Source organism: Pseudomonas lini, from assembly GCF_964063345.1.
In the GTDB taxonomy this organism is placed as follows: Bacteria; Pseudomonadota; Gammaproteobacteria; order Pseudomonadales; family Pseudomonadaceae; genus Aquipseudomonas; species Aquipseudomonas lini_B.
This window is the reverse complement of the sequence record NZ_OZ061318.1, coordinates 630,663-686,508: the sequence shown is the minus strand read 5'-3', so window position 1 is coordinate 686,508 and position 55,846 is coordinate 630,663. Positions and strand designations below refer to the sequence as shown.

Annotated in this window: 58 protein-coding genes (2 of these 58 only partly in view); 24 read left to right on the top strand and 34 right to left on the bottom strand. The window is 59.5% G+C overall.

Annotated features, from left to right (window positions below; translation table 11 throughout):
• Nucleotides 1-240: the end of a diguanylate cyclase gene (locus AB3226_RS03150; RefSeq protein WP_367371977.1), read on the top strand. 834 nt of this gene lie to the left of the window's left edge; only the last 240 of its 1,074 coding nucleotides appear in the window; its start codon lies beyond the left edge, outside the window; the stop codon is at nt 238-240.
• 216 nt (nt 241-456) lie between these two features.
• Nucleotides 457-1,701: a M20/M25/M40 family metallo-hydrolase gene (locus AB3226_RS03145; protein ID WP_367371976.1), complete on the top strand. Its 1,245-nt coding sequence runs from the start codon at nt 457-459 to the stop codon at nt 1,699-1,701.
• 68 nt (nt 1,702-1,769) lie between these two features.
• On the opposite strand, the gene AB3226_RS03140 is transcribed toward AB3226_RS03145, so the two are convergent.
• Nucleotides 1,770-2,408, bottom strand: a complete 639-nt coding sequence (locus AB3226_RS03140) for a transposase (RefSeq protein ID WP_367371975.1) — start codon at nt 2,406-2,408, stop codon at nt 1,770-1,772.
• Nucleotides 2,405-3,184 (bottom strand): hypothetical protein, encoded by a 780-nt coding sequence (locus AB3226_RS03135; protein ID WP_367371974.1) that lies wholly within the window; start codon nt 3,182-3,184, stop codon nt 2,405-2,407. The genes AB3226_RS03140 and AB3226_RS03135 overlap by 4 nt, the downstream gene beginning before the upstream one ends.
• Before the next feature lie 125 nt (nt 3,185-3,309).
• Between AB3226_RS03135 and AB3226_RS03130 the strand changes: the two genes are divergently transcribed.
• A complete protein-coding gene (locus tag AB3226_RS03130; protein WP_367371973.1) occupies nt 3,310-3,663 on the top strand; it encodes a hypothetical protein in 354 nt (117 codons plus the stop codon).
• A 346-nt stretch (nt 3,664-4,009) separates the two neighbouring features.
• Here the strand turns inward: AB3226_RS03130 and AB3226_RS03125 are convergent, their stop codons facing one another.
• From AB3226_RS03125 to AB3226_RS03090, 8 genes are all read right to left on the bottom strand, one after another.
• Entirely contained in the window at nt 4,010-4,879 is an 870-nt protein-coding gene (locus tag AB3226_RS03125; RefSeq protein ID WP_367371972.1) for an oxaloacetate decarboxylase, read from the bottom strand.
• 212 nt (nt 4,880-5,091) lie between these two features.
• Nucleotides 5,092-6,126 (bottom strand): arginine N-succinyltransferase, encoded by a 1,035-nt coding sequence (gene astA / locus AB3226_RS03120; RefSeq protein ID WP_367371971.1) that lies wholly within the window; start codon nt 6,124-6,126, stop codon nt 5,092-5,094.
• A gap of 61 nt (nt 6,127-6,187) precedes the next feature.
• Nucleotides 6,188-7,204: an arginine N-succinyltransferase gene (locus AB3226_RS03115; RefSeq protein WP_367371970.1), complete on the bottom strand. Its 1,017-nt coding sequence runs from the start codon at nt 7,202-7,204 to the stop codon at nt 6,188-6,190.
• Nucleotides 7,205-7,323: 119 nt separating this feature from the next.
• Entirely contained in the window at nt 7,324-8,673 is a 1,350-nt protein-coding gene (locus AB3226_RS03110; protein ID WP_305449222.1) for an APC family permease, read from the bottom strand.
• 57 nt (nt 8,674-8,730) lie between these two features.
• A complete protein-coding gene (locus AB3226_RS03105; protein ID WP_367371969.1) occupies nt 8,731-9,483 on the bottom strand; it encodes an N-formylglutamate amidohydrolase in 753 nt (250 codons plus the stop codon).
• Entirely contained in the window at nt 9,467-10,798 is a 1,332-nt protein-coding gene (locus tag AB3226_RS03100) for a glutamine synthetase (protein WP_367371968.1), read from the bottom strand. Before AB3226_RS03100 ends, AB3226_RS03105 begins: the two co-directional genes overlap by 17 nt.
• Entirely contained in the window at nt 10,795-11,439 is a 645-nt protein-coding gene (locus AB3226_RS03095; RefSeq protein WP_367371967.1) for an isochorismatase family cysteine hydrolase, read from the bottom strand. Before AB3226_RS03095 ends, AB3226_RS03100 begins: the two co-directional genes overlap by 4 nt.
• Nucleotides 11,440-11,444: 5 nt before the next feature.
• The gene (locus AB3226_RS03090) at nt 11,445-12,296 is read right to left on the bottom strand and encodes a MurR/RpiR family transcriptional regulator (RefSeq protein WP_367371966.1); all 852 of its coding nucleotides are present in this window, start codon (nt 12,294-12,296) and stop codon (nt 11,445-11,447) included.
• Between the two features lie 341 nt (nt 12,297-12,637).
• Here AB3226_RS03090 and AB3226_RS03085 point away from each other — a divergent pair, with 341 nt between their 5' ends.
• Complete coding sequence (locus AB3226_RS03085) at nt 12,638-13,210, top strand: histidine phosphatase family protein (RefSeq protein ID WP_367371965.1); 573 nt, start codon at nt 12,638-12,640, stop codon at nt 13,208-13,210.
• Complete coding sequence (gene cobF, locus AB3226_RS03080) at nt 13,210-13,965, top strand: precorrin-6A synthase (deacetylating) (RefSeq protein WP_367371964.1); 756 nt, start codon at nt 13,210-13,212, stop codon at nt 13,963-13,965. Before AB3226_RS03085 ends, cobF begins: the two co-directional genes overlap by 1 nt.
• Before the next feature lie 133 nt (nt 13,966-14,098).
• Here the strand turns inward: cobF and ftrA are convergent, their stop codons facing one another.
• Nucleotides 14,099-15,073 (bottom strand): transcriptional regulator FtrA, encoded by a 975-nt coding sequence (gene ftrA / locus AB3226_RS03075; RefSeq protein WP_367371963.1) that lies wholly within the window; start codon nt 15,071-15,073, stop codon nt 14,099-14,101.
• Nucleotides 15,074-15,174: 101 nt separating this feature from the next.
• Here ftrA and AB3226_RS03070 point away from each other — a divergent pair, with 101 nt between their 5' ends.
• Entirely contained in the window at nt 15,175-15,609 is a 435-nt protein-coding gene (locus tag AB3226_RS03070; protein ID WP_367371962.1) for a rhodanese-like domain-containing protein, read from the top strand.
• Nucleotides 15,610-15,764: 155 nt separating this feature from the next.
• Here the strand turns inward: AB3226_RS03070 and AB3226_RS03065 are convergent, their stop codons facing one another.
• Nucleotides 15,765-16,409: a type 1 glutamine amidotransferase gene (locus tag AB3226_RS03065; protein ID WP_367375743.1), complete on the bottom strand. Its 645-nt coding sequence runs from the start codon at nt 16,407-16,409 to the stop codon at nt 15,765-15,767.
• A 284-nt stretch (nt 16,410-16,693) separates the two neighbouring features.
• Between AB3226_RS03065 and AB3226_RS03060 the strand changes: the two genes are divergently transcribed.
• Entirely contained in the window at nt 16,694-17,410 is a 717-nt protein-coding gene (locus AB3226_RS03060; RefSeq protein ID WP_367371961.1) for an alpha/beta hydrolase, read from the top strand.
• Nucleotides 17,411-17,421: 11 nt separating this feature from the next.
• Here AB3226_RS03060 and AB3226_RS03055 read toward each other — a convergent pair whose 3' ends face one another.
• Nucleotides 17,422-18,009 (bottom strand): hypothetical protein, encoded by a 588-nt coding sequence (locus AB3226_RS03055; protein ID WP_367371960.1) that lies wholly within the window; start codon nt 18,007-18,009, stop codon nt 17,422-17,424.
• A 191-nt stretch (nt 18,010-18,200) separates the two neighbouring features.
• On the opposite strand from AB3226_RS03055, the gene AB3226_RS03050 reads away from it, so the two are divergent.
• Entirely contained in the window at nt 18,201-19,520 is a 1,320-nt protein-coding gene (locus AB3226_RS03050) for an Nramp family divalent metal transporter (protein WP_367371959.1), read from the top strand.
• Between the two features lie 233 nt (nt 19,521-19,753).
• Here AB3226_RS03050 and AB3226_RS03045 read toward each other — a convergent pair whose 3' ends face one another.
• Genes AB3226_RS03045 through AB3226_RS03035 form a run of 3 tightly spaced genes read right to left on the bottom strand, consistent with a single transcriptional unit; the run spans nt 19,754 to nt 22,347 of the window.
• Nucleotides 19,754-20,935 carry an acetyl-CoA C-acetyltransferase gene (locus AB3226_RS03045; RefSeq protein ID WP_367371958.1) on the bottom strand — a complete coding sequence of 394 codons (1,182 nt, stop codon included), beginning with the start codon at nt 20,933-20,935 and terminating at the stop codon, nt 19,754-19,756.
• 11 nt (nt 20,936-20,946) lie between these two features.
• Entirely contained in the window at nt 20,947-21,612 is a 666-nt protein-coding gene (locus AB3226_RS03040) for a CoA transferase subunit B (RefSeq protein ID WP_367371957.1), read from the bottom strand.
• 36 nt (nt 21,613-21,648) lie between these two features.
• On the bottom strand, nt 21,649-22,347 hold the full coding sequence (locus AB3226_RS03035; RefSeq protein ID WP_367371956.1) for a CoA transferase subunit A: 699 nt from the start codon (nt 22,345-22,347) through the stop codon (nt 21,649-21,651).
• A 280-nt stretch (nt 22,348-22,627) separates the two neighbouring features.
• On the opposite strand from AB3226_RS03035, the gene AB3226_RS03030 reads away from it, so the two are divergent.
• Complete coding sequence (locus tag AB3226_RS03030; RefSeq protein WP_367371955.1) at nt 22,628-23,527, top strand: LysR substrate-binding domain-containing protein; 900 nt, start codon at nt 22,628-22,630, stop codon at nt 23,525-23,527.
• A gap of 115 nt (nt 23,528-23,642) precedes the next feature.
• Here AB3226_RS03030 and AB3226_RS03025 read toward each other — a convergent pair whose 3' ends face one another.
• The gene (locus tag AB3226_RS03025) at nt 23,643-24,689 is read right to left on the bottom strand and encodes a class I SAM-dependent methyltransferase (RefSeq protein WP_367375742.1); all 1,047 of its coding nucleotides are present in this window, start codon (nt 24,687-24,689) and stop codon (nt 23,643-23,645) included.
• A 298-nt stretch (nt 24,690-24,987) separates the two neighbouring features.
• Here AB3226_RS03025 and AB3226_RS03020 point away from each other — a divergent pair, with 298 nt between their 5' ends.
• Together AB3226_RS03020 and AB3226_RS03015 are read left to right on the top strand one after the other, a co-directional pair.
• Nucleotides 24,988-25,821: a DUF692 domain-containing protein gene (locus AB3226_RS03020; RefSeq protein ID WP_367371954.1), complete on the top strand. Its 834-nt coding sequence runs from the start codon at nt 24,988-24,990 to the stop codon at nt 25,819-25,821.
• Entirely contained in the window at nt 25,814-26,575 is a 762-nt protein-coding gene (locus tag AB3226_RS03015; protein WP_367371953.1) for a DUF2063 domain-containing protein, read from the top strand. The genes AB3226_RS03020 and AB3226_RS03015 overlap by 8 nt, the downstream gene beginning before the upstream one ends.
• A 1,363-nt stretch (nt 26,576-27,938) precedes the next feature.
• Here the strand turns inward: AB3226_RS03015 and AB3226_RS03010 are convergent.
• Together AB3226_RS03010 and AB3226_RS03005 are read right to left on the bottom strand one after the other, a co-directional pair.
• On the bottom strand, nt 27,939-29,249 hold the full coding sequence (locus AB3226_RS03010) for an ATP-binding protein (protein ID WP_367371952.1): 1,311 nt from the start codon (nt 29,247-29,249) through the stop codon (nt 27,939-27,941).
• Nucleotides 29,246-29,986: a response regulator gene (locus AB3226_RS03005; protein WP_007896007.1), complete on the bottom strand. Its 741-nt coding sequence runs from the start codon at nt 29,984-29,986 to the stop codon at nt 29,246-29,248. The genes AB3226_RS03010 and AB3226_RS03005 overlap by 4 nt, the downstream gene beginning before the upstream one ends.
• A 504-nt stretch (nt 29,987-30,490) precedes the next feature.
• Between AB3226_RS03005 and AB3226_RS03000 the strand changes: the two genes are divergently transcribed.
• From AB3226_RS03000 to AB3226_RS02990, 3 genes are all read left to right on the top strand, one after another.
• Entirely contained in the window at nt 30,491-30,754 is a 264-nt protein-coding gene (locus AB3226_RS03000; RefSeq protein WP_048394907.1) for a DUF2790 domain-containing protein, read from the top strand.
• A gap of 48 nt (nt 30,755-30,802) precedes the next feature.
• Nucleotides 30,803-31,033, top strand: a complete 231-nt coding sequence (locus AB3226_RS02995) for a hypothetical protein (protein ID WP_367371951.1) — start codon at nt 30,803-30,805, stop codon at nt 31,031-31,033.
• A 254-nt stretch (nt 31,034-31,287) separates the two neighbouring features.
• On the top strand, nt 31,288-32,499 hold the full coding sequence (locus AB3226_RS02990) for a cytochrome c biogenesis protein DipZ (RefSeq protein WP_367371950.1): 1,212 nt from the start codon (nt 31,288-31,290) through the stop codon (nt 32,497-32,499).
• A 15-nt stretch (nt 32,500-32,514) separates the two neighbouring features.
• On the opposite strand, the gene AB3226_RS02985 is transcribed toward AB3226_RS02990, so the two are convergent.
• Nucleotides 32,515-32,973 (bottom strand): GNAT family N-acetyltransferase, encoded by a 459-nt coding sequence (locus AB3226_RS02985; RefSeq protein ID WP_367371949.1) that lies wholly within the window; start codon nt 32,971-32,973, stop codon nt 32,515-32,517.
• Nucleotides 32,974-33,207: 234 nt separating this feature from the next.
• Between AB3226_RS02985 and AB3226_RS02980 the strand changes: the two genes are divergently transcribed.
• Nucleotides 33,208-33,480 (top strand): DUF4242 domain-containing protein, encoded by a 273-nt coding sequence (locus tag AB3226_RS02980; protein WP_305449244.1) that lies wholly within the window; start codon nt 33,208-33,210, stop codon nt 33,478-33,480.
• Nucleotides 33,481-33,517: 37 nt separating this feature from the next.
• Nucleotides 33,518-34,330, top strand: a complete 813-nt coding sequence (locus AB3226_RS02975) for a class I SAM-dependent methyltransferase (protein WP_367371948.1) — start codon at nt 33,518-33,520, stop codon at nt 34,328-34,330.
• A 204-nt stretch (nt 34,331-34,534) separates the two neighbouring features.
• Here AB3226_RS02975 and AB3226_RS02970 read toward each other — a convergent pair whose 3' ends face one another.
• The 4 genes from AB3226_RS02970 to AB3226_RS02955 form a co-directional block, all read right to left on the bottom strand.
• Complete coding sequence (locus AB3226_RS02970; RefSeq protein ID WP_367371947.1) at nt 34,535-35,461, bottom strand: universal stress protein; 927 nt, start codon at nt 35,459-35,461, stop codon at nt 34,535-34,537.
• 287 nt (nt 35,462-35,748) lie between these two features.
• Nucleotides 35,749-36,135, bottom strand: a complete 387-nt coding sequence (locus AB3226_RS02965; RefSeq protein ID WP_367371946.1) for a DUF488 domain-containing protein — start codon at nt 36,133-36,135, stop codon at nt 35,749-35,751.
• Between the two features lie 11 nt (nt 36,136-36,146).
• Nucleotides 36,147-36,869 (bottom strand): phosphatidylcholine synthase, encoded by a 723-nt coding sequence (gene pcsA, locus AB3226_RS02960; RefSeq protein WP_367371945.1) that lies wholly within the window; start codon nt 36,867-36,869, stop codon nt 36,147-36,149.
• Nucleotides 36,870-37,069: 200 nt separating this feature from the next.
• The gene (locus tag AB3226_RS02955; RefSeq protein WP_123359919.1) at nt 37,070-37,441 is read right to left on the bottom strand and encodes a VOC family protein; all 372 of its coding nucleotides are present in this window, start codon (nt 37,439-37,441) and stop codon (nt 37,070-37,072) included.
• Nucleotides 37,442-37,555: 114 nt separating this feature from the next.
• Here AB3226_RS02955 and AB3226_RS02950 point away from each other — a divergent pair, with 114 nt between their 5' ends.
• Nucleotides 37,556-38,338, top strand: coding sequence for a tellurite resistance TerB family protein (locus AB3226_RS02950; RefSeq protein ID WP_367371944.1), 783 nt, complete (start codon nt 37,556-37,558; stop codon nt 38,336-38,338).
• A 77-nt stretch (nt 38,339-38,415) separates the two neighbouring features.
• Here the strand turns inward: AB3226_RS02950 and AB3226_RS02945 are convergent, their stop codons facing one another.
• Nucleotides 38,416-38,868 (bottom strand): cupin domain-containing protein, encoded by a 453-nt coding sequence (locus AB3226_RS02945; RefSeq protein ID WP_367371943.1) that lies wholly within the window; start codon nt 38,866-38,868, stop codon nt 38,416-38,418.
• A gap of 179 nt (nt 38,869-39,047) precedes the next feature.
• Between AB3226_RS02945 and ligD the strand changes: the two genes are divergently transcribed.
• The gene (gene ligD / locus AB3226_RS02940) at nt 39,048-41,687 is read left to right on the top strand and encodes a DNA ligase D (protein WP_367371942.1); all 2,640 of its coding nucleotides are present in this window, start codon (nt 39,048-39,050) and stop codon (nt 41,685-41,687) included.
• Nucleotides 41,688-41,884: 197 nt separating this feature from the next.
• On the opposite strand, the gene AB3226_RS02935 is transcribed toward ligD, so the two are convergent.
• The 3 genes from AB3226_RS02935 to AB3226_RS02925 form a co-directional block, all read right to left on the bottom strand.
• The gene (locus AB3226_RS02935) at nt 41,885-42,166 is read right to left on the bottom strand and encodes a DUF3303 domain-containing protein (protein ID WP_367371941.1); all 282 of its coding nucleotides are present in this window, start codon (nt 42,164-42,166) and stop codon (nt 41,885-41,887) included.
• Nucleotides 42,167-42,377: 211 nt separating this feature from the next.
• Nucleotides 42,378-42,779, bottom strand: coding sequence for a hypothetical protein (locus tag AB3226_RS02930; protein ID WP_367371940.1), 402 nt, complete (start codon nt 42,777-42,779; stop codon nt 42,378-42,380).
• Between the two features lie 99 nt (nt 42,780-42,878).
• A complete protein-coding gene (locus AB3226_RS02925; protein ID WP_367371939.1) occupies nt 42,879-43,268 on the bottom strand; it encodes a GFA family protein in 390 nt (129 codons plus the stop codon).
• 659 nt (nt 43,269-43,927) lie between these two features.
• Between AB3226_RS02925 and AB3226_RS02920 the strand changes: the two genes are divergently transcribed.
• Both AB3226_RS02920 and AB3226_RS02915 read left to right on the top strand, forming a co-directional pair.
• The gene (locus AB3226_RS02920; protein WP_367371938.1) at nt 43,928-44,800 is read left to right on the top strand and encodes a DNA/RNA non-specific endonuclease; all 873 of its coding nucleotides are present in this window, start codon (nt 43,928-43,930) and stop codon (nt 44,798-44,800) included.
• A gap of 128 nt (nt 44,801-44,928) precedes the next feature.
• Entirely contained in the window at nt 44,929-45,072 is a 144-nt protein-coding gene (locus AB3226_RS02915; RefSeq protein ID WP_367375741.1) for a DUF2986 domain-containing protein, read from the top strand.
• 172 nt (nt 45,073-45,244) lie between these two features.
• Here the strand turns inward: AB3226_RS02915 and AB3226_RS02910 are convergent, their stop codons facing one another.
• Nucleotides 45,245-45,985, bottom strand: a complete 741-nt coding sequence (locus AB3226_RS02910) for a Mut7-C RNAse domain-containing protein (RefSeq protein WP_367371937.1) — start codon at nt 45,983-45,985, stop codon at nt 45,245-45,247.
• 323 nt (nt 45,986-46,308) lie between these two features.
• Between AB3226_RS02910 and cls the strand changes: the two genes are divergently transcribed.
• From cls to AB3226_RS02890, 4 genes are all read left to right on the top strand, one after another.
• Nucleotides 46,309-47,604, top strand: coding sequence for a cardiolipin synthase (gene cls, locus AB3226_RS02905; RefSeq protein WP_367371936.1), 1,296 nt, complete (start codon nt 46,309-46,311; stop codon nt 47,602-47,604).
• Nucleotides 47,605-47,850: 246 nt separating this feature from the next.
• Nucleotides 47,851-48,285 (top strand): hypothetical protein, encoded by a 435-nt coding sequence (locus tag AB3226_RS02900; RefSeq protein ID WP_367371935.1) that lies wholly within the window; start codon nt 47,851-47,853, stop codon nt 48,283-48,285.
• Complete coding sequence (locus AB3226_RS02895; protein ID WP_367371934.1) at nt 48,282-49,742, top strand: RAD55 family ATPase; 1,461 nt, start codon at nt 48,282-48,284, stop codon at nt 49,740-49,742. The genes AB3226_RS02900 and AB3226_RS02895 overlap by 4 nt, the downstream gene beginning before the upstream one ends.
• 9 nt (nt 49,743-49,751) lie before the next feature.
• Nucleotides 49,752-50,777, top strand: a complete 1,026-nt coding sequence (locus tag AB3226_RS02890; RefSeq protein ID WP_367371933.1) for a sensor histidine kinase — start codon at nt 49,752-49,754, stop codon at nt 50,775-50,777.
• Nucleotides 50,778-51,284: 507 nt separating this feature from the next.
• Here the strand turns inward: AB3226_RS02890 and phnE (AB3226_RS02885) are convergent.
• The 5 genes from phnE (AB3226_RS02885) to AB3226_RS02865 form a co-directional block, all read right to left on the bottom strand.
• Nucleotides 51,285-52,052 (bottom strand): phosphonate ABC transporter, permease protein PhnE, encoded by a 768-nt coding sequence (phnE, locus tag AB3226_RS02885; protein WP_367371932.1) that lies wholly within the window; start codon nt 52,050-52,052, stop codon nt 51,285-51,287.
• Entirely contained in the window at nt 52,049-52,876 is an 828-nt protein-coding gene (phnE, locus tag AB3226_RS02880; protein WP_367371931.1) for a phosphonate ABC transporter, permease protein PhnE, read from the bottom strand. The genes phnE (AB3226_RS02885) and phnE (AB3226_RS02880) overlap by 4 nt, the downstream gene beginning before the upstream one ends.
• Complete coding sequence (locus tag AB3226_RS02875; RefSeq protein ID WP_367371930.1) at nt 52,870-53,667, bottom strand: phosphonate ABC transporter ATP-binding protein; 798 nt, start codon at nt 53,665-53,667, stop codon at nt 52,870-52,872. Before AB3226_RS02875 ends, phnE (AB3226_RS02880) begins: the two co-directional genes overlap by 7 nt.
• On the bottom strand, nt 53,664-54,515 hold the full coding sequence (locus tag AB3226_RS02870) for a putative selenate ABC transporter substrate-binding protein (protein ID WP_367371929.1): 852 nt from the start codon (nt 54,513-54,515) through the stop codon (nt 53,664-53,666). The genes AB3226_RS02875 and AB3226_RS02870 overlap by 4 nt, the downstream gene beginning before the upstream one ends.
• Before the next feature lie 170 nt (nt 54,516-54,685).
• Nucleotides 54,686-55,846, bottom strand: partial view of a TonB-dependent siderophore receptor gene (locus AB3226_RS02865; protein WP_367371928.1) — the 3' end only. The gene runs 1,281 nt beyond the window's last position; only the last 1,161 of its 2,442 coding nucleotides appear in the window; its start codon lies beyond the right edge, outside the window — the gene reads right to left on this strand; its stop codon occupies nt 54,686-54,688.

The following is a 55,846-nucleotide window of genomic DNA, read 5'->3' as shown; positions in this document are numbered from 1 at the left end:
GCCGCCGTGGCGATGGATGCGCTGCGTGATCGTTTCGCCACGCTGGGTTACGAGCAGAACCCGGCGCTGAAAGTCAGTTTGAGCATCGGCCTGGCGGCCTTCAACCCGGCCCACGACGACGCGACCCTGTGGCTCAATGACGCTGACCAGGCGCTCTACGAAGCCAAGACCACCGGCCGCAACCGCGTCATTTGCCACGGCGACGGTAAACCGCGTAAAGAGTTGCTCGATTCGGTGTAACCTAATCACCACAAAACCCCTGTGGGAGCGGGCTTGCCCGCGAAGACTGCGGCACATTCAACATCTCTGTGATTGTCAGACCGCTATCGCGGGCAAGCCCGCTCCCACAGGGGATGTGTGGTCAATCGGGTTTGTGTGGGTCGCATCCGGTGTAGAGCCTTGCGTCGTAGTCAGGTAGGGTATTTTCGACCCCCGACACGAAACAAGGATCGATTCATGACGTTCAAACGCTCTCGCTCCCTCCTGGCCACCAGCCTCGGCCTGACCCTCGCCCTCGGCGCCTTCACCCCCGCAGCCTTCGCCGAACCCCATAAACAAGTCCTCGCCGATGCCGAACAGTACAAGGGTGAAGCCCTGAAACTGCTGGAACGGTTGGTGAACATCGACTCCGGCTCCGGTTATGAACCGGGCCTGACCCAGGTGAGTGACATCGCCATCGAAGAGTTGAAGAAACTCGGTGCCACCATCGAGCTCGTGCCCAACTCCCCGGACAAAAGCAACCATGTACTGGCCACGCTCAAAGGCACCGGCACGGCGAAAATCCTGCTGATGGCGCACATGGACACCGTGTTCAAGGAAGGTTCGGCCGCCGCGCGCCCGTTCCAGATCAAGGACGGCCGGGCTTACGGGCCGGGCGTGATGGACGATAAGGGCGGCATCGTCGCCGGGATCTACGCGCTGAAAGTCCTGAAAAACCTCGATTTCAAGGACTACGCGCAGATCACCTTTTTGCTCGACGCCAGCGAAGAAACCGGCTCGGACGTCGCCACCGACCTGATCAAGAAAACCGCCAAGGCCCACGACGTGACCCTCAACCTCGAACCGGGTCGCCCGGCGGATGGTTTGGTGGTGTGGCGCAAAGGCAGCGCCACCGCCATGGTCGAGGTCAAAGGCAAGGCATCTCACGCCGGCGTCGCGCCGGAGCTGGGGCGTAATGCGGCCATGGAAGCCGCGCACCAGATTCTTCAACTCGGCAAACTGGGCGATGCAGAAAAGAAAACCACCATCAACTTCACCGTGCTTAACGCTGGCGACCGCACCAACGTGATTCCGGATCAGGCCACCGCCAAGGCTGACGTGCGGGCAGCGGTGCCGGAAGAGTTCGACCGGATCGAAAAGGATCTGGCACGGGTTTCCAAGGACAAACTGATTCCCGAGACTGAAGTCACTACCACCCTTAAACGCGGCTTACCGCCGATGCCGCAAACGGCGGAGTCAGATCGCTTGATGGCCATGGCTCAAGGGATTTATGGCGAAATTGGCCGCAAGTTGACGGAGGAAGGCAGCGGCGGGGCGGCGGATGCCAGCCTCTCGGCCGGGGTGGGTACACCGACGCTGGACGGGTTTGGGATTGTCGGCGGGAATATCCATACGCCGGAGGAATATGCCGAAGTCGAGAGCGTAGCGCCGAGGATTTATCTGTTGTCGCGGATGATTATGGAGTTGGCTAAGGCCCGTTGATTCGGGAGCAGGCAGGGTGACGAATATTCTTCATATCGGGACGTCACCGTGCCTACCTCCTGTTCAGGCTACTGGGCCCCCAGCAATGACAACGTGTGTTCGTAAAACGCTGTCTCCTGCGTTGCGATGCCGGGATACGTGGGCAAGTAGTCCTCATCAAAACACCAGGCCTGAGCACTGGTCGTTGGCGGCGCATGAATGATCAGGCTTAGTGAAGAGGACATGTCCCGGGGTGGTAGCTGTCGATGCACTTCGTAATAAGGTTGCATGTGCATCACTTCGTCTTGGGCGAGTTTGAGTGTTGTTTCGTCGCCCAGGGGAGGACGAATGCCGGCGCTTAATGGCGTCTGATCGAGGATTTTGCGCTGGATGGTGGTGTAGCCATCGCCGCTGTAACCCACCGCGTAAATCTCGAAATCGTGGGTGTGGTTCAAGTTGTAGATAAACGTTTCGCTTTCGTCCCGGCTAGACACCGGAGCCCAGAAACCGAGACGGACGGTATAGGCATCCGAGTAATGCAGCACAAAGGCATAGGCGTTATACAAACTGTTTTTGATGCTGTACCCGTCACGTTGAAGGGTGTTGTGAAGGTGTTCGCTCAGCAATGTTCTGTTGGTGGCGAGTTCGCGCAGGTCAGCGATGATGTGTGATTTGTCTTGATGGAGGTCGTACGTGTCCATGCGTTCAACAAAGGTGGCCAATTTCATGCCATCTCACCCACGTGCTGATCCAGTAAGTTATTGAGTCGAGTGTTTTGCAGGTTTCTTAAAAGAGGCGCATAAACCAGCGCTGCGGCGGGATTTACCAGATGAATCATCTGGAACGCCTTCCATGCGACGGCGGGGTGATAGTGATAAATCAGTTCTTCGGCCACTTTGCCGGCTCCGGGATCTTGGGCTGCCTCCAGCAACTCCAGGCTGACCAGGTAGCGGGCGGCGCTGTCGTCATGAGGGAACCAGGCAGTTTTTTGCAATGACACGCGATCAAAGACGTAAATGTCGGCGCTCTTGTCAGGAAAGTTAAGACTGCCGATAAATGCGGAGTGTCCAGTGCCGTGCGCATTACTGTCGAACAGGGTCTGCGTGCCGTCGATGAACAACGGGTTACCGGCATCTACGATGACCAGCTCTGCGCGAGTCAGATGTTCATCTTCGAGCTCGTAAAGTTGAAGGGGAAACGGTTCTGCGTTGATCGAAAATAAAACACTGTTGCCGGGTACGGAATAGAGTTGTTCAGACGCCGGTGCGCTATCAGGTGCCTTGAGGCTGATATTGCCACTTTTGTTGCAATGTAATGTCAACGTTCCAGTATGAGTGTTTGTCAGTCTCAGGATTTCCGCACCGTGAGACGAATCAAAAGCCCGTGCTGTCTTTTTAGGTAATGGGTCTGCCAGTTTTTTTACTTCGGCAGTCATATTCAGTGTCTTGATGCGGGCAATAAGTTGTGAAGGCGTCAAGTCAGTGCTGAGCAAGGTTTTTATCACGAAAAATTCGCCTTTATTTTTATGGTTTTTAATGATGAGCGGATAGAGTCGTACAGTTGTTGTTATTGAGGTGGGTGACTTTTATGTATCAAGCCCGTTAGTTGTAAGCAGACGTCAGAGGCTGAGTGGCCGCTGACGTCTATCTAACAGATGAGGCGGTGCTGCCAGGCAGGTTCGAGCATCGCGCTCAACAGCCAGTAGCACTTGATTACGTGAAGGTTGCCAACATTAAGGCAAGGTATACTTTCCCATCAATTCATGCCGTGGCGTTTTCTGGTCGACGCGGCAATGATGTTTTTCGCGTGAAAGGATTGCAACCCGGTAATCGCTATACGGTCTTAATCTTTGGCGGGACCGTTCCAGAGTTTATTGATTTCGTGAATGTTACCTATGTTAAAGCGGAGCCCATCCCAGCCAGGACAGTTGGCCTCATGGTCCGATTTTGTCGGTGTGTTGATAACTTTGGTTTCGGCGCGTAATAGAGGGGTGTTTTGCCAGTTGCTAGTAGTAGTTTTCATAAATAGTTCCCTTGTTGTTGTGTTGGGCGAGGATGAATCGCTCGGCATGTAAGTAGTGATATTGCATTAAGTTGTTGCTTTCAGGGTTGAATGTTTTTTGTTGTTTAACGGTTTTGAGATTAGAGGAGGCGATATTTGATATCAACTCTGGAGTTGTTATTAAATATTGGTGTTTGTTTTCAGGTGTGTATTTCCTGGCAGAAACAGATGACAGTCATTCGGCCCCAGTTCCCTTGCAACCCTGCCGGTGACATTGCGTCTACCGGCTGAATCACAAGTTGCTTTAGGCGCCGAAGTCAGCGAGGACTCATTCCTTGACGCTCATGAACTCTTCCGCCCAAAGAATGTAATCCTCAGGCTGCGTATAGGTGTGAGTCAGTTCGGTGGCGCTCAGATCCGACGCCTGAGTGAAGATCTGCCGCTGTTCCCGCAGGCTGTCGTAAGTGGCCTTGATCGCCGCGAAATAGGCGCCATGGCCGTCGATGGTGACGCGCACGCCCAGTTCGGCCAGGCGATTGTCGTCGCGCAGCAGCGGGTTGCCGTAGGTAACCAGCATCAGCGGCACACTCAAGTGCTCGGCGATTTGCTCGAGGTGGTCGAAGTCCCGCACGCCCACCATGCAAATCCCGTCGGCGCCGGCCTGTTGGTAATGCTGGGTGCGGCTGATGATTTCCTGAACCGGCAGGATCCCCGCGTTGGTGCGGGCGATGATCGCCATTTCCGAGTCGACCCGCGCTTCCAGTGCCGCGCGAATCTTGCCAACGCCTTCGGCGACCGTGATCAGGTCGGTGGATTTGCGGCCGAATTGCGCCGGTAACAGGGTGTCTTCAATGGTCAGGGCGGCCACGCCGGCGCGTTCGAGCTCGACGATGGTGCGCATGACGTTGAGCGCATTGCCATAGCCGTGGTCGGCGTCGGCGATCACTGGCAATTGGGCCACGCGGCCGATGCGGGTCGCCTGCTCGGCGAACTCGCTCAGGGTGATCAAAGCAAAGTCGGGGGCGCCCAACACCTGCAACGACGCGACCGAACCACCGAGGATCCCCACTTCAAAACCCAGGTCAGCGGCAATGCGTGCCGACATGGGATCGAAGACCGACGCGGTGTGATAGCAGGCGTGGGAAGCGAACAGTTGGCGGAAATTACGGCGCAAATCTTGATGTGACAGCCTGGACATATGAGTTCCACCAATACAAAGGAATGGAAGGGCTTGAGCAAAAGTGTCAACGCCGAAGGAACAAAAGGCTATCACGTGGGCGGGTGAAGAATGATGACGAATTTACCGGCCAAGGGGGGATGCAAGATCAAAAGCCTGCGGCAGCTCACCGAATGTTCAATGCTCAATGCGGATGGGATGTAGGCGCTGCCGAAGGCTGCGATCTTTTCTGATCACGCCGCCACCGCCTGCTGCTGTTGGTTGCGCAGCGGCACGGCGCGGACCGAGTTACCGGGTTGCAACTGCAGGCGTTTGGCGGTGAGCCGGTCGACGATCAGGCTGTTGCCGACCAGCCGCGCCTGGGCGGTGGTGATGCGGCAGTTTTCCAGGCGGCGGTTATGGATCAGCCATACCGGCGCTTGGTCGTCGGGCGTGCCGATGGTCAGCTCCAGGCGTTGGCTGTCACGCACCGTGCGGATTCTCGATACCGGGGCTTCGATCACCGGGCCTGCGTCGAAGATGTCGATGTAACCCTTATGGGCAAACCCCTCGGTGGTGAGGATCTTCAGCGCAGGCTCCGTGTTCGGGTGCGGCTTGCCGATCACGGCTTGGGCCTGTTCGGTGAGCAGGCAGGTATAGAGCGGTTGGCGCGGCATCAGTTCGGCGATAAAGGCTTTGCTGCCCAGCCCCGACAAATGATCGGCATGGCTGAAATCCATCTTGAAAAAATGCCGGCCCAGGCTGTCCCAGAACGGTGAGCAGCCTTGTTCGTCGGCGCTGCCGCGCAGTTCGGCAATGAGCTTGTCGCCGAACAGATGGGGGAATTCGGCAACGAACAGCAGGCGCCCCAGCGACAGCAATCGTCCATTACTGCCATGACGTTGATCGTGTCGCAGAAACAGCGAACAGATTTCCGATTGGCCGGTCATTTCGTTGTTCAGGAACAACGTGGGGATCTGGCGCTGAATACCCAGGTCCGGTGACGAGGTGACGGTGAGTCCGACCCGGTAGTTGTACCAGGGCTCCCGCAGGCCTACAGCCCCCACCAGGGCGCTGACGCCGACCACTTGTTGATCGTCGTCTTCGAGCACGAACAGGTAATCGGCGTCCGCACGCTCGACCTGTTCGGCAAAGGTGCGCTGAGACCAGCGCACTCGGTGGGCCAGGCGTTCCTCACTGGCCGGCAGGGTGGTGACCCCGGGGGCGGCCCGTTGCACAAGATCCAGCAAGGCGGGCAGGTCGGTGACTTGAACCGGGCGGACAATCATGAGGCAGCTCCTTCTTCGCGCTCGTTCGGGCGCTGTCGTTGGGTACGGTGCCGGTGGCGGCTCACAGGGCGATCAACCGGATCGCATTGGCGTCGGTCACATTCAGGGCCGCACACATTTCGGCGCTCAACGTCACAGGTTGCCCGGCTCGATAGTCGAGCTCGGCGACGATGGCGCGATAACCCTTCAACGAATCGTTGCTCACCAGGTAGTTGCCACGGGCGTCGATGGCTGAGCCTGGATGCACCGTACCGGTCTGGCTTTGGGCGATGGAGCGAATGTTCGAGGTGCGTGCGTACAACGTCGGGCCACCGTCGAACGGGTCGATGTAGCTGTTGGTTTCGAAGCCTTCGCGTTCAAGAATGTCGAAGGCCTCCTGACCGTCAGGATGAATCCGGCCGATACATGCCTGTGCCGCCGGCGGCAGCATCGGCACGTAAATAGGGTATTGCGGCATCAGTTCGGCGAGAAATGTCCGGCTCTGCAGACCGCAAAGCCGCTCGGCCTCGACGTACGGCAGGTCGAAGAAATGCTTGCCCAGCGCATCCCAGAATGGTGACTGGCCCTGTTCGTCGCTGTAACCGACGATCTCGGTGATCACCGCTTCGGCAAAGCGCGCCTTGTGGGCGGCGATGAACAGCAGCCGCGCCCGGGACAGCAATTCGGAAAACCGCGTGCGTTTCAGCGCCGCGTCGATATGGAAACCGCGCAGCAAAGTATGACCACTGAGGTCATGGCACAACGACAACGCCGGCACCCCATGCTCGATGTTCAGCTCCCGTGAGGCGCTGGTGAAATGGCGGTTGCGCAAACTGTAGAACGGCTCGTTGAACCCCGCGGTGGCGAGGATTTCCGCGCAGCCGACCAGACGGCGGGTCGTGAGATTTTCCAGCACGAAGAAATAATTCTCCGGGCCAGGCCCCTGGACGTCTTTCTCGAACGAAGCGCAGGAGTCGAGAATCTTCTCGCGCAGGCGTTCGGTGTCGTCCGGCAAGGACGTGACCCCCACCAGACTGTCGCGCGCAAGGTGCTGCAACTGGACCAGGTCGGTTAACTCCACTGGGCGTAAGACCAGCATGGATGTACTCCTGTATCAAAGGGTTCGGCGATGTGCACCGAACCTGACTATCACTGTCGGTTTCCACGCGTTAAATCGGCAGTCGCCTGAATTCATGTCAGACGCTGCTCTTTTTCTTGTCAGCCATTGCTTGGGTCGGGTAGGACCGTGCTGGCACCCAGTTTGTTGAGGAAGAATAGATAGACCAGCCCCAGGGCAATCCAGATCAGGCCGAGTTTCTGTGCATCGACGCCCATGTTGTACATGATGGCCGCGACGATGATGAAGCCGATCACCGGGCAGAGCAGGTGACGAATCACCTGGCCGGACTTCTGCCGACGCCAGTAATAGTTGATCACGGTCAGGTGCAGCAACATAAAGCCGCTCAGGGCGCCGAAGTTCACCAGGGAGGTGAGGGTGTCCACCGAGTTGATGAACAGGTAGCAGATCACCAGCGACAGCGCCGCCACCAGATAGATGCTCACATACGGCGTGTTGTGTTTCGGGTGCACCTTGGCCAGCACTTTCGGCAGTTTGCCGTCCCGCGCCATGCCGAACAGCAGGCGCGAAACCGCCGCTTGCGAGGTGATCGCGACCGCGACGCCCCAGGCCAGGGCGGTGGCCACGGCGGTCAGGGTTGCCAGCCAGCTGCCGGCGGCGATTTCGGCGATTTCATAGAACGCAGTGTCGGCGGACTTGAAGCCCAGGCCGGCGGCCAGATCCGTGGCAATCCAGGTCTGCACGACGAAGATCACGCCCATCACCAGCAATGTGATCAGCGCAGCCTTGCCGACACTACGACCCGGGTCTCCCTTGATTTCTTCGGCGAGGGTGGAAATCGCATCGAAACCGAGGAACGACAGCACGGCAATCGACACCGCTTGCATCAACAGGGCGAAGTTGAACGTCTCGGGGTTATACAGCGGCGCCAGAGTCAGCTCGCCGTTACCGCCGCCGTTGTGCAGGGCATTCCAGGCATAGAACAGGAAGATCCCCAGCACCACCAGTTGCGCCAGTAGAAAGACGATGTTCATCCGCGCGGTGAAGGTGATACCCCGCAGGTTGACGAAGGTGGCGCTGACCAGAAAGGCCAGGATGAAGCCGACTTTCGGGATGTCCGGGTACAAATGGTTCAGCGCCATCGCCGCGTAGACGTAGAGCAGTGGCGGAATCAGCAAATAATCGAGCAGCATCAGCCAACCGGCGATAAACCCGACATGCGGGTTGAGGCCGCGTTGTGCGTAGGAATACACGGAGCCTGCAATCGGAAAGGCCCGGGCCATGCTGCCGTAACTGAGGGCGGTGAACAGCATCGCCACCATGCCGATGATGTAGGCCAGGGGCACCATCCCCGGGGCTTCGGCGTTGACGTAACCATAAACGCCGAACGGGGCGATGGGGATCATGAAGATCATCCCGTACACCACCAGGTCCGTCAGTGACAGGCTGCGTTTCAACTCTTGCTTGTAGCCGAATTCTTCTATTTCCATGAAGCCCTTCTCCTTGATTTGAAAGCAGCTGCACGCTGCGAGTTTGAAGCTGTTGCTCTACAGCAGTAGCGCCAGATAGTCGGTCCAGCGACCGATGTTTTCGGGCGTGCGCAGCAGATCGTTGCGTACCTCGATCAACACCGACTCAAGCCCTCGTGCATCGCCGTGAACCGGCACGGTCATATCACCCCGCGGATCGACTTTGTACGGCTGATTACCGGCGACTTTCAAGGGATGCCGGCTCAGCCCGTCGATCACTTTCTGGGCGTACTCCCCGGCTTGTCCGTACAACACGCCGACTTCCAGCGACCGTGGCTGGCCGTAATATATCGGCGTGAAACTGTGAATCCCCACCACGCGAACCGGTCGACCTTGCGCCACACGGGCGTCGATCAAGGTTTGCAGGCGTGTATGAAATGGCTCGAACAGGCAATGGCGGCGATAGTCGCGGGTGGCCTCGTCCAGATCCCGATTGCCCGGCACCTGATAAATCTCGCTCTGCAACGCAATGCTGTCAGGCGCATGCCACGGGCGATTGAGGTCGATCAACAGGCGTGAATAGTTGGCCGCCAACAGAGTGGCGCCCAGTGCTTCGGACAAGCCTTCGGCCAGCGCCAGGGCGCCGATATCCCAGGCGATGTGTTCGCGGGCGGCTTCATGGCTCAAGCCCAGGTCATTCAACCCGGCCGGGATAAAACGACTGGCGTGCTCACACACCAGAATCAGCGGGTGCTCGGAGGCTTCCCGGCTCAGGGTGTACGCAGGCTGGGTGTAGATCCCCAGCTCGGCGGACTCAGTACAGACGCGCATAGTGCTCACAAAGATCGGCGGGCGAGAGCTGTTCCGTCAGCCTCAGTTCCTCGGTTTTAACGGCGAAGTAAGTGTCCAGTAACGCACTCGGCAGGGCTTCGATCAGCGCCTCGCTGTTGCGCAGGCAATCCAGGGCCTGGGACAGGGACGCGGGCAGGGCGACGATGCCGCGGGCCTGGCGTTGCTCTTCGTTCAGGGCATCGGGGACTTCATCGGTGATCGCGTTCAGGGCCAGATGTTGCTCGATGCCCAGGCGCCCGGCGATCAGCAATGCGGCCATGGCCAGGTGCGGTGAGGCGGTGGCGTCCATGGCGCGAAATTCCAGGTTGTACTGCGCCGCCACGGCTTTGCCGCCCAGACTCACGGTCGGGCAAATCCGCAGCGCCGCTTCGCGGTTGCGTTGGCCGAGGCAGGCGTAGGAAGCGCTCCAGTGATGGGGCTGCAAGCGCTGATAGGAAACTGGCGTCGGCGCGGTAAAGGCGCAGAGCGCCGGCAAATAATGCAGAACGCCGGCGGCCCAATGCCGGCCGAGGGTCGACAGGCCGTTGGTGGTGCCGGCGTCGTACAGCACCGGGTGGCCGGCCAGATCCTGCAGGCTCACGTGAAAATGCACGCCATTGCACACCGCCTGCTCGGAGGTCTTGGGGGCGAAACTCAGGTTCAGGCCCATTTGCCGAGCGATCTCACGGGTGATCTCACGCACGTTCACCGCGCGGTCGGCGGCGGCGACGCCGAGGGCCGGGCGGCAGGTGATTTCGTATTGGTGCTTGCCGTATTCCGGCAGGAACATCTCTGGCTCCGCACCGCCGGCACGCAGTGCGCTGAGTAACCAGCCGCCGAATTCGGCGCCTTGGCGCTGTGCCTCAAGAGAAAACGCCAGATGCTCAGCCACGCCGCTGCCGAGGTTGAATTCATGTTCGAACGCGGCGTGGATCTGCAGTCCCAATTCGTCGCGATAACGCTCCACTTCGTTGCGCAACAGCGTACGCGGGCAGGCGCCCCACGGGTGGCCATCGGTTTCGCAAATGTCGCCGTGAATGAAGTCCAGCGCCGGGGCATTGGCGTCCGGGCCGTTGTTGACGGTCACGCGGCTACTCAAGTCGGGGATCAGCCGCAAGTCTCCATAAGCACCCCATGGATTGCTGGAGGCGATGATGTCTTGCGGGGTCAGGGCGCTGTTGGCCGGCACCCAGCCGCAGCCCGCCACTTGATAGGCATCGAGTTCGTCGGTGGGAAAGGAACGGCCGCGCGTCACGCCGATCAGGTCGGTGGTGACGATCGTGGTCATCGGCAGTGGCGACAGGCGAGCGCTCATGACTGCATCTCCTGCAACCGGCGGAGCACGGTTTGGGTGTCGGTGATCCAGCAGTAGCCTTTGATGGCGTTCAGGCAGGCGTGATGCCGTTGTTCGGTGTAGGTGGCGCAGGCATCTTCGACCAGCGTCACCAGGTAACCGCGGTCGGCGGCGTCACGCACGGCCATGTCGACGCACTGGTCGGTGACGATGCCGGCGATGATCAGGTGCCGGGTTTCGAGGTTGCGCAGCACGTAGTCGATGTTGGTGGAGTTGAAGACCCCGGAAGAGGTCTTGGGCAACACGATTTCGTTTTCGATCGGCGTCAGGTCATCGATGATTCGCGCGTGCGGGCTGCCCTTGGGCAGGTGCATGTCCGAGAGCTTGTGGTCCAGCGAGCGGTCGCGACCATCGGCGGTGAGACTTTCGATGAGTGTGTGCAGCACGTTTTGCCGCACGCCGCGAAAGGCGCTGAGCAACCGGCGTTGATTGGGCACCACCTGCATGTGGGCGCGGGTCAGAAAGTATTCGGCATCCGGCCCGTTGAGGTGTGGGTCGAACTGCGGCTCAAGCCAGGCACGCTGCATGTCCACCAGCAACAGTGCGGTGTGGTCGGCGGTAAACGGCAAGTCCCGGGGCGAATGGTGGGGGAGCGTGAACATCCTTATTAATCCTCCAGCAGGTGAGTGTCGAAGTCGGTCCGCAGGGCATCGATGCCTTCCAGGCGATCGGCCAGATCGGGGCTGCGCAGGGACAGGCAGGCAACCAGTGCTTCAACCTGAGCCAGCGCCGGAACCATCGAGTCGAAGGCCGACGCCGATTCCACCGGTGCGCTGATGATCAGGTCGGCCATTTCTCGCAGCGGTGACGCGTAGATATCGGTGAACAGCACGACCCGCGCATGTCGACTCTTCGCGGCATTGGCGACCCGCAGGGCCTGGGACTGATAGCGGCGATAGTCGAACACCAGCACCACGTCCTGACGCTGCACGTCGAACAACCGGTCCGGCAATTGCGCGTTGTCTTCCAGGGCAAAACAACCGGGCCGCAACAGGTGCAGGTGGTTGAGCAAATAGTTGGCGAGGAAACTGCTGAAACGGCCGCCGAAGCAATGGACCTGATGGCGGGTGTCGAGCAGCCATTCGATCAGAATTCGTACATCTTCGGGTTGGGTCAGCGCCTGGGTATCGACCAATGCTCGATGGCTGTTCGCCAGATAATGGCCCCAGGGGTCATCTTTCTTGAGATGGGCGCGGGGTTGCAACAGGGTACTGGGCGAGCGCAGGCGGTCATCCATGTCGCTGAGCAACGCTTCCTGAAACTCGGCATGACCGCTGAAGCCAAGCTTTTTTACCAGCCGCACGATGGTCGGATCGCTGACACCGGCATGTTCGGCCAGACGTGACATGGGGCCCAGTCCGTTACGCGGGTACTGGTCCAGCAAGGCTCGTATGACTTTGCGTTCCGATGGGGTGAAGTCCAGGCCGGGATCGGTGATCAGGTCTCTGAGAGAGGGCATCCGGGCTCCTGCTGGATGGGTGTGTCGGTTTCATTTCATAAATTGCCAAAACAGTATTTATGTAACGTGTGCTACATGTCTAGTGAATTATTGTGTGGATTTTAAACGCTCAAAAATGGGGCGAAAACCCCGTACGCCGCGGGCTACGCGGATGTCGACTGCCTTTGTAGGACATCGCCCGTAGAGGTGTCAGAGATCGCTACTTATCGGGGGTAAAATGGGGTCGCCAACCCGGTCGGCTGCTTGAAACGAAGCGCCCTGGATCGCGCTTCTTGCGGCACAATGGGCTGATTATTCGTGGCATCGTGCCGTTCTCCATCCCATCGACAGAGTGATCTTCCGTGCAGGCGACCCGCTTGACCCTGATGTGCCACGCTCGAACCGTCGCACAAAAATTGGCGTGTTTTCCTACGAATGAGCCGTTGGAAATGGATTGGCAATCGGCGAAGGGGTCGCGTTGCCGCCAGTTCAAGGGCACCCCCCGTTTGCTCTGTGGCCCAGAACTACGAACCCGGCAAACCGCTAAGCTGTTTGGCGACGATGTGGAGATTGTCGCGGCCTTGGGGGATTGCGATTTCGGACGCTGGAAAGGCACGTCGATCGACGACCTGCAGATGTCTGAACCCGAGACGCTCCAGGCCTGGCTCAATGACCCGACCTCGGCACCCCACGGTGGAGAATCGGTGACGCAACTCGGTGAGCGGGTGGCTGCGTGGTTGAATAGCCTTGAGGCAACGCCGGGGCATGTCGTTGCCATCACCCATCCTTTTGTCATCCGCGCCGCATTGATGCAGGTGCTGCAGGGTGCGGCGTTCAACCAGATCGACGTCGAACCGTTGTCAGCCATCGAGTTGCGGTTCAACGGTCGCTGGCGGCTACGCTTGATGGGCACGGACCCTGAGGGAGCACGTTGATGAAAAAACTTCTGGTCATCGGTGTCGGCGCCGGCAACCCCGACTACATCACGATGCAGGCAGTGAAGGCGCTGAACCGCGTCGATGTGTTTTTCCTCATGGACAAGGGCCAGAGCAAAGACAAACTGATCGACCTGCGCCGCGAGATCTGTGAGCGCTACATCACCGATCGCGACTACCGCTTCGTCGAAGCCCACAGCCCGGAGCGGGAGCGCGGGGATGTGGACTACAAGGCCAGCGTCGAAGACCTGAACCGCGCTAAGCAGCAGACCTTCGAGCGGTTGATCAGCGAGGAAATGACCGACGACCAGTGCGGCGGTTTTCTGGTGTGGGGCGATCCTGCGTTGTACGACAGCACCATTCGGATTCTGCAGGCGATTCTGGCGTCAGGCCGGTGTGCGTTCGAGTTCGAGGTGATCCCCGGGATCACCAGCGTGCAGGCATTGGCGGCGCAACATAAGGTGCCGCTGAATCGCATCGGTCGCTCGATTGAAATCACCACCGGCCGACGGTTGGCGGCGGGGCAGGCGAGTGACGCCGACAGCCTGGTGGTGATGCTGGATGCACAAGATGCCTACCGTCACGTGGCCGATCAGGAGACGGAGATTTACTGGGGGGCTTACCTGGGGACGCCGGATGAAATCCTGATTAGCGGCAAGCTCAAGGATGTCGCGGATGAGATTGAACGGGTGCGCAAGGCGGCGCGGCTGGCGCATGGGTGGATTATGGATACCTATTTGTTGCGCAAGTTTTGAGATAATGGGTGTTTGGGGTAACGCCTTCGCGGGCAAGCCCGCCCCCACAGGATTTGTGTGTTGAACACATTATCTGTGAACAACACAATCCCTGTGGGAGCGGGTTTGCCCGCGATGAGGCTCTCAAACACACTCAAATAATCGCCTTCACCTCACGTCCAAACCGCTCCCGATACACTGACGGTGGCACACCGACCACGCTGCGAAACGCCACGCGGAAACTTTCCACCGATCGATAACCGCAGCGCTGGGCAATCTGCTCGGTGTTCTGGCGGGTACTCTCCAGCAGTTCGCGGGCCCGGGCCAGACGCTCATGTTGCAACCATGCCTTCGGCGGCAGGCCGCTGGCTTTGGTGAACCGCCGCAGGAACGTGCGTTCACTCATGGCCGCTTCGCTGGCAAGGTCGCGAACTTCCAGCGGTTCGTGCAGACGTTCACGCGCCCACTGCATGACTCGCGACAGATCGCTGCGTGGCGTCGGGCTGACCGGTGACGGAATGAATTGCGCTTGGCCGCCGGTGCGTTGCGGCGACATCACCAACCGCCGCGCCACCGAGTTGGCCACCTGAGTGCCAAAATCCCGCGCGACCAGATGCAGGCAGGCATCGATGCCCGCGGCGCTGCCGGCTGATGTGATCAATTGGCCCGAATCGACATAAAGCACGTCCGGGTCCACCTGAATGTCCGGAAAACGTTCGGCCAGTTCAGCGGTATAGCGCCAATGCGTCGTGGCGCCGTGACCGTCGAGCAAACCGGTGGCCGCCAGTACGAATACCCCCGAACAGATCGACAGCAATCGCGCGCCCCGGGCATGGGCCCGGCGCAGGGCGGCGAGCAAGGGTTCAGGCACCGCCGCGCTGCGGTCGCGCCAGCCGGGGATGATGATGGTCCGGGCCTCTTCAAGCAGTTCCATCCCACCGTCGGCCAGCACCTGAATGCCGCCCATGGCGCGCATCGGCCCTTGGTCGACGGCGACGATTCGATGCTCATACCAAGGGAAATCGAACTCCGGCCGCGCCAGGCCGAAGATCTCCACGGCGATGCCGAATTCGAAAGTGCAGAGGCCGTCGTAGGCCAGAATCGCGACCAATCCAGGGGTAGGCTGCATTTGGCGGAAAATTCCCGGTGAGTGTCTTGTGCGCCACTGTAGCGGCAAGCGCGGGGCAGATAAAGTCTTCCCACACCCACCGAGACTTTGGAGTACAGCCCATGCCCAGCCTGGTTCGCGAAATTCCCGCCGCCCCATCTGCCATTGCCCTGATGCATTTCAGCAACCGTCTGACTTTCGAAACCGATTGTTCCGACGTCTATGGCAGCCAACAGGCCGGCGAGGTGGATTTTGTCCTGGTCGACGTGCGCGGACCATTGGCGTTCGAACGCGGACATGTGCCGGGTGCGATCAACATCCCGGGGCGGCTGATCACGGCTGACGGCTTGGCGGGTTATTCGAAATCCACGCTGTTCGTGGTCTATTGCGCAGGGCCCCACTGCAACGGCGCCAACAAGGCCGCGGTGAAATTGGCGGCGCTGGGTTACCCGGTCAAGGAGATGATTGGCGGGGTGACGGGGTGGCTGGATGAGGGGTTTGAATTGAGTGTTGCGGTTGCACGCACCGCTACGGCGGTCATTGGTTGCGAATGCTGACATTCAGGCACAGGTGATCAAATGTGGCGAGGGGGCTCGCCCCCGTTTGAGTGCGTAGCACTCACAAAGTCTTTGATATATCAGAGATTTTGGGGCCGCTTCGCAGCCCAACGGGAGCAAGCTCCCTCGCCACAGACGTCCATCAATTCTCGGATTCAGCGATTAACTGATGAAGCGGTCCACCACTCATCTAGCGTCACCTGTAACCAGCTAAACACCGCTGCATAGGCGGCGCTGTCCTGTGGCCCCCGAGGCAACGGCGATTCCTCGGCAAAGTGCTGATTGAGGGTCGCCACCGATTCGGCATTCCACTCCGGATGGAACTGCAACCCGACCCGCGTCGCCCCGACGCGATACATCTGCTGCTCACACACGTCACTGCTGGCCAGCAATTGCGCCTCCGCCGGTAGATCGATCGCGTCTTCGTGCCATTCCAGCACCTTCAGCCTCTGGCCATCCGCAAAGGTCACGGTCGTCCAGCCAGTTTCGGGGCAAGCCATCCGCCGCACATTGCCACCCAGACTCAGCGCCAGCAATTGCGCGCCCAGACAAATCGCAAACACCGGCGCATCCTGATCCAGACTACCCGCCAACCACTGACGCTCCGCTTCCAGCCACGTCGGCCCGGCATTGGATTCATAAGGCCCGCCCAACAGGATCACCGGTGTCGCACTCACCGGCGGCAACTGGCCGAGGTCGGCGCGAAACACGTTCAGCGTAATGCCACGGGCTCGGGCCCATTTGGCAATGGCGCCAGGTCCTTCGGCAGGATGATGCTGGATCAGGTTCAACGCGGGCATCATGCTTCTCTTCCGGGAATGGGTTGGCAGGGTCAATGTGCCGCAAAAAAAGCTTCATCGCCAGCGCGACTGTTCAATCGGATCACGCCCGAAATCTTGTAGGTCCACTGTTGACGCGGTGGCCACTTTTTTGTGATTTCTTATCAGGCCGCGATTTCATGTGGGAACAGGCTTGCTCGCGAAGACGGCCTCCCGAAGCGGCGAAGATGCCTGGGTCATCATCGACATACCGCCTCACAGTGTTAGGCTTTGCCCCGAATCCTGCGCGCTGTGAAGGAAGGTTTATGTTGAAGTTACTCGCTCTGCTCACGCTCCTGGCGTCCACCGCCGTCCACGCTCAAGCCCCGCTGCACACCGATCTGCCGCTCAAGTACCTGGAGCAGGCCCACGCTGAATCCCGCAACCTACCCTTGGTGATTTTCCTGCACGGCTACGGCAGTAATGAGCAGGACCTGTTCGACATCAAGGATGAATTGCCGCCGCAGTACAACTACCTGTCGGTGCGGGCGCCGATGACGCTGGAAGAGGGCAGTTACCAGTGGTTTCGCCAGAAGGGCGAGGGCGCCTATGACGGCGAGACGGACGACCTGAAGGCCAGCGGTCAGGTGCTGCGGGATTTTGTCGCACAAGCGGCGAAGAAATATCACACCGAAGCGGACAAGGTATTCCTGGTGGGTTTCAGCCAGGGCGCGATGATGTCCTACGAGGTCGCGTTGCGTCATCCCGACGTAGTGGGTGGAATGGCGGCACTGAGCGGGCGAATTCTGCCGGTGCTCGAATCCGAGCTCAAACCGGATGAAAAACGCCAGCAGCTGGCGATTTTCATCGGTCATGGCACCGCCGACACACTCCTGCCCTACAACGACGGTACTGATGCCGACAGCCTGTTGCAGCGCCTGTCACTCAAGCCCGAATTTCACGCCTATCCAGGTGTCGGTCACAGCATCAGCGCCACCGAGATACAGGATCTGCGCGCATGGTTGCAGCGCCTCAATCCCTGAATCGGTCGGGTTTATTTGCCGCTGACGATCTGTTTCACCAGCGTTTCGTGGCCGGTTTTGTCGTTGGGGCGGGAAATGATCTGAACGATGGCCATGCGCGTGCCGGAAGCGGCCATCAGCGTGCTGTCGAGAGTCATGCCGCCGCCCTGGGTGGCGGTGCTGTCGATCTGCCGAAGGCCCAGACCCGTGCCTTTCTGGGTCAGGCTTTTTTCGCTGGTTTTGTTGAAATCCGGCAAGGCGTTGCGTTGCTCGGTGGCGAACGCGGACACGGTGGCGTCAAGGAACTCACCGTCGTTGTCCTTGACGTTGGCGCCGCCGGGGAGGGTGTTTTCAGCAGCGATAACCACGGTTTTGGTGGTCTGGTTGGTATACATCGTGCCCGTCGCCCCGGCAGTGCCGGTGGCCGCATCACCGGCCGGCAGCGGGTTGGCGATGAACCCCTTGGGCAGGGTGAATTTGAACTTGCCGCCGAGCATCGAGACTTTCTGGGTCGGCGCTTTGTCGCTGGCAGTGGCCTTCGCCGCCTGCGCATTCATGGCGCCCAGGCTGGCAGCCGCCGCCAGCAGCAGGACAACGGCTTTTTTACTCAACAATGACATTCAAACTCTCCGTGGGATGATCCGCGCTTTGATGGCGATCATCCCACGGATCGCGTTCTGTAGCAGCTGCCGCAACCTGCGTTTGTTGTAGCAGCTGTCGAGCTCGCGATGCCTGCGTTCGGCTGCAGCGTCTACACCGGAAGGCGCGAAACGTCTAAGCTGCGCGCTTCCACCTGTTGACGGATGTTTGCGTGAAATTCAGTTTGCCCAAAGTCGGCACTGCGCCGTTTTGCCCACCGGAAGTGGCCGGCACTGTTGCCGTTGACCCGAGTGCGTCTTTCTTCAAACGCGTCCTGCGCTTTGCCGGCCCCGGTTTGCTGGTGTCCATCGGCTATATGGACCCGGGCAATTGGGCCACGGCCATCGAGGCCGGTTCGCGGTTTGGCTACAGCCTGTTGTTCGTGGTGTTGCTGGCGAGCCTGGCGGGAATGGTGGTGCAGTGTTTGTGTTCGCGTCTGGGCATTGCCACCGGGCGTGACCTGGCGCAACTGTCCCGCGAACGCTACAGCACGCGAACCGCACGGACCCAATGGTTGCTGGCGGAAATTTCGATCATCGCCACCGACCTCGCCGAAGTACTCGGCTGCGCGCTGGCGTTCCACTTGCTGTTGGGCTGTTCGCTGACATTTGGCATCGCGCTGACAGCGTTCGACACGCTGCTGGTATTGGCACTGCAGAACCGTGGCTTTCGCCGGCTGGAGGCGATCATGCTGGTGCTGGTGGGCACCATCGGTGCGTGTTTCTTCGTCGAGCTGTTGCTGATCAAACCTTACTGGCCGGACGTCGTCCGTGGTTTTACACCGTCACTTTCGGCTATTGGTGATGCCGCGCCGTTGTACCTGGCCATCGGTATTCTCGGGGCCACGGTGATGCCGCATAACCTCTATTTGCACACCTCGATCGTGCAGACCCGGATGATCGGCAAGGATCTGGCCAGCAAGCAAGACGCGGTGAAACTGGCGCGCATCGACACCATCGGCTCTCTGGCCTTGGCGCTGCTGGTGAACGCGGCGATCCTGATTCTCGCCGCGGCGGCCTTCTACAAAACCGGGCATACCGACGTGGTGGACATTCAGGATGCCTATCACTTGCTCGACCCGTTGGTAGGCGGAGCGTTGGCCAGTGTGCTGTTCGGCGTGGCGTTGCTGGCGTCAGGACAGAGCTCGACCTTCACCGGCACCATTGCGGGCCAGGTGATCATGGAAGGCTACCTGAACCTGAGGCTGCCTTGCTGGCAACGGCGGTTGATCACTCGCGGGCTGGCGTTGATCCCGGCGTTCATCGGTGTCTGGCTGATAGGCGACGGGGCGATCGGCAAACTGTTGGTGTTGAGCCAGGTGGTACTCAGCCTGCAACTGCCGTTCGCGTTGTATCCGTTGATTCGCATGACCAACGATCAAAAACTCATGGGGCCGTTTGTGAATCGACTGCCGACACGGGGGTTGGCGTGGGGGTTGTTTGTGGTGATCAGCGGGGCGAACAGCTGGTTGATTCTGCAGTTTGTGGCCTGACTCGGGAGAGCGTCTGGTCGGGCCTCTTCGCGAGCAGGCTCGCTCCCACATTGGAACTGCGCCGATCACAAAATTTGTGATCAACCCCGATCAACTGTGGCGAGGGGGCTTGTCGGAACGCCGCATCGCCCCGTTTGAGTGCGTAGCACTCACAAAATCTGCGAAAAATACCGAGATTTTGGGGCCGCTGCGCAACCCAACGGGGGCAAGCCCCCTCGCCACAGGGTGTTGGATTACGCCCGCTCGATGGCCAACGCCACACCTTGACCACCACCAATGCACAGGGTGGCCAGGCCTTTTTTGGCGTCACGCTTGATCATTTCATGCAGCAAGGTCACCAGCACCCGGCAACCCGAGGCACCGATCGGATGGCCCAGGGCAATGGCGCCGCCGTTGACGTTGACCTTGTTCAGATCCCATTCCAGATCCTTGGCCACGGCCAAAGATTGCGCGGCGAAGGCTTCGTTGGCTTCGATCAGGTCCAGTTGATCGATGGACCAACCGGCCTTGTCCAGGCAACGACGAGTGGCCGACACCGGGCCGATGCCCATGATCGCCGGGTCGACACCCGCGTTGGCATAAGCGGCGATTTTCGCCAGCACTGGCAGCCCCAGCGCCTTGGCTTTCTGCGCACTCATCAGGATCACCGCAGCGGCGCCGTCGTTCAGCGAAGAGGCGTTGCCAGCAGTCACCGAGCCGTCCTTCTTGAAGGCCGCTTTCAGTTTGCCCAGGGAGTCGGCGGTGGTGCCGGCGCGAGGCTGTTCATCGGTGGCGAAGGACAGCGGATCGCCCTTGCGCTGCGGGATCAGGATCGGCGTGATCTCATCGGCAAACCGCCCGGCTTCGATGGCGGCCACGGCTTTCTGCTGCGAGGCGGCAGCAAAGGCGTCCTGTTGCTCACGGGGCAGGCTGTATTTCTCAGCCAGATTCTCAGCGGTGATGCCCATGTGGTAATCGTTGAACGCATCCCACAAACCGTCGCTGATCATCGTGTCGACGATCTGCGCGTGACCCATGCGCAAACCGGTGCGGGCGCCCGGCATGACGTAATTGGACAGGCTCATGTTTTCCTGGCCGCCGGCGATGATCACTTCGGCATCGCCGCAGCGAATCGCCTGAGCCGCCAGATGCAGCGCTTTCAGGCCCGAGCCGCAGACCTTGTTCAGGGTCATGGCCGGCACGACGAAGGGCAGGCCGGCCTTGATCGCGGCCTGACGCGCCGGGTTTTGTCCGGCACCAGCGGTCAGCACCTGGCCCATGATCACTTCATCGACTTGCGCGGGGTCCAGGCCGGTCTGCGCCAGCAACTGGCGGATCACCGCAGCACCGAGGTCAACCGCGGACACATTCGCCAGCGAGCCCTGGAAGCTGCCGATGGCAGTACGAGTGGCGGCAACAATCACGACTTCTTGCATGGAAAAATTCCTCACTGGGCAGCGAACTGCATTTCCGGGACGTGGTCAGGCACGATCAGTTTACCAGCGGTCTTGGCGACGATTTCCTCGACGCTGACGCCCGGCGCGCGCTCTTTGAGAATGAACGCACCGTCCTGGATCTCCATGTAGGCCAGGTCGGTCAGCACGCGTTTGATGCAACCGGCGCCGGTCAGCGGCAGGCTGCAACGCGACAGCAGTTTCGACTCGCCGTCCTTGGAGGCGTGGGTCATGGTGACGATGATGTTGTCCGCACCGGCCACCAGGTCCATCGCGCCACCCATGCCCTTGACCAGTTTGCCGGGGATCATCCAGGAAGCGATGTTGCCTTCGACGTCCACTTCAAACGCGCCCAGCACGGTCAGGTCGATGTGGCCGCCGCGAATCATCGCGAACGATTCGGCGGACGAGAAAATCGACGCGCCGATACGTGCGGTCACGGTTTGTTTGCCGGCGTTGATCATGTCGGCGTCGACTTCGGCGTCGGTCGGAAAGGCGCCCATGCCGAGCAGGCCGTTTTCCGATTGCAGCATGACTTCCATGCCTTCAGGGATGTAGTTGGCGACCAGGGTCGGGATGCCGATGCCGAGGTTCACGTAGTAGCCGTCTTGCATTTCGCGGGCGACGCGCTGAGCCATTTGTTCGCGGGAAAGTGCCATTGTTGTTATTCCTTCATTCGGTCCGGGGGCAGGGGATCACTTACGCACGGTGCGCTGTTCGATGCGCTTTTCGAACGTGCCGCAAATGACCCGGTCGACGTAGATGCCAGGGGTATGGATCTGCGACGGGTCCAGCTCGCCGGGTTCGACGATTTCTTCGACTTCGACCACGGTGATCTTGCCGGCGGTGGCGGCCAGTGGGTTGAAGTTCTGGGCGGTGTGGCGATAAACCACGTTACCGAAGTGGTCGGCTTTCCAGCCTTTGACGATGGCGAAGTCACCGGTGATGGACTCTTCCATCAGGTACTGGCGGCCCTTGAATTCGCGGACTTCCTTGCCGTCGGCCACCGGAGTGCCGACGCCAGTGGCGGTGAAGAACGCCGGGATGCCGGCACCGCCTGCGCGCATTTTCTCGGCGAGGGTGCCTTGAGGGGTCAGGTCGACTTCGATTTCACCGCTTAGCAGTTGCTTCTCGAACAGCGCGTTTTCGCCGACGTAGGAGGCCACTACCTTGCGGATCTGCCGGTCTACCAGCAGCACACCGAGGCCGAAACCGTCGACGCCGCAATTGTTGGAGACCACGGTGAGATCACGCGTGCCGCGGTGCTGGATCTCGGCGATGAGGTTTTCCGGAATCCCGCACAGGCCGAAGCCGCCGGAGATTACGGTCATGCCGTCTTCAAGACCTGCCATCGCTTCCTCGTAGGAATACACGCGCTTGTCGAACCCTGCCATATGCACCTCTTTTATTCTTTGTGGGCGGCTGGCTAGCCGGATGAGGAGGGAGTGTCTCGCCGGAGGATTTATTTGTTAAGTTGATTTTTAAGGTTTATTGATAGATAAAACTCACTAATGCATAGGAGCTGCCGAAGGTTGCGATCTTTTTGATCTTCAGCACCTTTAAGGGCGCCGGAGATCAAGATCAAAAGATCGCAGCCTTCGGCAGCTCCTACATTGAGCGGCGGTGGTTCGCCGAACGCGCGCAGACATTGAAGTTACGTTGGAGACAGTGGTCATGACCGTCAAACAGATCCGCGCATTCCTGGCCGTGGCCCAGAGTTTGAGTTTTGCCGTGGCGTGCGAGCGGCTGCACCTGTCCCAGTCGGCGTTGAGCCTGACCATCAAGGCGCTGGAGGAGGGCTTGGGCGGGCGCTTGTTCACGCGCAATACCCGCAACGTCGCACTGACCGCCGAAGGCGAATCGTTGCTGCCGCTGGCTCGTCGGTTGATCGCGGACTGGGACAATGCCGAGGATGAATTGCGCCAACGCTTCACCCTCCAGCGCGGCCGCGTGACCCTGGCGGCGATGCCGTCGTTTGCTGGCAACTTGCTGCCGCCGATCCTCAAGACCTTTCGCGCGCGTTATCCCAAGGTCAACGTCACAGTGAACGACGTGATCAACGAGCAAGTGCTGGAAATGGTCCGCGACCGTCAGGTGGAGTTGGGCGTGGCGTTCGAACCGACCCAGAGTTCGTCGCTGGAATTTACCCCGTTGTACATCGACCGGTTTGTGGCGGTGGTGCCACTCGATTCACCGCTGGCGGAACTGGACGACATTGATTGGCAGACCTTGCTCAAGGAACCGTTCATTACCTTGCAGCGACCATCGACGGTGCGGGTGATGCTCGAAGAGCACTTGCAAGCACGCGGCATGAAGTTGCCGGTGGAGTTTGAAAGCCATCAATTGGCGACAGTCGGGCGGATGGTGGCCAGCGGATTGGGTGTGAGCGCGGTGCCGGCGTTGTGTGCCGGGCAGATGCGCGAATTGGGCGCGCGTTGCATTACCCTGCGCGATCCGGTGGTGGAGCGGGCGATCGGGGTGCTGACGACGGGACATGAACTGTCGGCGGCGGCGCAAGCGTTGTTCGATATTCTCAAGGCTGAAAATCTTGGCGAGCGCCTCTCCACGCAATAAGTGTGGGAGCGGGCTTGCCCGCGATGGCGGTGTGTCAGGCGACATCCATGTTGACTGTACCGGCCCCTTCGCGGGCAAGCCCGCTCCCACAGGAATGGGTTGGCGGGATCACTCCTTACTTACGCGCCTCCAGTATCAGGTTAAACGGCGTTTCCGTGGCCCGCCGGAACTGGGTGAATCCGGCCTCGGTAAAAACCTTGCGCAACCGTGCCTCACCCGCTTGGGCACCGAGCCCGAGGCCGACTTCCTGGGACAATGAGTTGGGTGTGCAGATAAAGGTCGAGGCGGCGTAGAACAGTCGTCCCACCGGGGTGGTGTTGGCATCGAGCGTGTCGTTGGCGAAGGGCTCTACCAGCAGCACCGAGCCGTCGGGCTTGAGCGATTCATAGGCATGTTTTGCGGCGCCGACCGGGTCACCCATATCGTGCAGGCAGTCGAAATAGCAGACCAAGTCATAGTCGTCGCCCGGATAGCTCTTGGCGGTGCCCTGGAAGAACCGCGCCCGGCCTTCCACACCACCTTCTTCGGCGCGCTGGGTGGCGACGGTGACCGAAGGCGCGTGGTAATCGAAACCGACGAACCGCGAATTCGGAAACGCCTGGGCCATGATCACGGTCGAGGCGCCATGGCCGCAGCCGATGTCCGCCACTTTCGCGCCGGCTTCCAGTTTGGCGACTACCCCCTCGAGGGCCGGCAGCCATTCGCTGACCAGATGCGCCTTGTAACCTGGGCGGAAGAATCGCTCGGTGCCGCTGAACATGCACGGATGGTGATCGCCCCAGGGCAGGGCGCCGTTGCCGCGCATGGCATTGACCAGTTTGTCTTTGTCATGGAAAAACGATGCGACCACGCCGATACCGCCGGCCACATAGACCGGTGAATCTTCGATCGCCAGCGCCAAAGCTTGCTCTTCGGGCAGGCGGAACTGGCCGTCGCGGTGTTCCATGTAACCGGAGGCGGCGTGGGCGCTGAGCCATTCACGCAGCAGACGGGTGTTGCAGCCGGTTTTCTCGGCGAGTGCTTCGGGGGTAACTGGCTGGCTGTCGGCCATGGCCCGGTACAAGCCAAGTTCTTCGCCGAGGATGACGTTGGCGAGCATCGCCGCGCCGCCCATGTCGTTTACCAGTTTGCCCATGAAATCATTGAGTTTGGCCTCGTCCATCATGTGTGCTCCTTCAGCAGGATCACGGTCCAGAGGCATTGTTTGTCGAGGCATGCACCTTTGGGCGGTGATCGTGGGAATGAACAGGACGATAACCGCGTCCTGGCTCCCTTATGGGGGTAATCAACAAGTCTAGTTCGTGTATCCCACTGTATCTGACTGCCTGTCCGATACAGTGGCCTGAGAGGAGCGGGGTTGGTGAACACAGACCCGACACACCACGGCGCTTGACTGGGCCTGCCGGCCGGCACTGAGTTTTCAGACGCTGGAGACCGGAATCCAGGATGAGATCGACACCATGCAGACTCCCCTCACATCAGCGAAGGCGACCGTCGGGCTAGGCTTGCGCCGCGGTTTAATGAAGGATCTTCAAGCGGCCCCGGTGGGCGCTTTCGACTTCCTGGAAGTCGCGCCGGAAAACTGGATTGGCATCGGCGGCGCTCACGGCGCGGCGTTTCGCGCCCTGGCCGAGCGCTATCCGTTGTCTTGTCACGGCTTGTCCTTGTCTTTGGGCGGGCCGGCGCCGCTGGACGTCGGGTTCCTGCAGGAAGTGCGGGTTTTTCTCGATCACTACAAAGTGCCGCTGTACAGCGAACACCTGAGCTACTGCAGCGATGACGGGCATCTTTACGATTTGCTGCCGTTGCCGTTTACCGAAGAAGCGGTGCATCACGTTGCCGCTCGAATTTGGCAGGCACAGGACATTCTCGGTCGACGCCTGGTGGTGGAAAACGTCTCCTACTACGCCGCGCCGCAGCAGGACATGGACGAACTGACGTTCACCAACGCGGTGCTTCAAGAAGCCGATTGCGACCTGTTGCTGGACGTCAACAATGTCTACGTCAACTCGATCAATCACGGCTTCGATCCGCAGACGTTTCTGGCCGGCATCGACGCGGGGAGGGTGGTTGCCATGCATGTGGCGGGACACTTCGATGAATCCGACACGCTGAAGATCGACACCCATGGCGCCTCGGTCAAACCGGTGGTGTGGTCGTTGTTGGCCGAGGCGTATGGGCGGTTTGGTGTGCAACCGACGCTGCTGGAACGGGATTTCAACTTTCCGGTGTTCTCTGAATTGGTGAGTGAATTGCAGACCATTCGCCGCCTGCAAGGTGAGAACCGTGGATAAGCCGAGTTTGTATCAACAGCAAGACACATTGACTCGCTACCTGCGTGACCCCGACCACAACGCGCCGCCCGCCGGGATGGACGTGGCACGGGCGCAGGTTTATCGAGATCTGGTGTTTTCGAATCTGTCGTCGTTGCTCAGCGGGACTTTTCCGGTGCTGGTGAAGATATTGGGTGACGGTGAGTGGCGTTCTCTGGTGCGGATCTTCCTGCGGGACTACCGCGCTCAAACGCCGAAATTCGGCGAGATCGCCCAGGAATTTGTCGAGTTCCTCGCCTCTGAGCCGTTGGCGTTGAGCGATGGAACGTGGCCGCCATTCATGGTCGAGCTGGCGCATTACGAATGGGTCGAGATGGCGTTGCAACAATCCGACGCGGAGCCGTTGCCGGCCAGCGATGCCGCATTGCTGCTGGATCAACCGTTGCAGGTTTCGCCGCTGGCCTGGCCGTTGGCGTATGGCTGGCCGGTGCAGTTGCTGGGGCCGGATTATCGGCCGGACTCGCCGCCCGTTCAGCCGACGTTGCTGTTGGTTCGTCGGGCCGAGGACTGGAGTGTGCGCTTCTGCGAACTAAGCCCGTTGGCGTGGCGGTTGTTGCAGCGGATCGAAGCGTTTCCTCAGCTCACTGGCCGAGCGCAGCTGGAAGGGTCGGCAGCGGAGGCTGGAATGGTGGGGGCGCTGGAGTTTATCGACAGCGGATTGGTGTTGTTGCGGCAGATGCACGGGGAAGGGGTGATCGGCACGCATCAATTGTAGGAGCGAGCGGTGCGGCGATCCGACTTGTCTGCGATGGCGGAGTGTCAGCCAACATGGATGCTGGATGTGCTGGCCTCATCGCGGGCAAGCCCGCTCCCACAATGGATTTATGGTGTTGCCGGTTTCTGGTGGATATGGCTACCTGATCGAGCGCAACCTCCCAAACACCCACGACCCCTGTGGGAGCGGGCTTGCCCGCGATGGCGGAGTGTCAGCCAACATGGATGCTGGAAGTGCTGGCCTCATCGCGGGCAAGCCCGCTCCCACAATGGATTTATGGTGTTGCCGGTTTCTGGTGGATATGGCTACCTGATCGAGCGCAACCTCCCAAACACCCACGACCCCTGTGGGAGCGGGCTTGCCCGCGATGGCGGAGTGTCAGCCAACATGGATGCTGGATGTGCTGGCCTCATCGCGGGCAAGCCCGCTCCCACAATGGATTTATGGTGTTGCCGGTTTCTGGTGGATATGGCTACCTGATCGAGCGCAACCTCCCAAACACCCACGCCCCCTGTGGGAGCGGGCTTGCCCGCGATGGCGGAGTGTCAGCCAACATGGATGCTGGATGTGCTGGCCTCATCGCGGGCAAGCCCGCTCCCACAATGGATTTATGGTATTGCTGGTTTGTGGTGGATATGGCTACCTGATCGAGCGCAACCTCCCAAACACCCACGACCCCTGTGGGAGCGGGCTTGCCCGCGATGGCGGAGTGTCAGCCAACATGGATGCTGGATGTGCTGGCCTCATCGCGGGCAAGCCCGCTCCCACAATGGATTTATGGTGTTGCCGGTTTCTGGTGGATATGGCTACCTGATCGAGCGCAACCTCCCAAACACCCACGACCCCTGTGGGAGCGGGCTTGCCCGCGATGGCGGAGTGTCAGCCAACATGGATGCTGGATGTGCTGGCCTCATCGCGGGCAAGCCCGCTCCCACAATGGATTTATGGTGTTGCCGGTTTCTGGTGGATATGGCTACCTGATCGAGCGCAACCTCCCAAACACCCACGACCCCTGTGGGAGCGGGCTTGCCCGCGATGGCAGAGTGTCAGTCAACATGGATGCTGGAAGCGCTGGCCTCATCGCGGGCAAGCCCGCTCCCACAATGGATTTATGGTGTTGCCGGTTTCTGGTGGATATGGCTACCTGATCGAGTGCAACCTCCCAAACACCCACGACCCCTGTGGGAGCGGGCTTGCCCGCGATGGCGGAGTGTCAGCCAACATGGATGCTGGAAGTGCTGGCCTCATCGCGGGCAAGCCCGCTCCCACAATGGATTTATGGTGTTGCCGGTTTGTGGTGGCATGGCTGCCTGACTGAGCGCAGGTCCCTCAAACACCCACGACTCCTGTGGGATATTGAGTGTTATTGAGTCGCCGGCAACTTGAGCTCCGCACATAACCCACCGCCCTCGCGATTGCTTAATCTCAACGACCCGCCAATCGCCAGCGCCAATTGTTGCGCAATTGCCAACCCCAAACCGGTCCCTCCCGTACTGCGATTACGCGAATTCTCCACGCGGTAGAACGGCTCCATCACTTGCGCCAATTCCTCTTCGGCAATCCCCGGCCCATGGTCCATCACCTTCACCGACAAGCTGCCATCAGCCTTCGTTTCCACCCACAGCTCTGCCGCGCCGGCGAATTTCAGCGCGTTGTCTATCAGGTTCACCAGCACCCGTCGCAAGGCATGCGGCCGGGTGTTAATCACGGTTGCGCTTTTGCCGTCGAGCTGCACGTCTTTACCCATATCCTGATAGTCGAACACCAGGCTATCGAGGAATGAATCCAGATCAGTACGACGACTTTCCTCGGTGGCACCATGGATGCTGCGGGCATAGGCCACGCCTTCGCGCACCAGGTGTTCCATCTCGCCGAGGTCGTTCCACAGTTTGTCTTTCTCGCTGGAGTCATCCATGAATTCGGCGCGCAGTTTCATGCGCGTGATTGGAGTTTGCAGGTCGTGGGAAATTGCCGCCAACAGTTGCATGCGCTCCTTGAGATACGCCGCAATGCGCGCCTGCATCGCATTGAAGGCCCGGGCGGCGTAGATGACTTCGCTCGGGCCTTTTTCGTCCAGGTGCACGGCGTGGGTGTTGGGGTCGAGAGTTTCCACCGCTTGGGCGAGGCGGGTGAGCGGGCGGATCGCGATTCTCACGGCCAGCCAGGTGCAGGCAATCATCAGCACCAGTTGTCCCAGCAATACCGCTGGCAACCACGGCGACAACGGCACCATCTTAGGCCGCACATCAAGGGTGACGGGGCTGCCGTCCTTCAATTTCAGGTGAGCCTGGAAGTGTTTCTTCGGGCCTGGGATGTCGGTAAAAGTCAGCGGGTAATCATGGCCGATGGCGTCTTGAATCGAGGTCACTGCAATCGGTACATCGCTGGCTGCCATCGGCGTGCCCGGCGAGCCTTCATTCAGCAGATAGCTGTAGTTGGTGCGCTCCAGACGCTGCAGCCAGTTCACACGCTCATCGGCGGGCAAACGGTCGAGGATGGCGAGGGAGGTCGAGACGTCGGTTTCCAGATTGCCCAACATCGTGTTTTTCGCACTTTCGTAGCGCTCGTAGTACTGAGCGCCAAAGGACAGCGCCTGGGCGAGGATCAGGCCGATCAGGAAAATCAGTGACAGCCGCGAGGCCAGCGTGCGGGGCCAGTGCAGCGCAAGATTCATGACGGCGCACCGAGCACTTCCACCGGCAGGGAAAACACATAGCCTTCACTGCGCACGGTCTTGATGTAGGCCGGTTCCCGGGCATCGTCCAGCAGGCGCTGACGCAAGCGGCTCACCAGCAAATCGATGGAGCGGTCGAACAGATCGGCATCGCGGCCTTGAGTCAGGTTGAGCAATTGGTCGCGATTGAGCACCCGCTGAGGATGATCGAGGAACACCCGCAGCAGGCGATATTCCGCGCCGCTGAGGGCGACCATGGTGCCGTCCTCATCCAGCAGATGCCGGGCCGAGGTGTCCAGGCGCCAGCGACCGAATGCCAGCAGGCGACCGCTTTCGGTAATCACCAGGTTCGGCGGCAGCATCCGCGTGCGTCGCAGCACAGCGTTGATACGGGCGAGCAATTCACGGGCGGCGAACGGTTTTACCAGGTAATCGTCGGCGCCCATTTCCAGGCCGATGATGCGGTCGGTTTCATCGTTGCGAGCGGTGAGCATCAGCACCGGCGTGGCTTTGTGTTTGCCTGCGCGCAACTCGCGGCAGAGCACCAGGCCATCGTCGCCCGGCATCATGATGTCGAGCACGATCAGGTCCACCGGCGTGGACTCCAGAAACGAGCGCATCTGCCGTCCATCCGCTACCACGGTGGTGCGCAGGCCGTTCTTTTTCAGGTAGTTGCCTACCAGTTCCCGGATCTCGCGGTCATCGTCCACGATGAGAATGTGATCGACGTGTTCCATGGTGACCAAGCCTCTTGAATGGGAGTTGTCACGCAGTCTATCGAGCCTTGGCCCGCTCGCCTGCCGTCGATTGTATTGCAGTGTATCTGGAGTATCGGCGGATACACGGGGACGCAAAAAGCAGCCGATTTCAGGGCGATGTTGTTCACTTAAGCGCGACTCTTCAGTCAAGCCTACCTTTGTGGCGAGCGAGCTTGCTCGCGTTGGGCTGCGTAGCGGCCCCAAAGATCTGATAACAATCGCCGATTTTTGTGAGTGCTACGCACTCAAGCGGGAGCAAGCTCCCTCGCCACAGGTTTCTCACGGACTCAAGACTAGCATTGCGATTTCGGGCGTTTTGTATCGCTGTGTATCGCAAGCAGGCACAGATACACAGCGATTTACCCGCGCCTGTTCTGGACACAGACGAGATACCTCGCGGGTTTCAAATAGGTTCCATCGAGGCAAACCCAAACCGCCTCGCTCAATCAACGATTGACCTATTGAAGCTCTGAGGAAACCACCATGAACACCAAAGCCGTCTACGCCGCCTGCCTGTTTGCTGCCTTGAACATCTGCACTTTGTCGGCCCGCGCCGAAGCCGATGTAACCCCTCAAACCTACACCTACGGCACGCACCTGGACATCCAGAAAGTGCTGTCGATGAAACAGGACGCCACACCTGCCTGCGGGATTGTGAATGCCCGGATGACCTACCTGGATTCCCAAGGAAAAACCCAGGTTCTGGATTACAGCAAATTCGCTGACGGCTGCAACGAAGGCAACTGAGTCCTTCGACTCCCCATTGCCCATCCCCTTTGAAACAGGAAGAACATCATGAACAACGTCACCCGCTTTTTGACCGCCATCGTTTTCTCCGTAGCTGGCGCCGCCGCCCATGCCAACGCCGCGGTTGAACAAAATACCTGTGGCAGCAGCACCTGCTTCCAACTGACTCCGCTGCTGACTGAGGATGGTTCGAGCCGCACGCCGCAAGGGCAACTGGTCGCAGAGAATGGCTACAGCCGCACGCCACAGGGCCAGCAGTTGGACAACCAGGCGGCTTGAAGCCAGCCACTGTTCCTATGAACTCAACATTTCCAGTGTGGGAGCGAGCCTTTGTGGCGAGGGGGCTTGTCGGAACGCCGCATCGCCCCGTTCGCCTGCGAAGCAGTCGTGAACCGGTCACTGCTTTCTAATTCAAGATCGCGGTGGCTGATTTCAGGGGTGCTTCGCGCCCCAACGGGGCGATGCGGCGTTCCGACAAGCCCCCTCGCCACAAAGGCTCGCTCCCACATGGATCGTATCTCAAGGTGATCCCCATGTTTCTCATCGCTTTCCTGGGCGGCATTTTGACTGTCCTCAGCCCCTGCATCCTCCCGGTCGTGCCGTTTCTGTTTGCCGGTGTTAAACGCACGCGTTCTTCGATCCTGCTCACCCTCGGCGGCATGGCCCTGACTTTCGCCCTGATCTCCAGCCTGGCCGTGGTCAGCAGCGATTGGGTGGTACAAGCCAACAACACTGGCCGCCATGTGGCACTGATTGTGATGGTGCTGTTCGCCCTGTCGCTGATCTCCGCACGGGTCGGCGGTTGGCTGGCGCGCCCGTTCGTGCTGTTGGGCAATCGCCTCGATCCCGACACTCGCAAAATGTCTGGCCCGTTAGGCTCGGTGATGATCGGCGTCGCCACCGGTCTGCTCTGGGCGCCGTGTGCCGGGCCGATCCTCGGGGTGATTCTCACCGGCGCGATGCTGCAAGGCGCCAACGCTCAGACCAGTCTGCTGCTGGTGGCGTACGGCCTGGGCAGCGCGTTGTCCCTGGGCACTTTGATCTTCGCCGGTCGCGGCCTGGTCAATCGCTTGAAACCGTCGATTCCGCTCACCGGTTGGCTGCGTCGCGGCACGGGGGCTGCGGTGTTGGTCGCCGCAGCCGTTATCTCCACCGGCGCTGACAACAAGCTGCTCGCCAGCACCTCATCCGAAGGCGTCACCACGGTTGAACAGCACGTGCTGGAAACCGTACCGAAAGTGGTCGATTACTTCATCAGCAAGGTCAAGGCCGACTCGACCATGGACGCGGCCAAAGGCGCGATGCCGTCACTTTCCGGCGCAGTCGAATGGCTCAACTCGCCAGCGCTAAGTAACGATTCCCTGCGCGGCAAAGTGGTGCTGGTGGACTTCTGGACATACGACTGCATCAACTGCCAGCACACCTTGCCCTACGTGAAGGACTGGGCGAAGAAATACGAGAAGGACGGCCTGGTCGTAATCGGCGTGCACACCCCGGAGTACGGTTACGAACGCATCATTGACAACGTCCGCGATCAGGTGAAAAAACTCGGTATCACCTACCCGGTGGCGATCGACAACAACTACGCGATCTGGCGCGCCTTTGACAACCAGTACTGGCCCGCTCATTACCTGATCGATGCCAAGGGCCAGGTGCGTTACACCCACTTTGGTGAGGGCCGCTACGAGACTCAGGAACAGATGATTCGGCAACTGCTGGAAGAGGCCAAAGCGCCTGCCGCATAACCGTTCATCAATGGCTCACAGGTCCCTCACCATGAGCCATTGGTCTTTTTCCCAAGCCTGAAAGCGCTCCAGTACCGTCCACCCGCGTCTGGTGTAGTAGGCGCTCTGGTCGTGGGTGTGCAGGTAGATCCTCGCTACACCATTTTCCTTGGCCTTTGCGCATATCCCTTCGATCAAACGCTCGGCCAATCCTTTTCCCCTCGCTTCGGGTGTGATGAACACACAGGCCAGCCAAGGGCCCAGGTCAGGCCGTTGAGCCAGATCGGCCATGGCCAGCGCAGCGCCACCCAGCAGTTGATCTCCGTCCTGGGCGATCAAGCATTGCCAGCGGCCATTGGTTTGGCCGTCAGCGAATTCCCGTTGCCAGTGAGGCAAGGGCTGGTCGGCGTATTCGTAGTCGAACTGCTGGTGAATCCATGAGGCAAAGGTGTCGCTGTGGTGCATATGGTGGGCGAGCCAGTCCAGTCGAGGCATGGGGAATCCTTTCCAAAAGTCGGTGGCTTATAAGAGCTGATTCATGGCGTATCGGCAATCCGGGCACTTGGGTGTTAATGCGTCGTTACAGATAGGTGACCATGCATCGGAGAATGCCATATTTCGTGAGCTCTCCGGACGATCGGCAGGACGTCGGCGTATCCGGGAGCGATAGTTTGTGGACGACGGGATCATTGTTGACCCTGTCATCACCATCAAGAAAAGGAAGTTGCCATGCCTAAATACATTATTGAACGCGAGCTTCCGGGTGCCGGCGGACTGCCACAACAAGAGCTCAAAGCGATTTCGCAAAAATCCTGCGATGTATTGCGCGAGATGGGGCCAGAGGTGCAGTGGTTGGAGAGTTACATCACTGGCGACAAGATTTACTGCGTGTACATCGCGCCGAACGAGGGACTGATCAGGGAGCACGCCAAAAAGGGTGAATTTCCCATCAACAGCGTTTCCCGGGTCATGAACATCATCGATCCCACCACGGCGGAGTGAACCGGGACGCGTTCCAACCCGCAACGGAGCAGACTTCATGAGCACACCCATTGACCTCACTGCCCTGAAAAACCGTCAAATGGCCACGTGGGCCAGCGGCGACTACACCGTGATCGGCACCACCTTACAGATCGTCGGTGAACAACTGGCCGAAGCCTGCGACTTGCTCTGTGATGAGCAGGTGCTGGACGTCGCCGCCGGCAACGGTAACGCAACGCTCGCCGCTGCGCGCCGGGGCTGCAAGGTCACGTCCACTGACTACGTGGCCAAGCTGCTTGAACGCGGCGAAGACCGCGCACGGGCGGAACATCTGGACGTGACTTTTCAGGTGGCCGATGCCGAGGACTTACCGTTCGAGGACGCCAGTTTCGATGCCGTGCTTTCGACCTTTGGTGTGATGTTTACGCCGGATCAGCCCAAGGCTGCAGCGGAACTGGCGCGGGTGTGCCGCCCTGGCGGGCGGATCGGCCTTGCCAACTGGACGCCTGAAGGCTACATCGGCCAGGTATTCAAGACCCTGGGCCGCCACATGCCGCCACCGCCGGGAGCGCAACCACCTTCGAACTGGGGCACCGAAGCCTGGTTAAACTCGCACTTCGACCAGCGCGACTTCCAGCTCCAGGTGACGCGGCGGTTGTTCAACTTCCGCTATCGCTCGGCCGCGCACTGGATCGACACCTTCCGTACCTGGTATGGGCCGGTTCACAAGGCCTTTGCGACCCTGCCACCCGAAGAGGGCGCGGCCCTGGAAAACGACCTGACCGAACTGCTGAATCGCCTGAACCGGGCGGGGGAACGGTCGCTGGTGGTGCCCAGTGAATACCTGGAGGTGGTGATTACACGGCGTTGAATTGAAAACGCAAAACACTTGTGGGAGCGAGCCTTTGTGGTGAGGGAGCCTTTGTGGCGAGGGGGCTTGCCCCCGTTCGGCTGCGAAGCAGTCGCAAAGCTTTTAGGGCCGCTTCGCGACCCAACGGGGGCAAGCCCCCTCGCCACAGATGTCCATCACCACAGCAGTCCGTTCCCACAGAGGTATGTGATTTAGCCGGCGCAATTACTCATCCAGCCGCTCGGTGTACACCACCCACACACTGCACGGCATTTTGTACAGCAGATGCTCCACTGTGCTGCCGATCAACCGGCCCATGCCGCGATGGCCGACCCGGCCCATGACAATCACGTCGACGTCATAAGTATCGGCATAGCGGGTCAGCACTTTGGTCGGGCTGCCCATGAGCATGTGCCGTTGCTCCGGGGCGATGCCATTGCGCGCGGCCAAATCGTTGAAGGCATCCTCCTGGAAGTCGAACAGGGTCTTGGCCTTGTCCGAGGCGAAAAACGCCGAACCGTTTTCGAAGCTGAACTCGTCCGAGCTGATAGACGAAAGGTCATAGGCGTAGACCACGTCGAGCTCGGCATTGCAGGCGCTCGCCAGTTTTGACGCTTCGTGAAGGATCCGGTCGTTGAAGCTTTTGTAGTGATCATCACGATGGAACGGATCGACCGCGGCGACAATCTTGCGCGGCAACGCATGAATGGCATGGCTGACGAAGTGCAGCGGCACCGGGCATTCGCGCAGCAAATGCACGTCGAGAGGGGTAAACACCAGCCGCGACAGCCGTGATTGATGTTCCAGCGCCTTGATCAGCACGTCCATCGGCTGCTCTTTGAGGTGAGTCAGGATTTCCTCCAGCGGATTTTCGACCCAAACCACCTCGGTGGTGACGTGCACACCGATCTTGCGCAAGGGACGGGCCTGGTCCTCAAGCCACTGACGGTGGCGCTCGACGTACCCCAGACGCATCTGCTCCAGAGCCTTTTCATTGACCATGCCGGCGGTCGCCAGGCCTTCCAGATAGTCGAAAGCCACGATGTGCAAGGCCGCATCCTCAGCCTTGGCCAGCGCGGCGGCCCGGTCGAAGGCAGGGCTGTGTTCCATCAGGGGCGAGGCGACCAGCATGAAACGTGCTTGACCAGACATGACAAACCTCCCGTGGGTAAACGAGCAGACGACGGTCGTTTAATACATCTCAATCCCTTGATTATTGACCATGATCAGTCTCTGGGGTGCTTGGTCGCTCGAACGGGCCGTGCGAAGCAGAGCACTGCTCGGAATCGGCGGTGTTCATGCGATGGGTATTGCGCCGACGTTCTAATGTGTGCGGGCTTGCCCGCGATGACGGAGTATCAGGCAACATTTCTATCGACTCAAAGACCGCCTTCGCGAGCAAGCCCGCTCCCACAGGGGATTTTGGGTGTTTACCCTATCTAGACAACCTTCGCGCCCCGTGCCTCCAGCAACTCCCGTAATACGGAACGGTGGCAGTGCGCCTCTTCCTCGCAATAACACCCCAAAGCCAGCGACGTTTGATGGGAGAGGGCGGCCAGCAGGTCGAGCATCTGGCTGGGCGCGGGATGGTTCATCTCGGCCTTGAATTTGCGCTTGAAGGCTCCCCAGGCTTTGGCATCGTCCGCCGCTTTGGCTTCGGCCACCAACTCGGGGCTGGGGGACAGCAGCGGTTGCCACACATCGTAGAAATCCCGGCTGGCAAACTCGGCCTTCGGCACACCCCGAGGCGGGCGGCGTACCGTGCCCAGGCGCAGGCCTTCATTCGCGGTGCGGGGGGAGCCGAGTTGGACGATGTGGATGGGCATGATTGCAATGCCTATTTGAGCCGCGAGCTGTCGAACCACTCCAGCGCCGTGCGCCAGAAGCAGATCCCCAGGAAGTACGCCGACATCAGCAGCCACAAACCCATCACCAGCGGATTGATGACCGGGTGGTTGACCACCAGCGACAAGCTGCACAGCAGCCAGATGGCTGTCACGGCAATGTTGATCGGCATGAACCGCCGCACGCGGAACGGGTGCAGGAATTTCATTCGGGTCACGGTCAGCAGCGCCAGGCCGATGACGGTGAGCAAGGTAATCCACGGCGATGGGTCGATGATGTACAGGCACAGCGCAACGACGTTCCACGCGGCGGGGAAGCCCTGAAAGTAATTGTCCTTGCTCTTCATATTGACGTTGCAGAAGCAAAACAGAGACGACACCAGAATCAGCGACACGCTCAGCAGCAGGGTGTAGTCCGGCAACGGGATGTAACGATAGATGAACAGTGCCGGGATAAACACATACGTCAGGTAGTCAATCACCAGGTCGAGGATCGAACCGTCGAAACTCGGCAGCACCGACTGCACGTTCACCTTGCGCGCCAGCGCGCCGTCCAGACCGTCGACGATCAGCGCCACGCCCAGCCATAGCAGGCAATTGGTGGGCTGATTCTCCAACAAGGCGAGGGTCGCGAGGAAGGCTGTGACCACGCCAGTGGCGGTAAAACCATGGGCGCCCCATGCTTTGAGCCTGGCAATGTGTACAGTGGATATCACGGGGGCGTTCTCCAGAAAGTGAAGCAGCCAATTATCACCCTCTGGTTGAGGGCGTCGGCAAACCGGGTCGGGTTGCAGGTATCGACCGGATTTTTGGGAATAAGGTTCACCACCCTTGAATCTTAGCCGCCGCGCAAAAAAATACCCCGGAAATAATCCGGGGCACTTATCGAGCGTTTGACCGATGTCGAGACGGGCGGTCAGCTCAGCGAGGGGTGGAACACGCGCAGTCGATGGTTATCCGGGTCAAGCGCGACGAAGGTGCGACCGAAGTCCAGCTCTGTCGGTGCTTGCGCCATGGTCAGCCCAAGCGCGCTCCAATCGGCAAACAGTGCATCGACCTGCTCGGCGGACTCCACCGGGAACGCCAGCTCGGTCCCGCCGCCCGTCGCTTGCGCTGCCGGTTCGGCGGTGTGCCGTGACCAGAGCCCCAGTTTGTAGCCGCCCTCCAGGACAAACAGCGCGAAGGTCGGTGACTCTTCCACGGGCTTGCGCTCCAGCAGAAACTCATAGAACCGCGCACTGACGGCGGGGTTTTCCACGAAAAGCAAAATATAACGGGGAGTGATCATAGGGGCTGCTCCATTCAAGGTGGGCGCAGCATAAAAGGAGGCGGTGTCAGTTTCTGTCAGGAGTGTGAAGGGCAAGGGCAACACCCATGACGTCAGTCAGACGGAGTTGGCGGAATGTCTGGCGAAGACTATCGTTGCCTGACTGAGTTTCTGCCCACTAATGAGGACGTCGTCATGAACACCAGCGATTTGCTTGAGCAATTACTGCGGGCCGGCCAGGGCTCGCAGTCGCAACAAAGTGGCGGTGCGGCGTCAGCTCAAGGAGGTTTGGGCGATCTTGGCGGGTTGCTGGGTGGTCTGTTAGGGCGCGGCGCGGGTGCCGGTGCGGGCGGTGGAGGCTTGGGTGGTTTGCTCGGTGGTCTGCTGGGCGGCAATTCACCCATCGGTCGTTCGACCCAGACACGTTCGGGCGGCACCAATTATGCGGCATTGGCTTCTTTGGGGATGATGGCGTTCCAGGCGTATCAGGCCTGGCAACGCAGCCAGGCCTCGGCACCGCAACAGGCACCGCGCACCGTTGACCTGTTGTCTGGCCCGGAAATCGAAGACCACAGCCACGCCATCCTGCGTGCCTTGATCGCCGCCGCCAAGGCCGATGGCCGCATCGATGATGCCGAGAAACACATGATCAGCACCGAAATCGGCCGCCACACCGACGATCCGCAACTGCAGCAATGGCTCGATGACGAAGTCGCCCGGCCGCTGGATGCCGCCGATGTGGCGCAGTCCGCCCAGGATCCGGGCATGGCCGCCGAGATGTACCTTGCCAGCGTGATGTTGGTGGACGATCAGCAGGACGCCGAGCGCAATTATCTGGATGAATTGGCCGCTGCGTTGAAGATCGATCCAGAGTTGCAGGTGCACCTGGAGCAGCAGGCCAAGGGCGGTGCTGCCTGAGCGTTCCCCTGCGATCTTTTGATTTTCAGCAGTTTCGAACATACCAAAGATCAAAAGATCGCAGCCTGCGGCAGCTCTTACGTGTGTTCTGATGATTTCGGCAGCAGAAATGTAACGCCGAAGCCTTCAGATATCTCCAGTATCCGAGGCAGGTCTTCAGGCACTTTGAGCTGATCCAACGCCGCAAAAAACTGACCGCCACGCGGATCGGAAACCACGCCAATGATTTTCGCGGTGGGGCTGATGTTCTTGTAAGCATGGATCGCCCCAGCGGGGATGTGTACGTAACCCCCGGTCGAGACGATGGTGGATTGACCCGCGACCGTCACTTTGATCTGCCCATCGATGACGTAGAACGCTTCGTCCCAAGGGTGAAAGTGCAGCGGTGGCCCGCCACCTTGCACACCTTCCTGGATGTGCATTTCAAAGGGTTTGGTCGGATCGTCACCGGCAAGAATAGTGATTGTCTCTCCAACAACTTTGACCGGCGCGGGCGTTTTCCCGGCTTCGATGACGTGAACCGTTCGCATGATTTGCTCTCCGAGGCATGAATCCCTCTGCGCTGAGTATATTCACTGCGCCGCGAACAAGTGCCCTAACACCGATCCGTCTGTCCGGGCAATTTCAACGGCGATGGAATTTTCTTCCAGGCCTGTCGCTCTGCTGATGTAGAACCTGCCCACTCAGCGTTCGGCAACGAGCATCAGCCATGAACAAGAACCTGGACGATTACAACCGCATGCGCGATTTCTCGGCGACCTCGGAACCGGCCGCCGCCAAACGCTCGGGCAAAAAAACGGCGAAGGATCATGCGTTGCAATTCTGCATTCAGAAGCATGACGCCTCCCACCTGCACTATGACTTCCGCCTGGAACTCGACGGTGCGCTGAAAAGTTGGGCGGTGCCGAAGGGGCCGTCGCTGGACCCCAAGGTCAAGCGCCTGGCCATCCATGTCGAGGACCATCCACTGGATTACGCCACGTTCGAGGGCACCATTCCCGAAGGGCATTACGGCGCCGGCGATGTGATCGTCTGGGATCGTGGGGTGTGGATTCCCCTGGACGATCCGGCCAAGGCGTACACCAAGGGCCGGCTGAAATTCGAGCTGAAAGGAGAGAAGCTTGGCGGTCTGTGGAACCTCGTGCGCACGCACATGCCGGGCAAGCAGGAACAATGGTTTTTGATCAAGCATCAGGACAGCGCCGCCAGACCCGACAGCGAATACGACGTGGTCGCCGCCGAGCCGGACAGCGTGCTCAGCGACCGCACCATCGTGGAAAAAAAGCACGGAGCTAAAGAAACCAAACCGATCAAAAAAGCCCCTGGCAAGGCGCGCAAGGAAAAGTCGACACAACTGACGGGCGCGCGCAAAGCCAGGCTACCGGAGCTGCTCAAACCCGAACTGGCGACGCTGGTCGAATCCGCGCCGACCGGCGAATGGAGCTATGAGATCAAGTTCGACGGCTACCGGGTCATGGCGCGCATCGATCACGACGAGGTCAAACTCTTCACCCGCAATGGTCACGACTGGACCCACAAATTGCCCGGGCAAGCCGAGGCACTGGCAGCGCTGGGCCTGGAGTCGGCCTGGCTCGACGGCGAAATGGTGGTGGCCAACGAGCAGGGCGTTCCGGATTTTCAGGCATTGCAAAACGCGTTCGATTCCGGCCGAAGTGGCAGCATCGTTTACTACCTGTTCGACTTGCCCTACCTCAATGGCGTGGACCTGCGCGAAGTGCCTGTCGAGGAGCGCCGGGCGGCGCTGGCGACCGTGCTCAAGCTCAATGAGAATCCGCTGTTGCGATTCTCCGACGCCTTCGGCGAATCCCCTGAGGCGTTGCTCAACAGTGCTTGCGAAATGAAGATGGAAGGGCTGATCGGCAAACGCCTGGGCTCGCCTTACGTGTCTCGGCGCACCAGTGACTGGATCAAACTCAAGTGCAAGCATCGGCAGGAATTCGTTGTGGTCGGCTTCACCGATCCCAAAGGCGCACGCAGTGCTTTTGGCGCACTGTTGCTGGGATTGCACGACCTCGACAGCGGTGAGTTGCGTTATGCCGGCAAGGTGGGCACCGGGTTCAACGAGGCGACTCTCAAGCGTATTTACGAACAGTTGAAACCGCTGCAGACGAAAAAACCGTCGGTGGTCAATCCGCCTAGCGGTTTTGAAGCCAAGGGTGTGCATTGGCTCAAACCCACACTGTTGGCAGAAGTGGCCTTCGCCGAAATGACCAAGGACGGCTCGGTGCGCCACGCCGTGTTCCATGGTTTGCGTGATGACAAGCCAGCCAAAGAAATTACCGAGGAGCTGCCGAAAACCGTGAATACTTCAGCCTCGAAAACATCAGCCTCGAAAACCGCCGCACCAAAGTCCGCGGCAAAGAAGAAATCCGTCGCCGAGAAACCTGACACCGCCGAGCCAAAAAACGCCCAGTCGACTGTCGCGCCGTCGCAGATCGGCCTGGCCAGCGGCAAGGTGCGCATCACGCACCCGGACCGGGTGATCGACGTCAGCAGCGGCACCACCAAGATGCAACTGGCGGAGTACTACGCCAGCATTGCCGAATGGATTCTGCCGCAACTCAAGGACCGGCCGGTGGCGCTGGTGCGCGCGCCGGACGGCATCGCCGGCGAACTGTTCTTTCAGAAAAACGCCGAGCGCCTGGCCATTCCGGGGATTGTTACCCTGGACAAGGAACTGACGGGCCAACCGGTGATGATCATCAACAACGCCAAAGCGCTGATCGGCGCGGTGCAGATGAGCACGGTGGAACTGCACACCTGGAACGCCACGTCAGTCGATCTGGATAAACCCGATCGCTTCGTCCTCGACCTCGACCCGGACCCGGCGCTGCCCTGGAAAAGCATGATCGAAGCGACCCAGCTAACCCTCACAGTGCTGGATGAACTGGGGCTCAAGGCGTTTCTCAAAACCAGCGGCGGCAAGGGGATTCACCTGGTGGTACCGCTGACCCGAAAACAGGGGTGGGACGAGGTCAAGGACTTCAGCCACGCGATTGTCAGCCACATGGCCAAATTACTGCCGGATCGCTTTTCTGCGGTGTCCGGACCGAAAAACCGCGTCGGGCGGATCTTCATCGACTACCTGCGCAACGGTCTGGGCGCCACCACTATTTGCGCCTACGCCGTGCGCACCCGCGAAGGGCTGCCGGTGTCGGTGCCGATCTTTCGGGAGGAGGTGGTCGAGCTCAAGGGTGGCAATCAATGGAACGTGCACAATGTACATGAACGCTTGGCCGAGATCGGTGATGAACCCTGGGCCGAGCTGAAGAAAACCCGGCAGACGATTACTGCCGAAATGCGCCGGCGGGTCGGGATGAAAAAGTAATGATACTGAACCTGTGGCGAGGGAGCTTGCTCCCGTTGGACTGCGAAGCAGTCCCCCTCTTTTTGGGGATAAGAGGGGCCGCTTCGCGGCCCAGCGGGAGCAAGCTCCCTCGCCACAGGTTGCTCATCGCTTGTTCTGTCTCTTAACTGACTGGCATTGGGGCAAGCCCCCTCACCACAGGCTCGCCGTCTCGACGACTATTGCTTGCCGAGCGCGGCAGCCAGCAGCGGAGCCGCCTGTTCATCGGTCAATGCGGCGTGGACTTCCATGCTCATGAGGTCGCTCCATTCCAGCACCCACTTCTGAATCGACACCGGATCATCGGCTTCTGCAATGCCAAAACCACTCGAGCCGCCGACGGCATGCCAGCGCCCCAGCATCTTGACGCCTGCGGGTGGCGCGCCACCGGTCTTGAGAAAACGTTCGATCGCGCTATTACGATGTTGCGGGCTGATGGACCAACGGACGATGAATAACATCTGCCACCTCCTGCTACGGATTGGCACCATTATTTTCGCGTACCTGGCTGGCGCCGGGGCCACGGTCACGCTTGTGTTTCCAGCTTCATCCTGGCTGGCCTGAAACCCTTTCTCCCATGAAAAGGCATAGCAGCGGCCCGCGTTTTGCGTACGACCGCTGATCCTCTTTCAGGCATCTGAAATGAACATATCGGGATAACAGTGCAAACCATCAGGCATCACGTAGCAAGTCGTTGGCATTGAGCAGCTCGTAGGCAATCTCCGGGCGCTTCTCCAACCCGCGGCGAATCGCCGCCGGAATCGACTGACGGGTTTTGCGACACAGGCCCGGCAATTCGCCGAGGGTGATGTTGATGCCGCGCATGGTGCGCACTTCATTGAAGCCCGGGACGATCTCCACGCGCAGACCCAACTGCTCAAACATCCGGTGTTGCAGACGCTCCAGATCGCTCAGGCTCTGGAGATTTTCCAGGCGTTCGATCAGGCGCTTCTCCTCCGACCGGGTCAGGCTCAGGATGCGCAAATCCGCGCCGGGGGTTTCCAGCAACGGCTCACGCTCGCAGATGCAGGCCCCGGGCGGGCAGGGTTGGCGGATCGGAAGAGAGGTCGTCATGGGGTTCAATCATAGAGCGCTATGATCGGGTTTGCCCATGGGGTTGTGGTGCCGTTGAGCGCGATGTCGACATCCCGGGCTTGCTGGCCTTGGCTGGGTTTATCGCGGATCTTGTATTTCGTACCAGGACGCTTTCGAGGATACACAGGCATGTTTCTGCTTTTTAGCCAGTAATGGCGTATCCAGCGTACCTGCTGCGACCGAAATCCAGTCCGGAAACGATCCTTTCGAATCAGACCAGAACAGCGAGGAGCCACAGTTGGAGCAGAACTGTCGCGTTACGCCTTCGGACGATTGATAACCCTTGAGCGTCTCTGCGCTGGTCATGATCGAAACCGCTGACCTGGGGGCGCTGGCATACGTCGCGAAGGCTGCTCCATGTCCCTTTCGGCATTGGCTGCAATGGCAATGGGTGACGGCTTTCAGCTCAGTTGACACCTGATACTTCACCGCCCCGCATAGGCAGCTACCTTGGTGAAACCCATCCATGTTCATCGTTCCCCGGATTTTGATCGCGCTACTTTAGATGGGAGGGTGGGGTTTGGGGAATGGGCTGAATTCACAACCCAAAGAGGACAGTTCGCAGAAAGTGCAAAGCAAATGGTTACGTGCTTTTTACTGGGGCTCCAGCTCCGACCACAAAGGGCTGCGTCGGATACCCATCATTAACGTTCCGTAGTCTTCAAATTTACTGACATTGACTTCATCTTGGCTTTTCCAGGTCGCTTCACACTCCTCGCAGACCCACAGCAAAATATGCGTAGAGCGGATACGCATCGCTCGAACGGAACCTTGACAGCATCTTTGGCACTCAATTGGCATTCTAATAATCTCTATAGTTTTCCGACGCCACGCAGGCTGGTGTGTCCGCTTCTGGCCGTACTCTGCCGATCGGCTTCTTCGACGAGCATCGGCGGGTCGAATGTAAACGCTGCTCAGCACTAAAGTGACTTGTGATGGTCAATAAATCCTGCAACGACCATCAGTAGTCGTACTGCTCGGAACCGATCGAATCCACATCGGTATTTTGATCAAGGACAGTGAAAGCATGCTTGCCGCAATTTAATCAGCAACCGCCTCCACCGAGTTCCGTGAACCGGGATTCGTCGTACGTTTACCCCTCAATCCAATTCGAAGATTTTTAAAGCATGCACCTACGCAAAATTGCAGTTGGGCTGTCGGCCCTTGTTTTGCTCTCGACCGGGGCAGAAGCCCGCGGTCTGCTGGATCTCCTCAAACCGCCCACCCAGCATCAGGAACAAGTATCCCGCTCGGGCTCGGTCAGCCAGAACGCGGCCCTGGACCTCTATTCAAACAAACAGAAACAGGCATCGTTTGACGGCTGCACAGAGCTGTTCCCGGCAGCTAAACCGATCAACACGGCCACTGTGCCTGCAACCATGAAACCCTTGGCGCTGTGTTCCGACAACTTTGCGGTGCTGTACTCGCAAACCAGCAAGACGCCATTGGTCGTGGTCGAACGCCTTAATGCCGCCCAACTGCAGGATGCCAAAGGCGAGGAGCGCACCAACCAGTTCTACCCGGACCCACGCATCCCCAAGAGTGGACGGGCAGAGTTGAGCGACTACCGCAGCCAACATCCGGCCGTGGACCGTGGCCATCAATCCCCGGCAGCCGATGCACCGAACCCCAATGCAATGGCCCAATCCTTTGCACTGTCGAACATGGTGCCGCAAGACCCAACCAACAACCGGAAGATCTGGAGTAAGGTCGAGTCCGATGTCAGGAAATTTGCCAAGCGAGCCGATGGCAATGTTTTTGTCTTTACCGGCCCGCTCTTTGACTCAGGCCACACCACCATCGGCGACAACAAGGTCTGGGTGCCGACTCGGCTGTTCAAGCTGGTTTACGACGCATCGTCCAAGCGTGCCTGGGCCTACGTACTGCCCAACGCTGAAACTCGCATCGAGAGACCGATGGACTATGACGCTTTCGTGAAGAGTACCGGGCTCAAGTTGCTGGGGAATCTACCGGTCACAGGTTCCGTAGGGCGCTCTTGATGGCTTGATGAACTGCACCCCAAAGGCTGGATGCAACCGATGGGGTGTTTCATTCTGGCCCAATATTTTAAGCTGATACCATTCAAGAGCTTACAAACCGAGTAGAAGAATATGAATCGTCGTAAAAAATAAAGCAGTTATTAAAGGCTCACGCCAAAAAGGCGAGTGCCAAATTGGCACCGCCAAGCAAGTCCAAATACATTTGTAAAGCTGACCGATTGAAGCTGGCTGCTGAATCCAGTCAGGACTCAATCATTTCTTCTGAGAGCTAATCTATGTAGCTGCGAGGACGCGGCCTGACAATTCATTCAAGCGGTAGCCGCTTCGCTGCTCTGAATTGAACCAGATTTCCTGGGTAACATTTGATTAGCCGCTTTTGGCCGTTATCCAGCTGATACAAAAGCCAGTTATTCCCTGGCAACGCAGCCGGCCCGATGCGCTCGGCTATCGGGCCAGCAGAGGTGCCAGCAGTTCGCACATGCTGCGCCAGTGCGAACCCTCCCAGTAAACCCGTTGGCAGGCGTCGCAGCGCAGGAAGTGTGAATAGAGGACGCCAACGCGTGGCGGCACCTGCGGCCTGGCCTGTTCCGGGCTGATCTCGTGCAGCGGCAGGTTGCAATGAAGGCACAGGCTGAATGGCCGCGCGCTACGCGCCAGGTCGAGGCGCTCGTACAATTCGCGCAGCTGCAGCGACGGTTTCAGGGCATGCACGTAACAGCCGTGGCTGATGATCCGCCGCTTGAGCAGTTCGCGATCGCGGGTTAGCACGATGCGTCCTTGCTGCGCGGCGATCTCGGCGATCTCGCTATCCTCGAAGCCATTGTCGTAGAGGGTGTCGAAGCCGCTCATGCGCAGCAGGTTGGCCAGCCCGCCAAGGTGCGCATCAGCGACGAAGCGCAGCACCCGTAAAGGGTGCGCACGAACCTTGAGCAGCGGGCTGATGTCCAGCGCTTCGAACTTGGGATACACCGCCAGCCGGTCACCGTCGAAGATCACCCGTTCGAAGCCCACCGACTCGCCGTTGAGCAGCACCAGCTCGACCTCGGTATGCGGAATCCCGAGCGCCTCGATCATGTGCTTGACCGTTGCCCCTCGTGCGCACTCGCAGGTAAAGGACTGCTGCCGCCGTCCGGCCGGCAGGAAATCGTTGAGCTCCTCGTAGAAGCGGAAGGTTGCACGGGTCATGTTGAACAGTATGGCAGGGCTGCAGGATCAGCGAGTCTGGTCCGGACATCTTCTCCGGGAGGCCCCAAACTACGATCGTTAGCCGCACTACATGACCGATTGAATCCACAACCAAAAGCACCCCCTGACGACGAACCCGGCCCTTACACAGTGGTCAAAGCAAGTGATGGCGTCGCGACTCGCTATCACCGTCCTCACAAAGAGGGGGCCTAATGAATCTTCTAACCACATGTAAGGGAGCATGTATTCCTCTGGCTCTGTGCGTGGCTGTGCTCCTGGCATTTGTGGTTTCCTGCAGTACATTGCCGAGGATAGTGCCCGACATGGCTCGCGCGCCCTCTGCGCCAGTGCAGCTCGACGGGATACACGGACCTTTGTCAGCCGAGCGCAGCAAGGCCATTCTCGATCGACTCAAGTCCACCGGCGCAGAGACCGACATCTTCGACGTGCACCTTGCAATCGAAGAATCCATCGTCGGCAGCCCGCTAACGGAAGGAAACAAGGTCGACTTGCTGCAGGACGGCCCCACCACCTACCAGTCGATGATCAAAGCCGTGGAAGCTGCGCGCGACCACATCAACATGGAGACCTACATCCTTGACGATGATGAAGTCGGCCAGCGCTTCGCCGCCGCACTGATCGCTCGGCAACAGAAAGGCGTACAGGTCAATCTGATCCGTGACAGCGTCGGAACCCTTGGAACACCATCAGCGTTTTTCTCTCGATTGACCGCAGCGGGTATCAAGGTGCTGGAGTACAACCCAGTCAATCCGATGACGGCCAAAGCAGGCTGGGACGTGAACCAGCGCGACCACCGAAAGCTGCTGATAGTGGACGGCCGTATTGCCTTTCTCGGCGGGATCAACATCAGCAGCGTCTATTCAGGGGGCTCGCTCAGCTCTCACTCGAAGACTCGCCCAAATGGTGATCTGCCCTGGCGCGATACCGACTTGCGCATCGAGGGGCCCGTGGTTGCGGAACTGCAGAAGCTGTTCATCGAAACCTGGACGACCCAGAAAGGTGAACCACTCGCGGCTCGCCACTACTTTCCGCCACCTGAGCGCGAAGGCACCGAGGTGGTGCGCGCCATCGGTAGCTCGCCAGATGAGCCGTTCAGCCTGATCTATGCCACGCTGATTTCGGCGCTGCGTAGCGCGCAGACCGAGATATGGCTGACTAACGCCTATTTTGTACCCGACCCGCAGTTGCTGGCGGCACTCAAGGAGGCAGCAGCACGTGGAGTCGACGTCAAGTTGGTGCTGCCCAGCAGCACAGATTCGTGGCTGGTGCTCCATGCTGGTCGCGCTTACTACAGCGAGCTGCTGAAGGCCAACGTCAAACTTTACGAGCGCCGTGACGCGCTACTCCACGTCAAGACTGCAGTAATCGATGGCGTGTGGTCGAGTGTCGGCTCCACCAACCTGGACTGGCGCAGCTTCCTGCACAACGATGAAGTCAACGTTGTTGTGCTGGGCACCGGGTTTGGAAAAAGGATGCAGGCGGCATTCCTGGCTGATCTGGCCAAGTCGAACGAAATCAAGCTGGAAAAGTGGCAGCGTCGCTCGCTCGGTGTGAGAGCCAAGGAGCAGATGGCGCGACTCTGGGAATACTGGCTATGAGTTGAGTGACGTGTCGCTGAGATGCATTGTTCTGCACCCTGATTGGTATGTCGCTAACCCAAGCCCAAGAAGCAGCGCAAGCTTTGAAAACTCGCTACGTCGCCCTGGACCACAGATTGGCCAGTTAACTTGGCTACAGCCGGGCCCCACCTACATGACCGAAGCTGAAGTGCTGCGTCCAAATGAATCTCGATAACGCGTTTTAGGGTGTACCATCAGACTCTGTCCATCAGATATTAGTCAGTCATGGCCACGCTAAGCGAAGAGAGCCGCCAGATCGTAGCTTCTCTGGTGCACCGTGTTGGCCCCGATGCTGACATTGCAAGGGTCGCCCAGACGATCGTTTCAACCTTGCAGGATGTGAACGCAGCCCTCACGCCCATCATTGGCCAGCAAGGGGTTGCCGCGCTTTACCGCCGCAGCCTCCAGTTGTGCGCTTCAGCTCATCCGCGTCTGGTCGGCACCTATGACCGCGTGCAGGCCGCGCTGGATCTGACTGCCCTCAAGTCCGTACTCGTCGAACAAAGCGAAGCCGATGCGTTGTTTTTCGGTGAAGTGATGCTGACCACCTTCTACGAGCTGCTGACCACGCTGATCGGGCCCTCGCTTACCGCACGGTTGCTTCGTGACGTGTGGGAACCTTCTTTGAGCGACACCCCTTCGCAGGAAAATTCGCCATGAGCACCAAAGTGACTATCAACCGCTTGGCCACCGGCGTGCCAGGACTGGACGAGGTGCTGGGCGGAGGTTTGCCGGAGTTTTCGTTCAACTTGATCGCCGGCCCTCCGGGCTGCGGTAAGACCACCCTCGCTCACCAGATGATGTTTGCCCTGGCGACGCCCGAACGTCCGGCGCTGTTCTTTACGGTGCTTGGCGAGCCGCCGCTGAAGATGCTGCGTTATCAACAGCAATTCGATTTTTTCGACAGTGAAGCAATCAACAATTCGATTCGCTATATCAACCTAGCCAACGACACCCTCGCCGGGAATCTGGACGAAGTGCTGCGGCGCATCGTCAGCGCGGTGGAGACGCACTCTCCATCACTGGTGTTCGTCGACTCGTTCCGTTCGGTGGTGCTGGCCAGCCAGACCCAGGACAACCCCAACAACAATCTGCCGCAGTTCGTTCAGCAATTGGGCATGTTGATGACCACCTGGCAGGCGACGACCTTCCTGATCGGCGAATATTTCACCGAAACCGACACCAACCCGATTTTCACTGTGGCCGATGGCCTGATCTGGCTGCGCCAAAGCGTTCAGCGCAATTCCATGGTGCGCAAGATGGAAATCATGAAGATGCGCGGCCAGCCGACGCTGCCGGGCCTGCACACCTTCCGCATCGCTACGTCGGGGATCAAGGTATTTGCTCCAGCGACAATCAATCCCGCTGAGGCTCCGCTGGAGTTCCCCATCAAGCGCCTGAAAATGGGCGTGCCACCGCTCGATGAGATGCTCGGTGGTGGTCTGCCACGCGGCTATTCATTGCTGGTGGCCGGGCCCTCGGGCTCGGGTAAAAGTATTCTGGCTGCGACCTTCCTCGCCGAAGGCGCACGCAATGGTGAAACCGGCGTGATTGCGGTGTTCGAACAGCGCCCCAATCATTCACAAAACGCCACTCTGGCCAGCCTAATCCAGAGTGGTCAGGTCGGTCTGGTGGACAGCCGCGCGCCGGATCTATCCATCGACGAAATAGTCCAGTTACTGTTAGCTGAGATCGCCCGACTGAAAGCCACTCGCGTGGTGATCGATTCGCTGTCGGGTTTCGAACTGGCGCTGGCGCCGACCTTTCGCGAAGATTTTCGCGAGTCGCTGTCACGCATGGTCACTGCGCTGACCAGCGCCGGGGTCAGTGTACTGATGACCTCGGAGCTGGAAGACCGCTACACCGATCTGCGATTCAGCCCTTACGGCACCGCGTTTCTCACCGACGCAATCATCGTTCAGCGCTATATTGAAGTGCAGAGCCGCTTGTTGCGGATCATGGCCGTGGTCAAGGTGCGGGCCAGCGCCCACTCCGATGAGTTGCGCCTGTACCACATTGACGATAACGGCCTTCAGATCGGCGAAATGCTACCGGATCAGGAAGGTTTGCTCGGGGGGCGGCCAACCCGGCAGCGTCCCGGAGACAACAATGCGTGAGTCAAGGTCTTGAGCAAGGGCGATGGCAAGAACGAAGAAGCGGTGGCCAATGCCGCTCACGAACTGTTCCTGCTTGGCCAGAAAACCGTTAAGGCGCGGGCAGTGTTGGCGGCATTGCAAAAAGAATTGAGCGACGCCAATACCCAACTCGTCGATAGCCAGCAGGTCGAGCAACTGATCGAGGCCAATCAGCAATTGGTGCTTTCGATCCTCCTGGCGCATTCAGAGGCGGAAAAACCCCAGCGCACGCAAGAAGAACAACGGCTGTACCTGGAGATGCGCGACGCCAACGAACAATTGGTGATCGCCGCCCTCAGCGCGCAACATTTGCAAGCCTCGGCCGAACAGTCACTGGAACAACAACGACACATTCTCGCCATGGTGGCCCACGAGCTGCGCAACCCGCTGACGCCCATCAGCATGATCGCCGGACGGTTGGCGCGAGTACCCAGTGAAGAACTGCCGCGAATGCAGGCGTTGATCGAAGGCCAGGTGCGGCACATGTCGCGGCTGGTGGACGATTTGCTCGACGTGTCCCGCGCCAGCACCGGCAAGTTACGCCTCGATTGCCGCATCGTGGACATGGTGCAGATCATCCATCAGGCCATCGAAGTGTGCAGCCCGGTGATGACTGATCACCATTTGCACTTCACCGCTGAACTGCCCGAGTGCGCGTTGGCGATAGATGGTGACCCTGTGCGCCTCACGCAGATTCTCGGCAACCTGCTAGGCAATGCGGCCAAATACACGCCATCGGGCGGCAATGTTGCGCTGACGGTCACCGCTGAAGCGAACGTGCTGCAGATGAGCATTTGCGATAACGGCATCGGTATTTCCGCCAAAGCGCTGCCGTTTATCTTCGAGCCGTTTGTACAGGACGTTCATGCCGTCGGCTTCAACGGCGCCGGTCTGGGCATTGGTCTGACGGTGGTGCGTGAGTTGGTCGAAGCCCACGGCGGCACCGTGACCGGCATGAGCGAGGGTGATGGTAAGGGATGCGAGTTTGTGGTGACGTTACCGTTGGCGAGCCATTAACGCTTCTTTAACGCTAGCTGACCGAAAACAACCACTTGTGTTTGGATCAGGCTGGTCATTGAGCTCATGACAATCCACGCCGTGGATCTGAAACACGTTCTTGGCCAGGTCGACCCCAATGCGCATAAGCTTCATGTGTGGACTCCTTCTCACGGTTGCCTGTGGTTCGCACTTTCAGTCTGGCACTCAAGATGCCGAAGTGAGGAGGAGTCCATCCCATTGCTTTTGGCGGACGTTCAGGGAAAACGAATTCGTCCCCCTTTACCCCGGCGTCAAACTAAGGTTTTGGCGAGAGCAGAGCCTATCTGTGCTCCGAATGGAATTGCGCGCAAAGGTGCAGTACCTTGTATTTGTAGCACTCTCGTATCGCAATCCTGTCCAGGTTGAGAGGTGGCCTTCATGAACAACATCATCTACATCGTTGGGGTAGTTGTGATCGTCGTGGTTATTCTGTCGTTCCTCGGGTTCGCATAGCTTCGAAGACCGATTACCGGGCACCGAAAGCAGTCAAGCCTTGACCCAGCGTTGACGGCTCCAGCTACTCAATGTATCGACGGCGAGTACCAGTAACAGCATGGCCAGAATAACCGTGCTGGCTTGCGCTTCCTGGAACAGGCTGAGGCTGACATAGAGCATCTGCCCCAAACCACCGGCGCCGACGAAGCCGAGCACACTGGCCATGCGGATATTGTTTTCCCAGCGATACAGGATGTAGGCCAGTAGCTGTGGCAACAGGTTAGGCAGTGTGCCGTAACAGAAAGCCGATACGGCGTTGCCGCCCTGCAGGCGGATGGCTTCGGCCGGTTCTGGTGGGGTGTTTTCCAGCGCTTCGGCGAACAGCCGGCCAAGCACGCCGGTGGTGTGCAGGGCTAATGCCAGGGTACCGGCATTGGGGCCGAGACCGGCGGCAAGGACCATCAGCGCGGCCCACACCAGTTCCGGAACCGCGCGCAAGGCGTTGAGCACCAGACGCGATGCGCTCTGCAATGGCCAGCCGAAGCGCCCGGCCGCAGGCAATGCCAATAACAGACCGAATACCGCCGCGAGCAGGGTGCCCAGGGCAGACATGGCAATGGTTTCCAGGGCGCCATGGCCGATGGCTTGCAGATGGCCGAAGCTCAGGTCCGGGCTGAGAAAACGCTGCGCATAAGCGCCCATCTGCTTCAGGTTGCCGGTGCCGCCCAGTTCGCCGAGGTCAATGCCCAGGTAGATGAACGAGGCGACGATCGATGCGCCGATGCAGAGCAGCAGTGCCAGATTGATCAGACGATTCATGCCAGCCTCCAGCGCAACAGGCGGCTGAGTTGATCGGCGAGCAGCACCAGCACGAGGAACGTCAGTAACAAACTGGCCACTTCACCGCCGGCGAACATGCGCAACGACAAATCCATTTGCTGGCCCAGACCGCCGGCACCGACAAAGCCCATCACCACCGAGGCGCGAATTGCGCATTCCCAGCGGTACACCGTGTACGACAGCAGCTCCGCAGCGACATTGGGCAGGATCCCGTAGCAGAAGGCTGTGAGCCGACCGCTGCCCGATTGCAGTAGCGCGTGGGCAGGGCGCTGGTCGACCGACTCGAAAATTTCCGCGTAAACCTTACCCAACATGCCGCTGTAGGTAATGGCAATGGCCAGCACCCCGGCCGTCGGGCCGAGGCCGACGGCGCGCACGAACAGCAGGGCCCAGACGATTTCCGGCACGCTGCGCAGGAAGATCAATAAGCCGCGTACAGGCCAGCGCAGCAGTTGACCCCAATAGCTCGGGTGGCCGGCACGGGAGGCAGCAGACAGCGACAGAGCACGGCTGGCCAACAGGCTGGCGGGAACTGCCAACAGCAACGCCAGGGCCATGCCGGCCGTGGCGATGGCCAAGGTCTGCAGGGTGGCTTGCAGCAACAGCTCGATGAACTCCTCGCCATGGGCTGGTGGCCAGAAGGCGGATACAAACCGGGCCATCTCGCTCTGACTGTCACTCGCCACCAATACGCTGAGGTCCAACTCGCTGAAGTGGATGCCCGGCCATAGCAAGGCAAGGATCAGCAAGGTGAACAGCAAGCGGGGCCGGGTGGCCGGATCTCGGGTATCACGGGTCAGCATCGGGGAATCTGCACACTCAAGGGCGGCGGAGCAATCGGTGGGGATAGCAATTGTTCGTTGGCGTAGAGCTTGTCGAGCAACTCACGGTCGACTTCGCTGGCCGCAAGGTCGAACAGGATCTGCCCATCCCGCAAGCCGATGATGCGCGAAAAGTGCGCCAGGGCCAGCTCCACCGCATGCAGGCTGGCGACCAGGGTGACGTTGTGCTGCCGGGCATGGCGACAGAGCACCGAAAGCGTGTGTTGGGCCAACACGGGGTCCATGGCCGAAACCGGCTCATCGGCCAGCAACACCTCGGGCGCTTGGTACAACACGCGGGCAATGCCCACGCGCTGCAATTGTCCACCGGACAGTTGCTGGCATTGCGCGAACAACTTGTCACTCAGGTCCAGCCTGGCCAATGCCGCGCGTGCGCCCGGAATATCCAGTGGGTGCAGCAGGTTCAGCAAACTCTTGCCCAGCCCCCACTGACCCAGCTTTCCGGCCAGCACCGCGGTGATCACGCGCTGGCGCGGTGGCAGGGGAGGCGACTGATGGATCAGGCCGATGCGCGCGCGCAGACGCTGGCGCTGACGGGCAGAAAGCTGCCAGGCTCGCTCGCCGAGCACCTGCAGCTCACCGTTGCCCGGTCGCAGGGCGGTGGCCAGCAGGTTGAGCAGGCTCGACTTGCCCGCGCCGGACGGGCCGATGATGGCGACCTGTTCACTTGCACCGATGTGCAGGTCCACGCCACGCAACGCCTGGACGCCGTTGGCGTGGGTAAGGCTGACCTGGGTCAGACGCAATGTCATTTGAGCAGTTCGGCGGCGACGGCGGCTTCCTCGATGCCCTTATAGTTCTCAGGCTTGGTTTCGATGAATCGGCTGGCGGCCTGCAGATCCAGAATCTCCTTGTCCGCAGGCTTCGCCGGATCGAGAGCCAGGAAGGCTGCCTTAATCTTGGCCGCCAGCGCTGGGTCAAGGGTCCCGCGCACCGTCCAGTTGTAGTCGAAGTAGGCCGGAGTGGTCGCAAACACTCTGACCTTGGTGGTGTCGACCTTGCCGGCGGCGACCAGTTTTTCCCACACGCTGGCGTTCAGTACGCCGGCGTCTACCTTGCCGGCCTGGACCCAGGCGACAGTGGCGTCATGGGCGCCGGAGTAACCCACGCGACTAAAATAGGTTTCCGGCTTTATGCCGTCCTTCAACATGAAGTAACGCGGCATGAGACTGCCTGAAGTGGAAGACACCGAGCCAAATGCAAAGGTCTTGCCCTTGAGATCGGCGAGGGACTTGACGGCAGGGTCGGCGGTGATGAATTTGCTGGTGAATTGGGCGTCCTGTTCGCGCTGTACCAGCGGGATGGCATTGCCGGTTTTCAGGCGTGCCTGCACGAACGTGAAGCCGCCCAGCCAAGCCAGGTCGATTCGGTCGGTGGCCAGCGCCTCGACCACGGCCGGGTAGTCACTCACCGGCACGAACTCAACCTTCATGCCCAACTGTTGTTCCAGATAGGCGCCAAGCGGCTTGAACTTGCGGAGCAGTTCGGTAGGGGCTTCATCGGGAATCGCGCTGACTTTCAACGTATCGGCGGCCTGCGCCAACAGGGTGCAAAATGACAGGGTCAAGCCGATGGCCAATGCCAGGGTGCGCTTGAGCATGGAAGATCTCCGGTGTATTAACGAAAGAATGTCGAGGCGCCAAGCATGCCTGGCGCTTTGTGAGGGTAGACGAAAGGAGCGATATTGACCGGTTTTGGCCCAATTGCAATCTGTTGCGAAGGGTGACAGTCGACTCGAAGCTCCATAGCGTCAGTGCCACATCTTCGTCGCTAGAACGAGGGGGTGTATTTTACGCTGAACATGACGTTTCGCGGCTCACCAAAGTTGTTGTTGCCATTCAGTTGATTGTATCCCGCCATGTAGTAGGACTTGTCAAACAGGTTGTTGGCGTTGAGTGCCAGACCGATCTCGGGGGAGAGTTGGTACCCGAGGCGGGCGTTCCATACGGTGTAACCTGGCACCTGGTAAGTGCGTTCGTAACCCAGGGTATGACTTTGGGTGGTGAAGCCCAGACCGGTGCTGACTCGGTTCCAGTCGCCACTGAACTGGTAGTCGCTCCAGACCCGCAGCATGTGTTTTGGCGTCCACTGGCTGAAGACTTTGCCTTCATCGACCGGATCTTCAAGGTATTTGGTGGTGTTGTAGGTGTACCCGGCGAACAATTGCAAACCGCTGAGCACTTCACCGCTGATTTCTGCTTCGATCCCCTGGCTGCGAACTTTCCCCGCGGCCGTCGAGCAATACCAGCCATCGCAGGCGAAACCCGAGGCGACGTCGTTGACGGCACGGTTTTCCTGGTCGTAGCGGAACACGGCGAGGGAGGTGTTGACCCGGCCATCCATCAGCTCGCCCTTGAGGCCGATTTCGTAGTTGGTACCGATCACCGGTTTAAGCACCGAGCCGCTCGCGGTGCGTGCGGTCTGTGGTTCGAATACGTCGGTGTAGCTGGCATAGACCGCCCATTCGTGGCTCAGGTCATAGACGATGCCGGCGTAGGGCGTGACTTCCCCGGTTTCGTGCATGGCGCTTGGAGTATTGGCGATAGAGAGGTTGGTAAAGGCCGTCTGGTTCGCAGACGTGTAACTGTAGTCATACCAGCTGACCCGAGAGCCGAGTACCAGGGTCAACGGCTCGAATGGCTTGATTCGCCAGCTGCCATACAGGCCTTTTTGACGGATGTCGTACTTGCTGGTGGTCGCACGGCCACCAACGGTATTGAGCAAGCCGTCGTAGCTGATTTCGGGGCGGTCGTGGTCGATCTCGAAAATGCTGTCGCTGGTGTTATTGAAGGTTCGCGCGTAACGGTCATCCGTGGTCATCTTGGCGTAATTACCGCCCAGCGTGATTTCTTGCTGCATGGACAAGGCTTCAAAGCGCCCGGTCAGGTTCATGTCCAGACCGATCTTGGTGGAGTCGAAGTCTGTGACCCA

Bases quoted from the DNA above. Each gene is read 5' to 3' on its own strand.
- AB3226_RS02965 (WP_367371946.1), bottom strand. From the start codon at position 36,135: ATGCCCATCCACATCGTCCAACTCGGCTCCCCCCGCACCGCGAATGAA.
- AB3226_RS03010 (WP_367371952.1), bottom strand. From the start codon at position 29,249: ATGAATCTTGCGCTGCACTGGCCCCGCACGCTGGCCTCGCGGCTGTCA.
- AB3226_RS02910 (WP_367371937.1), bottom strand. From the start codon at position 45,985: ATGACCCGTGCAACCTTCCGCTTCTACGAGGAGCTCAACGATTTCCTG.
- AB3226_RS03140 (WP_367371975.1), bottom strand. From the start codon at position 2,408: ATGAAATTGGCCACCTTTGTTGAACGCATGGACACGTACGACCTCCAT.
- AB3226_RS03000 (WP_048394907.1), top strand. From the start codon at position 30,491: ATGAACACCAAAGCCGTCTACGCCGCCTGCCTGTTTGCTGCCTTGAAC.
- AB3226_RS02955 (WP_123359919.1), bottom strand. From the start codon at position 37,441: ATGATCACTCCCCGTTATATTTTGCTTTTCGTGGAAAACCCCGCCGTC.
- AB3226_RS03025 (WP_367375742.1), bottom strand. From the start codon at position 24,689: ATGGACGAGGCCAAACTCAATGATTTCATGGGCAAACTGGTAAACGAC.
- AB3226_RS03110 (WP_305449222.1), bottom strand. From the start codon at position 8,673: ATGGAAATAGAAGAATTCGGCTACAAGCAAGAGTTGAAACGCAGCCTG.
- AB3226_RS02875 (WP_367371930.1), bottom strand. From the start codon at position 53,667: ATGACATTGCGTCTGACCCAGGTCAGCCTTACCCACGCCAACGGCGTC.
- AB3226_RS03105 (WP_367371969.1), bottom strand. From the start codon at position 9,483: ATGCGCGTCTGTACTGAGTCCGCCGAGCTGGGGATCTACACCCAGCCT.
- AB3226_RS03005 (WP_007896007.1), bottom strand. From the start codon at position 29,986: ATGGAACACGTCGATCACATTCTCATCGTGGACGATGACCGCGAGATC.
- AB3226_RS02945 (WP_367371943.1), bottom strand. From the start codon at position 38,868: ATGCGAACGGTTCACGTCATCGAAGCCGGGAAAACGCCCGCGCCGGTC.
- AB3226_RS02900 (WP_367371935.1), top strand. From the start codon at position 47,851: ATGGCCACGCTAAGCGAAGAGAGCCGCCAGATCGTAGCTTCTCTGGTG.
- astA (WP_367371971.1), bottom strand. From the start codon at position 6,126: ATGATTGTCCGCCCGGTTCAAGTCACCGACCTGCCCGCCTTGCTGGAT.
- AB3226_RS02930 (WP_367371940.1), bottom strand. From the start codon at position 42,779: ATGACGACCTCTCTTCCGATCCGCCAACCCTGCCCGCCCGGGGCCTGC.
- AB3226_RS03020 (WP_367371954.1), top strand. From the start codon at position 24,988: ATGCAGACTCCCCTCACATCAGCGAAGGCGACCGTCGGGCTAGGCTTG.
- AB3226_RS03090 (WP_367371966.1), bottom strand. From the start codon at position 12,296: ATGCCCTCTCTCAGAGACCTGATCACCGATCCCGGCCTGGACTTCACC.
- AB3226_RS02990 (WP_367371950.1), top strand. From the start codon at position 31,288: ATGTTTCTCATCGCTTTCCTGGGCGGCATTTTGACTGTCCTCAGCCCC.
- AB3226_RS03035 (WP_367371956.1), bottom strand. From the start codon at position 22,347: ATGGCAGGGTTCGACAAGCGCGTGTATTCCTACGAGGAAGCGATGGCA.
- AB3226_RS03125 (WP_367371972.1), bottom strand. From the start codon at position 4,879: ATGTCCAGGCTGTCACATCAAGATTTGCGCCGTAATTTCCGCCAACTG.
- AB3226_RS03070 (WP_367371962.1), top strand. From the start codon at position 15,175: ATGCCCAGCCTGGTTCGCGAAATTCCCGCCGCCCCATCTGCCATTGCC.
- AB3226_RS03060 (WP_367371961.1), top strand. From the start codon at position 16,694: ATGTTGAAGTTACTCGCTCTGCTCACGCTCCTGGCGTCCACCGCCGTC.
- cobF (WP_367371964.1), top strand. From the start codon at position 13,210: ATGAAAAAACTTCTGGTCATCGGTGTCGGCGCCGGCAACCCCGACTAC.
- AB3226_RS02980 (WP_305449244.1), top strand. From the start codon at position 33,208: ATGCCTAAATACATTATTGAACGCGAGCTTCCGGGTGCCGGCGGACTG.
- ligD (WP_367371942.1), top strand. From the start codon at position 39,048: ATGAACAAGAACCTGGACGATTACAACCGCATGCGCGATTTCTCGGCG.
- AB3226_RS02975 (WP_367371948.1), top strand. From the start codon at position 33,518: ATGAGCACACCCATTGACCTCACTGCCCTGAAAAACCGTCAAATGGCC.
- AB3226_RS02970 (WP_367371947.1), bottom strand. From the start codon at position 35,461: ATGTCTGGTCAAGCACGTTTCATGCTGGTCGCCTCGCCCCTGATGGAA.
- AB3226_RS03030 (WP_367371955.1), top strand. From the start codon at position 22,628: ATGACCGTCAAACAGATCCGCGCATTCCTGGCCGTGGCCCAGAGTTTG.
- AB3226_RS03045 (WP_367371958.1), bottom strand. From the start codon at position 20,935: ATGCAAGAAGTCGTGATTGTTGCCGCCACTCGTACTGCCATCGGCAGC.
- ftrA (WP_367371963.1), bottom strand. From the start codon at position 15,073: ATGCAGCCTACCCCTGGATTGGTCGCGATTCTGGCCTACGACGGCCTC.
- AB3226_RS03095 (WP_367371967.1), bottom strand. From the start codon at position 11,439: ATGTTCACGCTCCCCCACCATTCGCCCCGGGACTTGCCGTTTACCGCC.
- AB3226_RS03100 (WP_367371968.1), bottom strand. From the start codon at position 10,798: ATGAGCGCTCGCCTGTCGCCACTGCCGATGACCACGATCGTCACCACC.
- AB3226_RS02935 (WP_367371941.1), bottom strand. From the start codon at position 42,166: ATGTTATTCATCGTCCGTTGGTCCATCAGCCCGCAACATCGTAATAGC.
- AB3226_RS02895 (WP_367371934.1), top strand. From the start codon at position 48,282: ATGAGCACCAAAGTGACTATCAACCGCTTGGCCACCGGCGTGCCAGGA.
- phnE (WP_367371931.1), bottom strand. From the start codon at position 52,876: ATGCTGACCCGTGATACCCGAGATCCGGCCACCCGGCCCCGCTTGCTG.
- cls (WP_367371936.1), top strand. From the start codon at position 46,309: ATGGCTCGCGCGCCCTCTGCGCCAGTGCAGCTCGACGGGATACACGGA.
- AB3226_RS02985 (WP_367371949.1), bottom strand. From the start codon at position 32,973: ATGCCTCGACTGGACTGGCTCGCCCACCATATGCACCACAGCGACACC.
- AB3226_RS03040 (WP_367371957.1), bottom strand. From the start codon at position 21,612: ATGGCACTTTCCCGCGAACAAATGGCTCAGCGCGTCGCCCGCGAAATG.
- AB3226_RS02920 (WP_367371938.1), top strand. From the start codon at position 43,928: ATGCACCTACGCAAAATTGCAGTTGGGCTGTCGGCCCTTGTTTTGCTC.
- AB3226_RS03065 (WP_367375743.1), bottom strand. From the start codon at position 16,409: ATGCCCGCGTTGAACCTGATCCAGCATCATCCTGCCGAAGGACCTGGC.
- AB3226_RS02925 (WP_367371939.1), bottom strand. From the start codon at position 43,268: ATGGATGGGTTTCACCAAGGTAGCTGCCTATGCGGGGCGGTGAAGTAT.
- AB3226_RS03115 (WP_367371970.1), bottom strand. From the start codon at position 7,204: ATGCTGGTCTTACGCCCAGTGGAGTTAACCGACCTGGTCCAGTTGCAG.
- AB3226_RS02870 (WP_367371929.1), bottom strand. From the start codon at position 54,515: ATGCTCAAGCGCACCCTGGCATTGGCCATCGGCTTGACCCTGTCATTT.
- phnE (WP_367371932.1), bottom strand. From the start codon at position 52,052: ATGAATCGTCTGATCAATCTGGCACTGCTGCTCTGCATCGGCGCATCG.
- AB3226_RS02950 (WP_367371944.1), top strand. From the start codon at position 37,556: ATGTCTGGCGAAGACTATCGTTGCCTGACTGAGTTTCTGCCCACTAAT.
- AB3226_RS03055 (WP_367371960.1), bottom strand. From the start codon at position 18,009: ATGTCATTGTTGAGTAAAAAAGCCGTTGTCCTGCTGCTGGCGGCGGCT.
- AB3226_RS02995 (WP_367371951.1), top strand. From the start codon at position 30,803: ATGAACAACGTCACCCGCTTTTTGACCGCCATCGTTTTCTCCGTAGCT.
- AB3226_RS03145 (WP_367371976.1), top strand. From the start codon at position 457: ATGACGTTCAAACGCTCTCGCTCCCTCCTGGCCACCAGCCTCGGCCTG.